General features: G+C 69.7%; 49 protein-coding genes, 1 tRNA gene, 1 pseudogene and 1 riboswitch (1 of these 52 running past the window's edge). Of the genes and pseudogenes, 21 read left to right on the top strand and 30 right to left on the bottom strand.

Annotated features, from left to right (window positions below; all coding sequences use genetic code 11):
- Together IEY55_RS25165 and IEY55_RS25160 are read right to left on the bottom strand one after the other, a co-directional pair.
- Nucleotides 1-245: the 5' portion of a nucleoside triphosphate pyrophosphohydrolase gene (locus IEY55_RS25165; protein ID WP_444543298.1), read on the bottom strand. Its footprint begins 784 nt before the window's first position; 245 of the gene's 1029 nt are visible here — the first part of the coding sequence; the start codon lies at nucleotides 243-245; its stop codon lies off the left edge, out of view.
- 10 nt (nucleotides 246-255) lie between these two features.
- Nucleotides 256-1197 carry a SurA N-terminal domain-containing protein gene (locus tag IEY55_RS25160; RefSeq protein WP_189061016.1) on the bottom strand — a complete coding sequence of 314 codons (942 nt, stop codon included), beginning with the start codon at nucleotides 1195-1197 and terminating at the stop codon, nucleotides 256-258.
- 160 nt (nucleotides 1198-1357) lie between these two features.
- Between IEY55_RS25160 and IEY55_RS25155 the strand changes: the two genes are divergently transcribed.
- Complete coding sequence (locus tag IEY55_RS25155) at nucleotides 1358-2002, top strand: HAD family hydrolase (RefSeq protein WP_189061015.1); 645 nt, start codon at nucleotides 1358-1360, stop codon at nucleotides 2000-2002.
- Between the two features lie 260 nt (nucleotides 2003-2262).
- Here IEY55_RS25155 and IEY55_RS32265 read toward each other — a convergent pair whose 3' ends face one another.
- The 3 genes from IEY55_RS32265 to IEY55_RS25140 are packed head-to-tail and all read right to left on the bottom strand — an operon-like array spanning nucleotide 2263 to nucleotide 4488.
- The gene (locus IEY55_RS32265; protein WP_229686740.1) at nucleotides 2263-2550 is read right to left on the bottom strand and encodes an NUDIX domain-containing protein; all 288 of its coding nucleotides are present in this window, start codon (nucleotides 2548-2550) and stop codon (nucleotides 2263-2265) included.
- A 26-nt stretch (nucleotides 2551-2576) separates the two neighbouring features.
- Complete coding sequence (locus IEY55_RS25145; RefSeq protein WP_189061014.1) at nucleotides 2577-3308, bottom strand: 5-formyltetrahydrofolate cyclo-ligase; 732 nt, start codon at nucleotides 3306-3308, stop codon at nucleotides 2577-2579.
- Between the two features lie 13 nt (nucleotides 3309-3321).
- The gene (locus tag IEY55_RS25140; protein ID WP_189061013.1) at nucleotides 3322-4488 is read right to left on the bottom strand and encodes a helix-turn-helix domain-containing protein; all 1167 of its coding nucleotides are present in this window, start codon (nucleotides 4486-4488) and stop codon (nucleotides 3322-3324) included.
- Between the two features lie 168 nt (nucleotides 4489-4656).
- Between IEY55_RS25140 and IEY55_RS25135 the strand changes: the two genes are divergently transcribed.
- Nucleotides 4657-4914, top strand: a complete 258-nt coding sequence (locus IEY55_RS25135) for a hypothetical protein (RefSeq protein ID WP_229686739.1) — start codon at nucleotides 4657-4659, stop codon at nucleotides 4912-4914.
- Between the two features lie 5 nt (nucleotides 4915-4919).
- Nucleotides 4920-5294, top strand: a complete 375-nt coding sequence (locus tag IEY55_RS25130; RefSeq protein WP_189061012.1) for a hypothetical protein — start codon at nucleotides 4920-4922, stop codon at nucleotides 5292-5294.
- 206 nt (nucleotides 5295-5500) lie between these two features.
- Here the strand turns inward: IEY55_RS25130 and mfd are convergent, their stop codons facing one another.
- From mfd to IEY55_RS25115, 3 genes are all read right to left on the bottom strand, one after another.
- Nucleotides 5501-9115 carry a transcription-repair coupling factor gene (mfd, locus tag IEY55_RS25125; protein ID WP_189061011.1) on the bottom strand — a complete coding sequence of 1205 codons (3615 nt, stop codon included), beginning with the start codon at nucleotides 9113-9115 and terminating at the stop codon, nucleotides 5501-5503.
- A gap of 370 nt (nucleotides 9116-9485) precedes the next feature.
- Nucleotides 9486-10664: a Cmx/CmrA family chloramphenicol efflux MFS transporter gene (locus tag IEY55_RS25120; protein ID WP_189061010.1), complete on the bottom strand. Its 1179-nt coding sequence runs from the start codon at nucleotides 10662-10664 to the stop codon at nucleotides 9486-9488.
- Between the two features lie 332 nt (nucleotides 10665-10996).
- Nucleotides 10997-11836 carry a S1 family peptidase gene (locus tag IEY55_RS25115; RefSeq protein WP_189061009.1) on the bottom strand — a complete coding sequence of 280 codons (840 nt, stop codon included), beginning with the start codon at nucleotides 11834-11836 and terminating at the stop codon, nucleotides 10997-10999.
- 280 nt (nucleotides 11837-12116) lie between these two features.
- On the opposite strand from IEY55_RS25115, the gene IEY55_RS25110 reads away from it, so the two are divergent.
- Complete coding sequence (locus IEY55_RS25110) at nucleotides 12117-13328, top strand: PQQ-dependent sugar dehydrogenase (protein ID WP_189061008.1); 1212 nt, start codon at nucleotides 12117-12119, stop codon at nucleotides 13326-13328.
- 177 nt (nucleotides 13329-13505) lie between these two features.
- Here IEY55_RS25110 and IEY55_RS25105 read toward each other — a convergent pair whose 3' ends face one another.
- From IEY55_RS25105 to IEY55_RS25090, 4 genes are all read right to left on the bottom strand, one after another.
- Nucleotides 13506-14105, bottom strand: a complete 600-nt coding sequence (locus IEY55_RS25105) for a TetR/AcrR family transcriptional regulator (RefSeq protein ID WP_189061030.1) — start codon at nucleotides 14103-14105, stop codon at nucleotides 13506-13508.
- Nucleotides 14106-14235: 130 nt separating this feature from the next.
- Nucleotides 14236-16467, bottom strand: coding sequence for a hypothetical protein (locus IEY55_RS25100; protein WP_189061007.1), 2232 nt, complete (start codon nucleotides 16465-16467; stop codon nucleotides 14236-14238).
- Nucleotides 16468-16724: 257 nt separating this feature from the next.
- A complete protein-coding gene (locus tag IEY55_RS25095) occupies nucleotides 16725-18974 on the bottom strand; it encodes an ATP-binding protein (RefSeq protein WP_189061006.1) in 2250 nt (749 codons plus the stop codon).
- Between the two features lie 486 nt (nucleotides 18975-19460).
- The gene (locus IEY55_RS25090; RefSeq protein WP_189061005.1) at nucleotides 19461-20402 is read right to left on the bottom strand and encodes an acyl-CoA desaturase; all 942 of its coding nucleotides are present in this window, start codon (nucleotides 20400-20402) and stop codon (nucleotides 19461-19463) included.
- Between the two features lie 131 nt (nucleotides 20403-20533).
- Here IEY55_RS25090 and IEY55_RS25085 point away from each other — a divergent pair, with 131 nt between their 5' ends.
- From IEY55_RS25085 to IEY55_RS25065, 5 genes are all read left to right on the top strand, one after another.
- Nucleotides 20534-21739 carry an alpha/beta hydrolase family protein gene (locus IEY55_RS25085; RefSeq protein WP_229686738.1) on the top strand — a complete coding sequence of 402 codons (1206 nt, stop codon included), beginning with the start codon at nucleotides 20534-20536 and terminating at the stop codon, nucleotides 21737-21739.
- 312 nt (nucleotides 21740-22051) lie between these two features.
- A tRNA-Gln gene (locus tag IEY55_RS25080) sits at nucleotides 22052-22122 on the top strand.
- A gap of 134 nt (nucleotides 22123-22256) precedes the next feature.
- The gene (locus IEY55_RS25075; protein WP_189061028.1) at nucleotides 22257-23945 is read left to right on the top strand and encodes a GGDEF domain-containing protein; all 1689 of its coding nucleotides are present in this window, start codon (nucleotides 22257-22259) and stop codon (nucleotides 23943-23945) included.
- An 84-nt stretch (nucleotides 23946-24029) separates the two neighbouring features.
- On the top strand, nucleotides 24030-25586 hold the full coding sequence (glmU, locus tag IEY55_RS25070; protein ID WP_189061004.1) for a bifunctional UDP-N-acetylglucosamine diphosphorylase/glucosamine-1-phosphate N-acetyltransferase GlmU: 1557 nt from the start codon (nucleotides 24030-24032) through the stop codon (nucleotides 25584-25586).
- Between the two features lie 17 nt (nucleotides 25587-25603).
- Nucleotides 25604-26575, top strand: coding sequence for a ribose-phosphate diphosphokinase (locus IEY55_RS25065; RefSeq protein WP_189061027.1), 972 nt, complete (start codon nucleotides 25604-25606; stop codon nucleotides 26573-26575).
- Between the two features lie 177 nt (nucleotides 26576-26752).
- Here IEY55_RS25065 and IEY55_RS25060 read toward each other — a convergent pair whose 3' ends face one another.
- A complete protein-coding gene (locus tag IEY55_RS25060; RefSeq protein ID WP_189061003.1) occupies nucleotides 26753-27385 on the bottom strand; it encodes an NAD(P)-dependent oxidoreductase in 633 nt (210 codons plus the stop codon).
- Nucleotides 27386-27464: 79 nt separating this feature from the next.
- Here IEY55_RS25060 and IEY55_RS25055 point away from each other — a divergent pair, with 79 nt between their 5' ends.
- The 3 genes from IEY55_RS25055 (at nucleotide 27465) to pth (ending at nucleotide 29358) form a co-directional block, all read left to right on the top strand.
- Nucleotides 27465-27860 (top strand): winged helix-turn-helix transcriptional regulator, encoded by a 396-nt coding sequence (locus IEY55_RS25055; protein ID WP_189061002.1) that lies wholly within the window; start codon nucleotides 27465-27467, stop codon nucleotides 27858-27860.
- Nucleotides 27861-28056: 196 nt separating this feature from the next.
- The gene (locus IEY55_RS25050; protein ID WP_189061001.1) at nucleotides 28057-28695 is read left to right on the top strand and encodes a 50S ribosomal protein L25/general stress protein Ctc; all 639 of its coding nucleotides are present in this window, start codon (nucleotides 28057-28059) and stop codon (nucleotides 28693-28695) included.
- An 84-nt stretch (nucleotides 28696-28779) separates the two neighbouring features.
- A complete protein-coding gene (gene pth, locus IEY55_RS25045) occupies nucleotides 28780-29358 on the top strand; it encodes an aminoacyl-tRNA hydrolase (RefSeq protein ID WP_189061000.1) in 579 nt (192 codons plus the stop codon).
- A 3-nt stretch (nucleotides 29359-29361) separates the two neighbouring features.
- Here pth and IEY55_RS25040 read toward each other — a convergent pair whose 3' ends face one another.
- The 12 genes from IEY55_RS25040 to metG form a co-directional block, all read right to left on the bottom strand.
- A complete protein-coding gene (locus IEY55_RS25040; RefSeq protein ID WP_189060999.1) occupies nucleotides 29362-30096 on the bottom strand; it encodes a type 1 glutamine amidotransferase domain-containing protein in 735 nt (244 codons plus the stop codon).
- A gap of 81 nt (nucleotides 30097-30177) precedes the next feature.
- Nucleotides 30178-31842: a fatty acyl-AMP ligase gene (locus IEY55_RS25035; protein WP_189060998.1), complete on the bottom strand. Its 1665-nt coding sequence runs from the start codon at nucleotides 31840-31842 to the stop codon at nucleotides 30178-30180.
- Between the two features lie 156 nt (nucleotides 31843-31998).
- Complete coding sequence (locus IEY55_RS25030; protein ID WP_229686736.1) at nucleotides 31999-32655, bottom strand: cyclase; 657 nt, start codon at nucleotides 32653-32655, stop codon at nucleotides 31999-32001.
- A 325-nt stretch (nucleotides 32656-32980) separates the two neighbouring features.
- A complete protein-coding gene (locus IEY55_RS25025) occupies nucleotides 32981-34777 on the bottom strand; it encodes an ABC-F family ATP-binding cassette domain-containing protein (RefSeq protein WP_189060997.1) in 1797 nt (598 codons plus the stop codon).
- A gap of 117 nt (nucleotides 34778-34894) precedes the next feature.
- Complete coding sequence (locus IEY55_RS25020) at nucleotides 34895-35860, bottom strand: 4-(cytidine 5'-diphospho)-2-C-methyl-D-erythritol kinase (RefSeq protein ID WP_189060996.1); 966 nt, start codon at nucleotides 35858-35860, stop codon at nucleotides 34895-34897.
- A gap of 190 nt (nucleotides 35861-36050) precedes the next feature.
- Entirely contained in the window at nucleotides 36051-36872 is an 822-nt protein-coding gene (locus IEY55_RS25015; protein ID WP_189060995.1) for a MetQ/NlpA family ABC transporter substrate-binding protein, read from the bottom strand.
- 178 nt (nucleotides 36873-37050) lie between these two features.
- Nucleotides 37051-37734, bottom strand: a complete 684-nt coding sequence (locus IEY55_RS25010; protein ID WP_189060994.1) for a methionine ABC transporter permease — start codon at nucleotides 37732-37734, stop codon at nucleotides 37051-37053.
- Entirely contained in the window at nucleotides 37731-38756 is a 1026-nt protein-coding gene (locus tag IEY55_RS25005; protein WP_189060993.1) for a methionine ABC transporter ATP-binding protein, read from the bottom strand. The genes IEY55_RS25010 and IEY55_RS25005 overlap by 4 nt, the downstream gene beginning before the upstream one ends.
- A 219-nt stretch (nucleotides 38757-38975) precedes the next feature.
- Nucleotides 38976-39066: riboswitch (SAM riboswitch) on the bottom strand.
- A 435-nt stretch (nucleotides 39067-39501) separates the two neighbouring features.
- Entirely contained in the window at nucleotides 39502-40386 is an 885-nt protein-coding gene (gene rsmA / locus IEY55_RS25000) for a 16S rRNA (adenine(1518)-N(6)/adenine(1519)-N(6))-dimethyltransferase RsmA (RefSeq protein WP_189060992.1), read from the bottom strand.
- A gap of 11 nt (nucleotides 40387-40397) precedes the next feature.
- A complete protein-coding gene (locus IEY55_RS32255) occupies nucleotides 40398-41492 on the bottom strand; it encodes a resuscitation-promoting factor (RefSeq protein ID WP_189060991.1) in 1095 nt (364 codons plus the stop codon).
- A gap of 263 nt (nucleotides 41493-41755) precedes the next feature.
- Nucleotides 41756-42589: a TatD family hydrolase gene (locus tag IEY55_RS24990; protein ID WP_189060990.1), complete on the bottom strand. Its 834-nt coding sequence runs from the start codon at nucleotides 42587-42589 to the stop codon at nucleotides 41756-41758.
- Nucleotides 42590-42621: 32 nt separating this feature from the next.
- Entirely contained in the window at nucleotides 42622-44415 is a 1794-nt protein-coding gene (gene metG / locus IEY55_RS24985; protein ID WP_189060989.1) for a methionine--tRNA ligase, read from the bottom strand.
- A gap of 76 nt (nucleotides 44416-44491) precedes the next feature.
- On the opposite strand from metG, the pseudogene IEY55_RS24980 reads away from it, so the two are divergent.
- The 3 genes and pseudogenes from IEY55_RS24980 to IEY55_RS24970 all read left to right on the top strand — a co-directional run.
- Nucleotides 44492-44572 (top strand): annotated as a pseudogene (locus IEY55_RS24980) (PadR family transcriptional regulator); the annotation flags it as partial.
- Between the two features lie 59 nt (nucleotides 44573-44631).
- On the top strand, nucleotides 44632-44826 hold the full coding sequence (locus IEY55_RS24975) for an ABC transporter permease (protein WP_189060988.1): 195 nt from the start codon (nucleotides 44632-44634) through the stop codon (nucleotides 44824-44826).
- 106 nt (nucleotides 44827-44932) lie between these two features.
- The gene (locus IEY55_RS24970; protein WP_229686744.1) at nucleotides 44933-46252 is read left to right on the top strand and encodes an aminodeoxychorismate synthase component I; all 1320 of its coding nucleotides are present in this window, start codon (nucleotides 44933-44935) and stop codon (nucleotides 46250-46252) included.
- 116 nt (nucleotides 46253-46368) lie between these two features.
- On the opposite strand, the gene rsmI is transcribed toward IEY55_RS24970, so the two are convergent.
- The gene (gene rsmI / locus IEY55_RS24965; RefSeq protein ID WP_229686735.1) at nucleotides 46369-47217 is read right to left on the bottom strand and encodes a 16S rRNA (cytidine(1402)-2'-O)-methyltransferase; all 849 of its coding nucleotides are present in this window, start codon (nucleotides 47215-47217) and stop codon (nucleotides 46369-46371) included.
- Nucleotides 47218-47313: 96 nt separating this feature from the next.
- On the opposite strand from rsmI, the gene IEY55_RS24960 reads away from it, so the two are divergent.
- Together IEY55_RS24960 and IEY55_RS24955 are read left to right on the top strand one after the other, a co-directional pair.
- Entirely contained in the window at nucleotides 47314-48894 is a 1581-nt protein-coding gene (locus IEY55_RS24960; protein ID WP_373290056.1) for a dolichyl-phosphate-mannose--protein mannosyltransferase, read from the top strand.
- 152 nt (nucleotides 48895-49046) lie between these two features.
- Nucleotides 49047-50423 carry a M28 family metallopeptidase gene (locus IEY55_RS24955; RefSeq protein WP_189060985.1) on the top strand — a complete coding sequence of 459 codons (1377 nt, stop codon included), beginning with the start codon at nucleotides 49047-49049 and terminating at the stop codon, nucleotides 50421-50423.
- Between the two features lie 139 nt (nucleotides 50424-50562).
- Here the strand turns inward: IEY55_RS24955 and IEY55_RS24950 are convergent, their stop codons facing one another.
- Entirely contained in the window at nucleotides 50563-51750 is a 1188-nt protein-coding gene (locus IEY55_RS24950; RefSeq protein WP_189060984.1) for a cysteine desulfurase family protein, read from the bottom strand.
- On the bottom strand, nucleotides 51750-52409 hold the full coding sequence (locus IEY55_RS24945; RefSeq protein WP_189060983.1) for an ArsR/SmtB family transcription factor: 660 nt from the start codon (nucleotides 52407-52409) through the stop codon (nucleotides 51750-51752). The genes IEY55_RS24950 and IEY55_RS24945 overlap by 1 nt, the downstream gene beginning before the upstream one ends.
- 84 nt (nucleotides 52410-52493) lie before the next feature.
- On the opposite strand from IEY55_RS24945, the gene IEY55_RS24940 reads away from it, so the two are divergent.
- The 4 genes from IEY55_RS24940 (at nucleotide 52494) to IEY55_RS24925 (ending at nucleotide 55894) form a co-directional block, all read left to right on the top strand.
- Nucleotides 52494-52850, top strand: a complete 357-nt coding sequence (locus tag IEY55_RS24940; protein WP_189060982.1) for a DsrE/DsrF/TusD sulfur relay family protein — start codon at nucleotides 52494-52496, stop codon at nucleotides 52848-52850.
- 14 nt (nucleotides 52851-52864) lie between these two features.
- Nucleotides 52865-54049 (top strand): NAD(P)/FAD-dependent oxidoreductase, encoded by a 1185-nt coding sequence (locus IEY55_RS24935; RefSeq protein WP_189060981.1) that lies wholly within the window; start codon nucleotides 52865-52867, stop codon nucleotides 54047-54049.
- A 696-nt stretch (nucleotides 54050-54745) separates the two neighbouring features.
- A complete protein-coding gene (locus tag IEY55_RS24930) occupies nucleotides 54746-55105 on the top strand; it encodes a helix-turn-helix domain containing protein (RefSeq protein ID WP_229686734.1) in 360 nt (119 codons plus the stop codon).
- A gap of 219 nt (nucleotides 55106-55324) precedes the next feature.
- Complete coding sequence (locus IEY55_RS24925) at nucleotides 55325-55894, top strand: hypothetical protein (RefSeq protein ID WP_308424786.1); 570 nt, start codon at nucleotides 55325-55327, stop codon at nucleotides 55892-55894.
- Between the two features lie 81 nt (nucleotides 55895-55975).
- Here IEY55_RS24925 and IEY55_RS24920 read toward each other — a convergent pair whose 3' ends face one another.
- Together IEY55_RS24920 and IEY55_RS24915 are read right to left on the bottom strand one after the other, a co-directional pair.
- Nucleotides 55976-56266 (bottom strand): hypothetical protein, encoded by a 291-nt coding sequence (locus IEY55_RS24920; protein WP_189060979.1) that lies wholly within the window; start codon nucleotides 56264-56266, stop codon nucleotides 55976-55978.
- 87 nt (nucleotides 56267-56353) lie between these two features.
- A complete protein-coding gene (locus IEY55_RS24915) occupies nucleotides 56354-57142 on the bottom strand; it encodes a hypothetical protein (RefSeq protein WP_189060978.1) in 789 nt (262 codons plus the stop codon).
- Nucleotides 57143-57671: the final 529 nt, after the last annotated feature.

Genomic DNA, 57671 nt, shown 5'->3' with positions numbered 1-57671 from the left:
ACGGGGTGGCGGGCCGCCTCGTCCAGCAACTCGTCCGGCTCGGGTGCCGGCCGCGCCCCCAGGGCCGCCCGCATCGCGGACGGCACGTCGGCGGCGGCGTAGACCTCGGCGGCCGCCCGCACCAGCGGGGCCGCCGGGGCCGGCAGCACGGCACCGAGGCGCTGGCTCAGCAGCACGACCGCACACCCCGGCACGGGCGCCGGGCTGTCGGCGAGGTCGGTGAAGGACTGGTCGGGCGTGCTCACCCCTCCAGTGTTACTGCTTGCGCTCGGAGCCCTGCACCCGGATGCCGCCGGCCTCCTTCGCACCGGGCACGACCGCCAGCGACATCGGGTCCCACATGCCGTAGCGCGGGCTGACGCGCACGCCCAGCAGGTCGGACAGCGGGGCGAGCATCCGCACGCCCAGGGCCTCCAGCTGCAGCGGGTCGACGCGCTCGGGGTTCACGGTGCCGTCGGCGTCCGTCCGCCGGTCGCGGATCACGGCGACCAGCCACTGGCCCTCCTGCTGGCTGACTGGGAAGGCCACCACCGTGTTCTTCTCCGCCCCGAACAGCGGGGTGGAGGCCAGCTGGAGGTTGTCCGCGGCACGCAGGGTGTGGCCGGTGCCGGCGGGGATCCCGGACTTCCTGTCGGCCGCGATGACCTTGCGGGCCTGGTCCGGGTCGGCGAGCTGGCGGGCCTTGCGCTCGGCGGCCTCGCGCGAGGGCGCCTGGGTGAAGTCGATGGTCACGGCCAGCTTGTCCAGGTACTTGCGACCCAGCTCGACCAGCAGCAGCTGGTCGCGGGCCCGCTCCCGGAAGGTGCTGGCGTCGTAGACCGTGCCCTTGGACGCGGCCTCGGCACCGCCCTGCTTGTCGATCAGCTCGGTGACCTGCTCCTCGTTGACGTGTAGGCCCTCGCGCTCGGCGGCTCGGCTGACCAGCTCGTGGCGCACCGACAGGGTGGCGATGTTGCGGGCGACGGTGTCGAGGTTGCCCTGCCGGCGCAGGTCCTCCTTGATGCCCGGTTCCTTGCGGTACAGCGAGTCGAGCCGCTGCTGGATGTGCTCCAGCGGGATCTTGTTGTCGCCGACGATGGCGGCGGCGCCGACCTGGCTGGGCCCGGAACCGCAGCCGGCGACGAGGCCGACGGCGACGGCCGCGGCGGCGAGCAGGCCGGCCGGGCGGCGGACACGACGACGAATGACGGCTGTCACAGTCGCCTACCCTCTCACGCCGGTGACAACGAGTCAGCAGGTATGTCAGGAATCGTGACGGAAGTTTTCGGCTCGCCCCGCTCCGGCGTGCAGCGTCCCGCCCCTGGACAGCCCCCTCCCGCCCATCCCGGGTCGGTTCACAGTGACGTAGAACTGGGGCGTGGTGAGCGCGGTGGTGTTCGACGTCGGCGAAACGTTGCTGGATGATTCACGGGAGTGGGGCGCATGGGCCGACTGGATAGGAGTCCCGCGGCACACGTTCTCCGCCGTGCTCGGGGCCGTCACGGCCGCGGGTAGGGACAACGTCGAGACATTCCAATACTTCCGTCCCGGCTTCGACCTCGCTCGTGAACGTCAGCTGCGTGAAGAAGCCGGGCTCGGCGAGCAGATAGACGAGGGGGATCTGTACCCGGACGTGCGTGCCGCCTTGACAGCGCTCCGCGCGGACGGCCTGTGGGTTGGGATCGCTGGCAACCAGACGGCGCGTGCCGGGGAGCTGCTGCGTGCGCTGGACCTACCCGCGGACTACATCGGCACCTCGGGCGAGTGGGGAGTCGCCAAGCCACAGGCCGGATTCTTCCATCGCATTATCGAAATCGCTCCTGGCCATCCGGACCAGATCGTGTACGTCGGCGATCATCGTGACCATGACCTGCTGCCCGCGAAGGCGGCCGGCCTACGTGCCGCGTTGATCAGGCGGGGTCCGTGGGGATATCTGTGGGCCGAAGACCCCATCGTAGGAGCCAACGCGGACTGGGTGATCAACTCCCTCCACGAGCTACCCGAGCTGCTGCTTGCGCAGTAAGGCTGGCCTCATCGCCGCTGGGCGTGGAGTGGGCTCCGCTGCGGCTGCTATGCAGGTAGCTCTGAGTAGTCCGTTGATCCGGCGGACAGTGCCTGCAATGCGCGAGCCAACCGTCGTCCCATGTCCGGACGGAGCCGCCGGCTGGCTTCGTCACGATCGACCAGGCTGCATTCGCTGATCTCAGGGTCGATCGGGCACAGGCCGGCAACTTGGCCGGGTGTGAGGATGCCGCCATCGAAGATGAAGACGAGTTGGTCGTCTCATAGTCCTCGCGGCGCGACCCAGTCGAGCAGGAGAAGGCGGGCGGGGGTGATAGTGAGTCCGAGTTCTTCGATGAGTTCTCTCTTCGCGGCTGCCCGGGGTGGTTCGTTGGCCTCCGCCATCCCACCGGGGAGATCCCAGTGTTCCTTATAGGTGGGATTGACCAGAAGAACTCGATCCCCCTCGTCACGTATCAGCACGTCCGCAGTGACCCGCTTCCTGGCTTGCCTGGCGTTGCCCTCAGCAAGGAATGCGAAGCGCTCTTCATCGTTAGTCAGACCGGCCACGGCGTGTTCTGACATCCTTCCCGCCCTCATGACCGCCGCTGGGCATTGAGAGCGGACAGGACTGGAATGGTCGCAATCTTCTCGGCGGACAGACTGTTCCATACCAAACCAGCCCGCTTCCTACCCGAGAGGCAACGGATAATCTCATGGGGTGTTACGACGATGTCCACACGAAAGTCGTGTTCGGCTTCAGGAAGTGGTTCTTCGAGTACCTGGAGGTCGTGGACGGTGGTAGCTATGACAGTCCGGTCGGTGACCAGTCCGGCCTCGTGGAGCAGTGCGATTTCGATATCGGAGTAACCAGCGCCCTTGCCAATCCGCACCCCCTCGAGGTTGACGGCAACACTCCCGCATACGACGAGGTCGACCGGCTGCATGTCCGACACGTCCACCGGCTCCCCCATCTGCCGTGCTACTCGTCGATCAGCCGCCTGTTTCGGAGGGACTTCCAACGTGGCAGGGTCGAGTCGGTAGAAGGGTTTGTCCTCGGCCAACATTGGCACCGCCATGTAGACGAGCTTGCCCTGCTCGAGGGCCAATGCACGAACAGGTCGCTGTGCTTTGTCCGGAACGGACTTGACGGTTCGCGCAGTACTCCATTCCGGCAACCGGGCCAGTTGCCGCGCGGCAAGTTCAGCACCGACGAAGTGCGGAATGCGTCCCGACGCACCAGGTGGGTGAGCCACCCCACGAAGGTCGAGAACAGACCATATCCGCTCACGAGTCGACCATTTGGCTTGATCGATGTCTTGCCACATGACGACCTCCCCGTCACATCGTAGCCAGGAGCATAAGCATTCGGTCATGAAGATACTGAACCTGTTGTTCGTCCCGCCATTTCCGAAGTTCCCGGCCGGCACTGAAAATGATGGTGAGCCCACCACCCCCCTGCGTTGCCTCAACAACGTCAATGGCCTTGTGTAGCGTGTTGGTCGCCGCGTCGATCTCACCCTGGCGGAGATAGGCCAGGCCGAGGTTACCGAGTGATATGGCTCGTGACTTTTTCCAGGTAGGAGCGGACCGCACTGACCGCTCCAGGTACGTCTGCGCGCGCCGATAGTCACGAAGGAAGAGAAAGCATGAACCGGCAACGCGGTCGAACTGGGCTTGTGAGGGCAGATCCGCTGCCGCATCGGTTAGCTGGATATCGACGAAACGGCCTTCGGCTTCACCCAGAGCCCGCTCAGACGCCCGGCGTTCACCGAGGATTGCGTGGGCTTCGGCAGTATGTAGCCAAGCGAGTCCACCAAGAGCCTGACTGGCCCCCTCAGCGGCTGCGGCCGCGCGCTGGGTGAACGCCAGCCCCGTCTGGGGATTCCGCTCGGCATAGAGTGCGAGATAGCTGGTGCGCAGCAGCGCATGTGCTTCGATCGCCGGATCGGGAAGCTCCTGTGCCGCGCGGAGCGCTTGGCGGAAGTAGCTTCGAGCTGTCTCCTGGTCTCGGCGCTGTGATGCATCCCAGACAAGCTGGCCCATGAGGATGGCTGCCTCAGCGAGCGCGGCCGTGAGTTGCCGCGCCACCTCCCCAATGCCGGCGTAGCGCCGGAAGAACTCGATCTGTCCCAGACATTGCCCAGCCTCGGCGAGCAGTGACGTGGAAGGACAGTGGTCGTAGCCGTCAGTCAGCATCCGAACTTGCTGGCGCAGTTGAGACGCCGTTGTCAGGTCAACACTCGTCGGATGAGACCTAACGAATGCCATGCGGTCGTCTAACTGGTTCCTTCGAGGCTCGTCATGCTCAAGCAGTTCCCCAAGCCGACCGGGCTCAATCTGAAGTATCTTCGCAAGTCCGCGGCGCAGCCAGGGTTGCGGGGAGGTCTCGCCGGCCTCCCAGCGCGCAACTGTAGAACGCTCGACGCCCAGCCGCGCGGCGAGTTCTTCCTGCGTGAGCCCTGCTGCCTTGCGTGCATTGGCCAGCTGCTTCCGCTTGCGCGCCATGCTGTACCTCCGCATCCGTATGGCCAGCCACTGTAGCGGTGCAGCTCACCGGGACTGATGCGGTGTTCGTGCGTCATTTCTGCGTCACCACGGCGCTGGGTTGAAGCCACCGTTCGCGCTTCGCTTGAACCGGTCAGAAGCCGTAACGGATGCATCGGGAGGATTGCCGTGACAGGCACGTTCATGCTGGTTCGGTTCTTGCCCGGGATGGTGGGGGAGACATCGCGGGTGGTGCATCTGGTGCCTGCCCCGTCTGCGCCCGAGCTACCTACCGAGCTCGTCGCCTATTGCGGCACCACGATCCCGCCGGATGCTGCCGAGCGGCTCGACGCCGTCGAGGGCATGCCGTGCACCACGTGTCTGCTAACGGCTCCGCTGCCCACCGCGAGCTGCACGCCAAAGCTTCCCTCCGAGGCGACGGGGTGATGGCGGTGGAACTGCCAGCGCTACTGCGGTCGCTGCCCGGTGGGGTCCTGCCCCCGGAGGTGCGGGCCGAGACCCGGACCTTTCGCTGCGGCACCACCCGCACCATCTACCGTTGCCCGTTCTCCACCGAAGGTCCCGTCCGCGGCATCTGGGATGGACATGAGGCGTGGCTGTTCATGTACGCCCACTTCGTCTTCGTCTGGCCGGTGGGCGCCGCCCAACTCCAGGTGCGACACGGCACCCTGCGCCACTCGATCCCACTGTTCGACGACATTCCCATCAGCGGAGCAGGTGAGGCCACCACACTGCGGGAATTCGGTATCGCCTGGGTCCACGAACACCTGGCCCGTTTCATACCGCAACGAGGGAAGGAGGAGTGATGCCCCATCCACCATGCCGAGGACCATCGACCATCACCGGTGTCTGCGGTGACTGTGACGGCAAGGGCTGCGCCAACTGCGACTACACCGGATTCATCACCATCGTCGACGACTGACCCAGACCGGAGCGCGAAAGGCGGGTGTGGTTCCCCTGTTGACCTCAATGGGAACCACACCCCCAACGGAGGGCACCGAAGCCGGTTCGATCAACTCGACGTCGCCGCCACCGGGACCTCGAGCGACTCCAGGAAGTCGGCGCACCACTTGAGCAACGGCACGTCCCGCAACGGGGGCGCACCGATCCGCCCACCTGCGGCGCCCTCCGTCGGCCGCGGCAGTGACACCGTCTTGGCCGCCGCCTTGTAAAGTGCCTTCGGGTAAAGACGCTTCATCCGCACCTGCTGCGAGTCACGCAGCTCCAGCGGAGCGAACCGGATGTTGTTGCCCTGCAAGGCAACCTCGGTAACCCCGTACTGTCGGCACAGTTGCCGGAACGAAGCGACCGCGAGCAAATGCTCGACCTGCGCGGGCAATGGCCCGTACCGGTCGGTGAGCTCATCCCGCACCCCGTTCAACGCCTCCGCGTCCGGTGCGGCGGCAATCTTGCGGTACGCCTCCAACCGCAACCGCTCCCCCGGCACGTAGTCGTGCGGAATGTGCGCGTCGACGGGAAGATCCACCCGGACCTCCGCCAGCTCCTCCTCAGCCTCGACCGCTTCGGCCCCGGCGTGCTTCCGGAATGCGTCCACGGCCTCGCCGACCAGACGGACGTACAGGTCGAAGCCGACACCTGCGATGTGCCCCGACTGCTCGGCGCCCAGGATGTTGCCGGCACCGCGAATCTCCAGGTCCTTCATGGCCACTGCCATGCCCGCACCCAGTTCGGAGTTCTGCGCGATCGTGGCCAGCCGGTCGTGCGCGGTCTCGGTCAGTGGGGACTCGGAGGGGTAGAGGAAGTAGGCGTAGCCACGCTCGCGGGCGCGGCCGACCCGGCCGCGCAACTGGTGCAGCTGCGCCAGGCCGAGCAGGTCCGCCCGTTCCACGATCAACGTGTTGGCGTTGGAGATGTCCAGGCCGGTCTCGACGATCGTGGTGCACACCAGGACGTCGTACTCGCGCTCCCAGAAGCCCTGGATGATCTTCTCCAGGCGGTCCTCGTTCATCTGGCCGTGCGCGGTGACCACCCGGGCCTCCGGCACCAGCTCCCGGACGTGCCGGGCCGCCTTCTCGATCGTCTTGACCCGGTTGTGCACGAAGAACACCTGGCCGTCACGCAGCAGCTCGCGGCGGATCGCGGCGGCCACCTGCTTGTCGTCGTAGCCGCCGACGTAGGTCAGCACCGGGTGCCGCTCCTCGGGCGGGGTGAGGATCGTCGACATCTCCCGGATACCGGCCATGCTCATCTCCAGCGTGCGCGGGATCGGCGTGGCGGACATGGTGAGCACGTCGACGTGGGTGCGCAGCGACTTGATGTGTTCCTTATGCTCGACGCCGAAACGCTGCTCCTCGTCGATGACGACCAGGCCGAGGTTCTTGTAGCGGACTCCGGTCTGCAGCAGGCGGTGCGTACCGATCACGACGTCGACCTCACCCTCGGCCAGGCCCTTGACCACCTGCTCGGCCTCGAACGAGTCGGTGAACCGGGAAAGACCCTTGACCGTGACCGGGAACGCGCGCAAGCGCTCGGTGAAGGTGTTGAGGTGCTGCTGGGCGAGCAGCGTGGTGGGGACCAGGATCGCGACCTGCCTGCCGTCCTGCACCGCCTTGAAGGCGGCCCGCACCGCGATCTCGGTCTTGCCGTAACCGACGTCGCCGCAGATCACGCGGTCCATCGGGACCGCCTTCTCCATATCTGCCTTGACCTCGTCGATGGCCGAGAGTTGGTCGGGCGTCTCGGTGTAGGGGAAGGCGTCCTCCAGCTCGCGCTGCCACGGGGTGTCCCCACCGAAGGCGTGGCCGGGGGCGGCCTGCCGGGCGGCGTAGAGCTGGACCAGCTCGGCGGCGATCTCCTTGACCGCCTTGCGGGCCTTGGCCTTGGTGTTCTTCCAGTCCGAGCCGCCCAGTCTGTTCAGCGTGGGTAGCTCGCCACCGACGTAGCGGGAGACCTCGTCGAGTTGGTCGGTCGGCACGAACAGCCGGTCGCCGGGCTGTCCGCGCTTGCTCGGCGCGTACTCCAGCACCAGGTATTCGCGGGTGGCGCCGGCCACGGTGCGCTGCAGCATCTGCACGTACCTGCCGATGCCGTGCTTCTCGTGCACGACGAAGTCGCCGGGCTTGAGCGCGAGCGGGTCGACGGCGTTGCGCCGGCGGGAGGGCATGCGTCGCATGTCGCGGGTGGAGGTGCCGCCCCGGCCGCCGGTGAGGTCGGTTTCGGTGAGGACGACCAGGCCCGCGCCGGGCGCGAGGAAACCATCCTCGAGCGCGCCCCGGACGACCGTGACGAGCCCGCCCTGCGGGGCGGCCGGGAGGCCGTCGCCGAGGCGCGCGGGAACGTCGGCGTCGCCGAGCTGCTCGACCGCACGCTGGGCGGTGCCGGCGCCGGGGAAGACCAGGACGGCCGCGCCGCCGGTGGCGAGGTGGCCCCGCAGGTCGGTGAAGGCGCGGTCGATCTCGCCGCGGTAGCCCTCGACCGCCCTGATGTCGAGCCGCAGCGGCTGAGCGTCACCGTCCTCCGGGGTGGTCTCACCGTTGGTCGTGGCCTCGGCGGTGGTGAACTGGCTGAGCGTCCACCACGGCAGGCCGGCCGAGCGGGCGTGCTCGACCACGTCGGCGAGCTCGCGGTAGGCGGAGGCGCCGAGGTCGATGGGGGCGGTGCCGCCGCCGGCCGCCGCCATCCAGGAGGCCTCCAGGAACTCCTGGCCGGTGCGCCTGAGGTCGTGGGCGCGGGTGCGCACCTTCTCCGGGTCGGCCACGAGAACGTGCGTTCCCGCGGGGACGAGCGCGGTGAGGAGCTGGAGCTTGCCGGGGCAGAGGGCGGGGATCAACGCCTCCATGCCCTCGCACGGGATGCCGCCGGCGATCTTCTCCAGCATCTCGGCGAGGTGCGGGTCCCCCTGGTGTTCGGGCGCGAGCTCGGCGGCGCGGGCCCGGACGTCGTCGGTGAGGAGCAGCTCGCGGCACGGCGGGGCGAACAGCTCCTCGACCGGGTCGGGGAGGGAGCGCTGGTCGGCGACGGCGAAGGAGCGGATCTCGCTGACCTCGTCGCCCCAGAACTCCAGGCGCAGGGGGTGTTCGGCGGTGGGCGGGAAGATGTCGATGATGCCGCCGCGCACCGCGTACTCGCCACGCTTCTCGACCAGGTCGACGCGGGTGTAGGCGAGCAGGGAGAGGCGTTCGGCGAGGTGTTCGAAGTCGTGTTCGCCGCCGACGCGCAGGCGGATGGGTTCCAGCTCGCCCAGGCCCGGGGCCAGCGGCTGGATGAGGCTGCGGACCGTGGTGACGACCACGCGGAGCGGCCCGTTCTCCTCGGGGTGGGCGAGGCGGCGCAGGACGGCGAGGCGGTGGCCGACGGTGTCGGCGCGGGGGGAGAGGCGCTCGTGCGGCAGCGTCTCCCAGGACGGGAAGGTGGCGACGACGTCGGGGCCGAGGAGGTCGCCGAGGACGGCGGCCAGCTCGTCGGCCTCGCGGCCGGTGGCGGTGACGGCGAGGACCGGGCGGTCGGCGCCGGCCGGGCTGGCCAGGGCGGCGGTGACCAGCGGGCGGGCCGCGGCCGGGCCCTCGACCTCCAGGGCGGCGGTGCCGGCGGCGGTCACCACGCCGGCCAGGTTTTCGTCGGTCAGGGCGGCGCTGAGCAGGCCGGACAGCGGAGCGGGCTGCGACACGGGACTCCCCCTGTGGGCGTTCGAAGGACGTGTCTGGTGGCACACCGACACACCCCTGCCCAGGACGAGCCACCGGACCAGGGGTCTCACCACCTCACTTTACGACCTCCAGGCGACACGTTTCGCGAGCGCTCTACCCACCGGTTGCGCGACCGTGTGTTCATCGACCGCTGAGCATCCCTGCGCACTTCCTGCATGCGCGGCCCGGCGACCAACGCGCACACACCCCACCTCATCGCCGTGAGTCAACACCACCTCGGCCATGGTCATTCCGTGGTTCGAACGACGCACAGGTCGGCCGCGAACCGGTGGCCGGGCTTCATGTCCCGTGCCCCGAGCACGTTCGCGTTCGGCACAGCGTTCGCATACGTCACCGGAGTACCTCGGTGCGTCGGCCAGCCGCGATCACAGTGCGGAGGGGGAACGCGATGAGCAGCGCGACAGCGACGAGTAGTCCGCTTGCCCACAGCGGCCCGAGGTTCCCGACTGGGGTGCTGAGGGTGGTCGCGGCGACGAGGGGGCCGACGGCGGCGCCGACGTTGAATGCCGCGGTCGCGTAGGAGCCGGCCATGGTGGGGGCTCCCGCGGCCTCGTAGAGGACCCGCGTGATCAAGGTGCTGCCCAGCGCGAACGACAGCCCACCCTGCACGAACACGAGGGTGAGCAGCGCGACCGGCTCGTCGGCCAGCGCAGCCAGGACCGGCCAGCCGACGAGCAGCAACGGGCCGCCGGCCGCGATGACCAGCCCGGGGCGCTGGTCGGACAAGCGCCCAGCGACGGTGACACCGGCGAAGGAACCGACACCAAAAAGCATCAGAACGACGGAGATCCACAGCTCACCCAGCCCGGCGGTGTCGGTCACGACGGGTTTGAGGAAGGTGAAGCTCGCGAATGTTGCCGCGTTCACCAGCGCGCCGAGCAGCATGACCAGAAGCAGTCGCGGACTTCTGAGCTGTGCGAGTTCCGATCGCAGGGCTGGCCCGTCAGCCGCGTCCTGCTGTCCACGGCGCGCCGGGATTCCCTTGAGGATGCCGATTGCTGCGGGCAGGCAGAAGACGGCAACAGCCCAGAAAGTGGCCCGCCAGCCGAACAGTGTGCCGAGTACTGATCCCCCTGGGACACCGGCGATCGTGGCCACCGTGGTGCCTGACAGCAGCACAGCGAGCGCGCGTCCCTTCTTGTCGGCAGAGACCAGCGTGGCGGCAGTCGTCAGGGCCACGGCGAGGAACCCCGCGTTCGCGAGCGCTGCGACGACCCGCGTCGCGAACAGGACCGGGAAGCTCGAAGTGGCAGCGCCCACGACGTGGGCTGCCAAGAACATGAGGACGAACCCCAGCAGGCCGGACCGTCCAGGCCAGTTGCGGGCAAGCCCGGCCATGAGCGGGGCACCGACGACCATTCCGATCGCGAAGGCCGAGGTGAGCGTGCCCGCCGTCCCGACTGTGACGTCGAGGTCAGCGGCGATGTCCGGCACCAGGCCGGCGAGCATGAACTCCGAGGTGCCCATGGCGAAGACCGCCATGGCAAGCAGGTACAGCGGGAGAGACATCGAGTGGCTCCGAGGTGAGGAGAAGCACGAGAAGGTCATCTCGTCACCGCGGTCAGCACCCAGGGGCGCACTCGTCCGGCCGCAGAACGCGGAGGGACGGCAGGACTACGAGCTCAGTGGTTCAGGGGCTGACGGCGTGACCGAAAGCCCCCACTTTGACTGCCTCAGGACTCGACATGGCCGGCACGTTACCCGACCGACGTCCGTCGAGACACCTCGGTTTCACCGGCGTCGGCCGGTGTCAGCAACGTCATGTCCCGCAACACACAGGAGCGGCCCCGGAACTCGTTCCGGGGCCGCTCTTCCTTTGTGGTTCCAATTTTCTGTCTGTGTTACAACCTTCCGGTGTGTTGTTCGATCCAGCTCCGGTGCACCGGCACGTTCACGTAGGCGGACGGGTAGATGCCACAGGTGGAGGTCCTGCTGGTGGCGAGGTGGCTTGCGACACCGATCAGCTGCCACTGTCCGGCGACCTTCTTCACCTGTGGGCCGCCCGAGTCGCCATAACAGACGCCGGAGTTGCGGCCCGGGCTGTCCGTGCAGATCTCACTGCCCTCGTTGATGAACTCGCACCTGCTGTCCGGCAGGATGGAGGTGTCGAGTTCCTGCAGGGTGTCCGGGAAACACCGCGGCCCCTGCCGTCGCGGGTCGGGGCAGGTCGTTCCCCACCCCAGGATCCGGGTGGCGGTGCCGGCGGGGCCGGCCTCGGCGGCGATCGTCGCGGGAATCGTTGTCGCCGACCGGGAGAGCCGGATCAGTGCGATGTCGTGCCACAGTCGCTGGGTCCGGGTGTACTCGGGGTGCAGGATGAACTGCGCTGCCGGAAGCACTTCCCCACCCCGGCTGGAATCGTGGGTGTTGACCCGGATCTGCCAGCCGGCCGGGTTCAGCACCTTGCTCTTGTCACTTCCCTCGTGCAGGCAGTGCGCCGCGGTGACCGCCCAGTTCCTGGCGATCAGCGTGGCACCGCACATGTGGCCGCTGTACCGACGATCCTGAAGCGATGCCATGGAACCGTAGTTCACGGTGGCATCGCGGCCACCGATCACAAACGGGGTCATCGCGTCATCGTTCGGTGCCGCTGTCGCCGCCGGCACACTCGTGCCACCGAACGCGGTGGCCACCGCGGCGAGGAGGCCCACGAGCAGGGGACGTGCCCTCCATGCCCTCATTGGTCTTCTCCGTTCTCCCAGGTTCGGCCCTTGCCTGGAAAGGACGGTAAGGAGACCCCGCTCATGACGGGTACCTACCGAGGAGTCAAGCAGCCATAACTCCTTTCGATAAGTCCGGCACCAACCAAACCCTCGCCTCCATACGGCTCGGGAAGTCGCTGCACGATCCGCGACCACAGCACGGGTCCCCCGCGACCGGTTTCCGCCTTGCGGGAACCCGCCGCTGGCCGGGCAACGGGTCGCCCGGTCGTGGCGGGCGCACCGGGAGCACAATGTGAGCGTGCTCACCCGAAGTCTTCGACGACTGAGTGCTGCCCTGCTCACCGCCGTGTTCGTCGTGGCATGTGGCGGCTCGAACGAGAACGCTCCGAGCCCCGCCTCCAATCCGGAGCCGAGGGCGGAAGGGGATCCCCGGCTGCGTGTGGAGGTGGTCGCGAGCGGCCTCGAGCACGGCTGGGAGGTCGGGTTCCTGCCCGACGGCAAGATCCTGGTACCGCAACGGCCGGGGCGCCTCGATCTGCTGTCGAGCGGCCAACCGGGGGCAACGGTGACGCGGGTCGACGCCGACTTCGACGATGTGTGGGTCGAGCACGAGACCGGCCTGATGGGCATGCTCGTACACCCGGACTTCGCCGAGAGCCGCCGGTTCACCACGTGCCAGTCGAAGCTGGAGGGTGGTAGGCCGGTCGATGTCCGGCTGGTCACCTGGGAGCTGTCACAGGACTACAGGAGCGCGCGGCGGGTGGTCGACCCGCTGCTGGCCGGGCTACCGGTGGACGATGTCACCGGCCGGCACGCCGGCTGCCGGTTGCGGCTGGACTCCGACGGCGCGCTGCTGGTCGGTACCGGTGATAGTGCCCGGAACAACCTCGCCCAGGACCGGCGCAGTCTCGGCGGAAAGGTGCTCCGGCTTGACCTGAACACCGGTAAGCCGTGGCCAGGTAACCCTTGGTTCGACTCGGAGAACGAGAACGAGCGGTACGTTCTCACCTACGGGCACCGCAACGTCCAGGGCATTGCCATCCAGCCCGACAGTAATGAGGTTTTCCTGGCCGAGCACGGGCCGACGGTGGACGACGAGGTCAATCTGCTCGTCCGTGGTGGCAACTACGGCTGGGCACCGCGTGGCGATGACTCGGCCGCGGCCTACGACGAGAGCGTCCCTATGACGGACACCGTAAGGTTCCCGGACGCGGTACGCGCGCTCTGGAGTTCCGGGAGCCCGACGGAGGCAATCTGTGCGGTGGAGTTCCTGTCCGGTAAGCAGTGGCGTGGGCTTGACGGCGCATTGGTCGTCACCGCGTTGAAGGGGCGCAAGATCCTGGTCATGAGGCCCACCCGGGATGGGGAGATCGGGAAGGTCAGCGTGCCGCGGGAGCTGGACGGGACGCATGGCCGGCTGCGTGCCGCCCAGCTGGGCCCGGACGGTGCGCTCTACCTGACCACGAGCAACGGCAGGGACGACAAGGTCCTCCGCATCACGCCAGCATGATCGGATGTTTCTTTTGTCCTGCAAGAGACCCTGTTCGCGGCTCACGCTGCGAACAGAATGGCCACGCTTCTTCCACGGCGAGGCCGGATCGGCGGCCGATACCCGAGGGCGAAGTGATCTCGGGGAAGCTGACCTGTGGGTCACACGTCGGCGCGGTCGGTCGGCAGGAAACCGCGATCAGTCCCGGCGGGTGCGCAGGGTGGGTGCGTGCTCCAGGTGGGACAGGCCCTTCCATGCGAGGTTGACCAGGTGTGCGGCCACCTCGTCCTTCTTGGGCTTGCGTACCTCCAGCCACCACTGGCCGGTCAGGGCGACCATCCCGACCAGAGCCTGGCTGTAGAGGGCGGCGAGCTTCCGGTCATAGCCGCGGGCGTCGAACTGCACCCCGAGGATGTGCTCCACCTGGCTGGCGATGTCGTTGAGCAGGCTGGAGAATGTCCCGCTGGCGCTGGCGACCGGTGAGTCGCGGACGAGGATCCGGAAGCCGTCGGTGCAGTCCTCGATGTAGTCGAGCAACGCGGTCGCCGCCTGTTCGAGCAGCTGCCGCGGGTGACCGCCGGTGAGCGCCGAGACGATCCGATCGAGCAGGCTGCGCATCTCGCGATCGACGACGACGGCGTAGAGCCCTTCCTTACCGCCGAAGTGCTCGTACACGACCGGCTTGCTCACCCCGGCCCGGTGCGCGATCTCCTCGATCGACGCGGCTTCGAAGCCCTTCTCGGCGAACAGTGCCCGCCCGACGTCGAGGAGCTGTTCCCGGCGTTCCTTACCGGTCATGCGCACGCGGACGGTCCTGGCGTCGCCACCGCCGGCTGCGTCCCCCCGCACTCGTCCTCGCCGTCGCACCGCCACCCGAACAGCCTAAATGACACCTCGACCCAGCCGGACGGCGCGTCACCTGCGGACGTCAGCCCGGGGTGGAGGTGGCCGTTCGTCCCTCGGTCGTCTCCTCGACCTCCGTCGTCGTGGTCGTGGTCGTTTCCGTTGTCGTCACCGTGGTCGTGGTGGCGGTTGTCGTGGGGTCGGTGGTCCCCGTCACGGTGGAGGTCGGTCGAGCGGTCCGGGTGGGTGGCACGCCCTTGGGCCGTGCCCGCTTCCCCGCGGCGGTGATCTGGACGACGTGCTGGCCACCAGGATCACCCGTACCGGCCTCCGGGATCACGATCTGCGCCGCGAAACGGCCCTCGTACAGGGCGCGGAACCGGATCACCAGCGAGCAGGGACCTTCTCCGGGGTGGACGGGCCAGGCCGAGCAGCGCGGGTCACCGGATGCGGCGGAGAATGCACCCTCCTGCGCGGCAACCACATACGCGTTGCCCGGAACCAGGCCGCTCCCGTGGCAGGGAGCCACCGTGTACACATAGGACCGTTCGAGGGACGATCCTACGGCCACCTCACCGAGATCGAGCTGATCTCCGGTCAGGCAAGTGGGAATCTCCCTGGCGCGCTCGGGCGGGACGGGCGGCGGAGGCGGCGCGGTCACGTTCTCAACGGTCTCCTCGACCGGGAACGATGTCGGAACGATGATCGCCGGGGGCTCGGGCAACGACCGGGGTGCCATGCCCCCGAAGCTGGCGAGCGCGAGGCCGCCGGCCACCGCGATCGCCGCCGTCGCGCCGAGCACGAGCGGTTTCGTGACCAGCATGCGGGCCAGCTCCAGGCTGCCCCGGTCCAGCTCGGGCGGGGCGGCCGGCATCGGGGGCACCGGGGCGCCGCACACCTGGGCCTGCGCCTGGGTCGCCGCTGCCGCGTGCTGGTCGCCCACCCGCCGCCACAGGGTGATCGCGGCGGTGAACAACGCGCCCGCCGCGGTGCCCTTGCCGAGCGTGGCCAGCCGGACGCCGGACTCGTGGGCGAAGTACGCCTCGTCGCGGGTGGCGCGGATGGCGCGGGCGGCGGCGCGACCGATGTCGAGCACCTCGCCCCAGGCGTCGAGCCGGAGCGCCCGGGCCAGCACCGGCGCGACGATGCGGGCCAGGCTGACGGCCTCCACGCAACCGCCGCTCGCCACGGAGGCACGCAGGACACGGATGACCACCGGAGCAACCGCTGCGACCGCGTGTGCCTGGCGCGCGGCGGCCACCCAGGAGATCAACGTGGTGGCCAGGTCGGTCGGCGCGGTGTCCGGCGCGACGAGGGTGGCGACCCGCTCGGCCAGGGAGCCGGCCAGGCGGTGGCCGGTGCCGTCGTCGATGGCGAGACCGAGGCGGGCCAGTAGGTCGACCCCCGTGGTGTGATCCAGGCGGGCGAGCGTCAGGAGAACGGGCGCCGGGACGGACACGCCGGGCAACGCGGCGAGCACCCCCAGGGCTCGGCGGGCGTCGGCGTCGAGGTGGGCGGCGAGGGCGAACGCCGCCTGCTCGGCGGTCCGGTACTCCGACAACGCACCGCCGTCCGTTCGCATCGCGGCGGCGAGCTGGATCAGGGTGAGCGGGTTGCCGGCGCTGGCCTGCCACAGCTCGGCGGCGTCGATGCATTCCGGCCCGCTCAGTGGGCGGCCGAGTTCACGGGCGATCAACGCGGTGGCCACATCGGCGGACACCCCCGTGATCTCCACCGACCGGCCGCCCGATCGGAGCGTGCGACGCGGGGAGGCGATTAGGACGTCGCAGGCGGGAACCGCGTCGAGCAGCACGGCCAGGTCCTCGGCGGTGCCGGCGAAGTCGTCGACGACGAGCAGGGCGCGCACGGTGCTGAGGAACCGGCGGAGTGGCAACCGTTCGGGGCGGTAGCCGATGTCCGCGTAGCGGGCCGTAAAGAGCTCCTGGAGGAGGTCATCGACGCCGCGCCCAGCCGCGGACAGGTGGATCGAGTCGTGCCCGCGGGCGGCGTGCCTAAGCAACGTGCTCTTACCGATCCCCGCGGGCCCGTACACCTGCACGGGCAGGCCGGCGGCCAGGGCCCGGGCGATCGTCTCGAACTCGGTCTGCCGCCCCAGGGGCTCCGGCCCGGGCCGGGGTGGTGGGGCGAGCGGGCGGTCCCGGGGGTGTGCCACCGGTGGCTCGTCGTTGCGGATGGTCACCGACGACCCGTCGCGCGCGTTGATCACCAGCTTGTGCGTGCGGTTGTTGCCGCCGACCACTACCGCCGCGCTGACCTCGCCAGCGATGAACGCGCGCAGACCCCCCTGGTCCGACATCTCCCGCGCTCCCACCTCGACGTGTGGTCCGCACAGGCGCGGTGCGGTCAGGCCAGACAAGCACAGCCGGATAGCGGCAACAACCCGAGCGATCAGACGACACCCGGTCTGCTGATCTCGACCACCGGATCCCGAATCCTCTTCGGAAATGACGGCTCGCCATGCCGAAACCGGCTCGGAAGCGGCTGCCCCGTCCGAAGCGCAGCCCCCTCCCGCCCCCTAACGGGGTGCGCGCCCCGACGCCAGTCTATCGATCTTCACGGATGGGGGAAAACCGCTCTCCACAGCGTTGGGCGGTTTTCCACAGGGCTGAGATTTCGCTTGACAGACTGGGGGTCGGGGTCGTGCCGGCGCTGTCCGGTCCCGGGCCCGGCTCGGCAGTCGCCCCGCTCGGTCGGGCAGGGCAGGGCGACGGGCGGCGGTGTGGTCGTCGGTTCGGCCGACCGGACGGTGGCACTGGTGGGCTCCCCCGGTACGGGCGCGGACCGCGCGGCTCCGGTCAGCCGCACGACACCCGGGCGATCCGGCGCATTCACCGCGGGCACAACCAGCTCGGCTTCGAACACGCCCGCCTCGCGCGGCCGGAAGGTGACGGTGACGGTGCACGGTTCGCCCTGCCCAGCCGGCCGCACGATGTCGGGGCAGCGGCCAACAGAAAGTTGGAACACATCGCCGCTACGACCCCGAACCGTCATCCCGCCGGACTCGAACCCTCGTGGATGGCAGGGATCGGCGAAGAACTGTTGGGACACGGCCTGCTGATAACCCACTTCGACCACACCGAAGTTCATCGCCGCGCCGGGCGCACACGTTGTTCCGCCTACGGGCATGGCCGCCTTGGTCGGCACAGTCCGTACCGTCGCAGTCTCCGAGCCCTGCGACGATGACCCCTTGGGAGACGTGGGACCCGTTGCGGACGGCGAGTCCATCCTGGCACCCGGCACCGTCGTCGACACACTGGGACCGGCGGGGAGCGGAATTCCCCCGCTTGCGTCCTGCTCCACCGGACCACTCAGCAGAACGACAGTTGCGACCACGGCCATCACCGCCGCGACAACCGCCGGAATCGCTGCAAACCGCTGTTGCACCCAGCGAAAAACACACGGTGACCGATGAGTGGGAAAAACCATCGGCACTTCGGCAGCATCGGCCTGTGCCTGACTCACGACCGCCGCGCGCGCGTCCCCCGAGCATCGCGACAGCTCGATAGCGGCCACGAACGACGGACCTGCTGCGAGGGTCCGTCCCAACGCCACCAGCCGAACCCCGGCCTCGTGCGAGAAGTACGCCTCGGCGCGGAAATCCCCACTCGCTCGGGCAGCACGTCGGCCAAGCTCCAGCACCTCCCCCCACGCGCCCAAACGAAGCGCGCGTGCAAGCGCAGGCGCTGCGGCACGGGCGAGCACGGTTGCTTCGACGTAACTTCCGGTGGCGACGGCGTTCCGCAGCACCCGCACGATCACGGGCGCAGCCTCCGTCACCACGGTGCGATCGGGGACTGTGGCGATCCAGGTGGTCAGGGCAGCGGCCAGCGCCGCCGGAGCGGTTTCGGTGGCCACCAGACGCGCGACACGTTCGGCGAACCCGCTGGCCATCCGGTAGCCGTCGGCCTGAACGACCAGGCCAAGACGCTCCAACGCACCCAGTTCGGCAGAACTGTCCAAACGCGACAGTGCCATCAGGGTGGATATCGGGATGAACTCGCCAGAGCAGGCGGACAACACGCCAAGAACCCGGCTCCCCGCCGCACTGACCTTCTCCGCCAGGAGCGCGGCAGGGTCCTCACGACATGGACCGATCCAGCTTCCGGTTCGCCGCGATGCGACTGCGATCTGGGTCAAGGTCATGGGATTTCCGGCGTGTTCACGCACCAGGTCCGCGGCCGCGTTCTCCTCGTCCACACCGAGCCGGTGCCCCAACAGCCGGCCGAGAAGCCGCGTCCCACTTTTCTCGTCCAGGCCCGAGAGCCGCACCGCCGCACCGCCCGACCACAACGTCTGGCGGCTGGATGCAACCAGCACTCGGCACGACGGCACGGTTGTGATCAGTTCGGTCAGTTCGTCCCGCGAGCCCGCGAAATCGTCAACAACGAGTAGCGCCTCGACATCATCCAGGAACTCCTGCAGCTGAGCAGCATTCGGTCGGTAGCCATCGGTCTCGTAGCAGACGTCGAAGATGATCTGCAGCAGGTCATCCAGGGTCTGGCCGGCGGCACACAGGTAGATCACCTGGCCGCCGTCTTCCTGGGCGATATGCCGCAACATCGTGCTCTTGCCGATTCCGCTCGGCCCGTGCAGCTGCACCGGAATGTGCTCGCGCAGAAGCGAGCCGATCAGGGACAACTCCCTGTCCCGACCGACTGGTGCGGTGAAGGTAGATGGGGCGAATGCCGCCGGGCACTCCCGTTTTCGCACGTCCGGCATGCCGTCCGCGCGCACCGTGATCGTCGAGCAGTCCCGGGCGTTCACGACCAGGTTGTGCACGTGGGCGCCGCTGCCGACGACCACCGTTCCGTTCAGGTCTCCACGGATGAAAGCCCGTATATCCCCCGGTACCGTCATCTGGTCCCCCAGTCACCACGCCTGGTGGTCGATATGAGGTTGCGCCAGACCAGGGAATCAGAGCGCGCAGTGACCAACAAGACGCGTGATGTGAGGACAAACGGGGGTCCGACCGCCGGTTCGGTCGGCCGGACCCCGCTACGTCGGTCAGCGTCGCCACCCCGGGCCAGGGATTAAGCCCAGACGGGAGACACACGCCGGTTCGACGCCGGGCGCGTACTCCCGACGCCCCGTTGGGCATACCGATTCCCGGAACCAGGGACGAGCCCGGGCCAGGAGCCATCGAGCCATGGCCGACCAGTGGCTCACCTCGGTCGACTTCGCCGCTCCGGACCGCGGAAACGTCCGCCGGACCGGCGTCGGACGCTGGCTCCCGCTCCCCGCCCGACGTTGACGCATCAACCTCGCGCGCGGCTCAGCCGGCGGGCGCGGTCACTTCGCGGTGATCCGGGCCAGTCGCTGCGGGGTCGGCCACCGGACGTTCGACACCCAGCCCAGCTTCTCGAAGAACCAGATCAGGCGGGCCGAGATGTCGATCTGGCCGCGCAGCACGCCGTGCCGGGCACAGGTGGGGTCGGCGTGGTGCAGGTTGTGCCACGCCTCGCCGAAGGAGAAGATCGCCAGCGGCCAGAAGTTGGCCGCCTTGTCCCGGCTGTGGAACGGTCGCTCGCCGATCATGTGGCAGATCGAGTTCACCGACCACGTGATGTGGTGCAGGACCGCCACCCGAACCAGGCCGCCCCAGAAGAACCCGGTCAGCACGCCCCACCACGACCACGTCAGCAGCCCGCCGAGCACGCCCGGCAACACCAGGCTCAACACGGTCCACAGCACGAACAGCCGGTCAACGGCGCGGATCGCGCGGTCGGCCTGCAGGTCCGGGGCGAACCGGTCGCGGTTGGTCTCCTCGCGCTCGAACAGCCAGCCCATGTGCGCGTGCCAGAAACCCTTGGCCAGCGCCCACGGGGACGATCCGAACAACCACGGCGAGTGCGGGTCGCCCTCCTTGTCGGAGAAGGCGTGATGCCGCCGGTGATCGGCCACCCAGTGCACCACCGAGCCCTGCACGGCCATGCTGCCGGCGACGGCCAACCCGACCCGCAGGGGGCGCTTGGCCTTGAACGACCCGTGCGTGAAGTGCCGGTGGTAGCCGACCGTCACGCCGAGACCGCTGATCGCGTAGAAGACGGCGAACAACGCCACGTCGACCCAACCCAGCCCCCAGCCCCAGGCCAGCGGAACGGTGGCGAACAACGCCAGCGTCGGGATGAGGACGAAGAGATAGACGGAGACGTGCGCGGCGGTGCCGCGGGGCTCCTCGAAGATCGGCTTGGGGGCGGGAGGGGAGACGGGAGCCTCGGGGGCGAGGGTCATGAGCACTACCTCGGAATCGGGGGCGTAGGTGCCACGGTACCTACGGCTACGGAACCGTAACCTACGCCAGCGTAAGTAGCCGGTGACGCGGACGCTACTTCTCCGCGCCGCCTCCACCTGTATTACCCGGCGTGTCGCGCGCGCCACACCGGTTCGGCGAACTCGTGCAACGGGTGCTCGGCGAGGCGCATGATGCGACCGTGGGAGTCGTCTGGGGTGGTCGTCGCCGCGTCGCACTGGTCTCCGCGTTGCTCGCGGTGCCGTTGCTGCTGACCGGCGGGACCCTTGGCGGCGGCTGGTACTACAGCACCGAGCTGCTGCAGCCCGCGCAGGCCCGGGTCGAGACCTTCCCGGACACCGTCACGGAGGTCCGGCGCGGCGCGGAGGACGTCGTGGTGCTCAGTGAGTCCCCCGAGACGAGGCGCAAGGGCACCTGGGGACTGCGCTGGGAGGGCGGATCCGCCCGCGTCGGCGACATCGTGCGGCAGGGCGACGGCCGCGTCGAACGGAAGTTGCTCGGCGGCGACCCTCCCCGGGGCGAACGGGTCCGGCTCGATCCGGACGTCTGGCCCGGCGATCCGCGCAGCGCGCTCGGCCTGGACTTCCAGGAGGTCCAGGTCCGCACGGAGCTGGGCGACATGCCCGCCTGGCTCGTCCCCGGGCAGGGCGACACCTGGGCGATCACCGTGCACGGCCGGGCCGGCACGCGGCGCGAGGCGTTGCGGATCATGCCGGCTCTGCATCGGCTGGGCCTGCCGGTCCTGGCCATCACCTACCGCAACGACCGGAACGCGCCGCCCTCGCCGGACGGGCTCTACCACCTGGGCGCCGCGGAATGGCGGGACCTCGAGGCGGCCGTGCGCACCGCACAGGAGCGCGGGGCCAGGCACGTGGTGCTGGTCGGCTGGTCGATGGGCGGCGCGATCGTGGGCCAGTTCCTGGGCCACTCCGAGCTGGCCGGGCTGGTCGACCGGGTCGTGCTGGACGCCCCCGTGGTGAGCTGGCGCGACACCCTCGACCTGCAGGCCGGCAACCGCGGGCTGCCCAGCGCGTTCACCCCGGTCGCGGAGCTGGTCTCCGGCTGGCGCGCCGGCCTGGACTTCGACCGGTTCGAGCTGGCCGGGCACCCGCCGGCACACCGGCCGCCGATGCTGCTGGTGCACGGCTCGGCCGACAGCATGGTGCCGGTCAGTTCCTCACGGGCCTTTGCCGAGGCCGCGAAACGCATGGGGTGGCCCGTCCGTTTCGTCGAGTTCCCCGACGCGGAACACACCGCGGAGTGGAACACCGACCCGCAGCGGTACGAGGAGGCGGTGACCGCCTTCCTCCGCGGTTGATCCAGCCGGGTGAGCTGGTCGGCACGTTGCGCGCCGCCGGATGGGCGGTCCGTGTTGACCGAAAGACACGGGAAAATCTGCGACGGATTCGCTGTTCTTCGGCAGTATTTTTCGAAAGGTTCACACGGGTTCGGAGTAATGTCGAGGTCGGCCGGACAACGGTTCCGGCCAGGGCATCACCAAACGCAACTCACTAGGCCGAACGGGTGGCTCCGAACGTGCCACGCACACGTCACACCGACGCCTCCGTCCGGCGCCCCCGGATCGTGTGCCACCATGTCCGCTCGGGTGGTGACACACACGCCCGCCCGATCCGCCGTGGTGTAAAGGCAGCACCTCGGATTTTGGTTCCGATGGTCCAGGTTCGAATCCTGGCGGCGGAGCTGCCGGGGCCACCGTCCCCCACCCGACCGGGGTGGCCGCAACCGGCTTGCCAAGCAGGGGGTGTTCGTCGCTGCACCGAGACCCCGCCGGCGACCTCGCCGACACCGCCCCTCCACCGGAGGCGCCCGGCACCGTGGTACCCCCGCTCGCCGAGGTGTCCGACGCGTGGCTGGTCGGCCGTGCCCGCGAACTGATCGCCGTCGCGCAGCGCAGCGACGCCGCCGCCCAGGAGGCGGCGGCCGCCGAGATCGACGAGCTGCTCGCCGAGGCGCAGCGCCGCGGCGAGCCGCGCATGGTCGCCCAGACCCTCCGTGCCGTGGCCGTGGTCCGGCTGGTCAGCGCGGCCCGCGCACACACCGTCGACCCGATCCTGGACGAGCTGCTCAACCACACCCGCCGGCACGGCCTGGTGGTGCTGGAGGCCGACGCCTACGCGTTGCGCGGCCGGCGGGCGCTGCTGGCCGGCTGCGAGGACGTCGCCCTCTCCTCGATCGCCACCGCGCTGGCGATGCTGGACGAGGACCTGGCACCCGACGTGCTGCTCGGCCAACGGACGTGGGAACGGCTGATGGCCAACGCGCTGGTGGACATCGGCCTGGTGCTCACCCAGCTCGGGGTGCACGAGATCGCCGACGGGGTGCTCGCCCGGGCACACCAGTACATCCGGGACAGCGGCGGGCCGCACGAGATCGCCGTGCACCTGATCAATCGGGTGCGGTTGCTGCTGGGCTGGGGGCTGCGGCTGGAGCGGGTCGGCAAGGAGGACGACGCGCGCGACCGGTTCGGCACCGCCTCGGCGATCGCGGTGGCCGTGGAGGGTCCGTGGCGGGAGTCGCTGTTCCCGCGCAGCGCACACCAGCCGGCGGTCGCGCAGGTGCCCGTGCTCGGTGCGGCCCATGCCCTGGCCAGCCCCGAGCCCAAGCACATCGACGTGCTCCAGGAGCTGCTCGACTCCTCGTTCTTCCCACGCGAGATGATCGTGGTGGCCATCGCACTCGCCCGTTGCCTGGAGCTGGAGAACCGGCCCCAGCAGGCGCTACAGGTGCTGGCCCTGACCCGCAAACAACTCGCCGACGACGCCTCCGAGCCGGCGCTGCGGCTGTCCCTGGTGCGCGAGTTCGCCCGGTTGTCCGGCCCCGAGGGCGGCGAGGTCACCATGAGCGCCCTGGAGCAGTACGCCCACGAGCTGGAGTACGAGCTGTGGGCGCTGCGACAGGCCCGCATCGCGACCCTGATGACCCGACTGGATCACGAGCGGCTCAGCCGCCGGGCCGGCGCCATCGCCGCCCAAGCGCTGCAGGACCCGCTCACCGGGCTGCCCAACCGCCGCGCCCTGGACGAGCGGTTGGAGACGTTGATCGACGATGCCCACGAGGTGCCGCTGTCGGTCGCCCTGATCGACCTCGACGGGTTCAAGGGCGTCAACGACCGCTGCTCGCACGCCGAGGGCGACGACGTGCTCCGCGTGGTCGCCAGCACGCTGCGGGACGCGCTGCGGCTGGACGACCTGGTGGCCCGCTACGGCGGCGACGAGTTCGTGGTGTTGTTGCCCGGCGCCCCGCTGTCGGCGGCCGAGGCCGCGCTGCAACGCGCGGTCGACGCCGTGGCCCGGCTGCCGGTGGACTTCTCCCATGGCGTGACGTTGTCGGTCGGGGTGGTCGCGGTCGGCGCCGCCGACACCTCCGCCCAGGTGCTCGCCCGCGCCGACACCGCCATGTACCAGGCCAAACGGCGCGGCGGGAGCCAGGTCGTGGCCGGTGGCGAGCCGTTGCTGGACGAGGCGGGTCACGCCCCTACCTGGGTACCGCCGGAAGGCCCGTAGGATCGTAGGTCCGGAGCGGTGATGCCGCCTCCCGGGTAACCGCCTGGCGGCGCCCACCAGCGAAGACGGATCGAGGGAGAGCTGATGCTCCAGGGCGGGACCAGCCCAGCCCGCGCGGCGCACGAGCCGAACCAGACCGACCCCCAGCCCGCCGGCCCGCTCACCGCTGTGGTCCTCGCCGCCGGCGAGGGCACGCGGATGCGGTCGGCCGTCCCGAAGGTGCTCCATCCGATCGCCGGTCGCCCGCTCGTCGAGCACGCCGTCCGCGCGGCCGACGGCATCGAGCCCGACCATCTCGTGGTGGTGCTGGGGCACGGCCGGGATGCGGTGGCCGAACACCTGGAGCAGGTGGCCCAAGCGCTGCACCGCGAGGTGCGCCCGGCGGTACAGGAGGAGCAGAAGGGCACCGGTCACGCCGTGGGCTGCGCCCTGGACGTGCTCCCCGGGGACCTCGCCGGCACCGTGGTCGTGACCTACGGCGACGTGCCGCTGCTGGACGCGGACACGCTGCGCGCGTTGCTCGCCGAGCACGACAACGCCGGCAACGCCGTGACCGTGCTGACCACGGTCCTCGCGGATCCCAACGGCTACGGCCGGATCGTGCGGGAGGAGGGCGGCGCGGTTGCCGCCATCGTCGAGCACAAGGACGCCACCGACGAACAGCGGGAGATCCGCGAGATCAACTCCGGGGTCTACGTGTTCGACGCGGCGGTGCTGCGGGATGCCCTGGGACGGATCTCGACCGACAACGTGCAGGGCGAGCTCTATCTGACCGACGTGCTGGGCATCGCCCGCGGCGACGGCCGCCGGGTGGGCGCGCTGGTGTGCGGCGACCCGTGGCTCGTCGAGGGAATCAACGACCGTGTGCAGCTCGCGCGCGTGGGCGGTGAGCTGAACCGGCGGCTGCTGGATCGCTGGATGCGGGCGGGGGTCACGGTGATCGACCCGGCGTCGGTGTGGGTGGACGCCGACGTCGAGCTGGCCCGGGACGTGGTGCTTGAGCCGGGCGTGCAGCTGCGCGCCGGCACCCGGGTCGACCAGGGGGCCGTGATCGGCCCGGACACGACGTTGTACGGCTGCGTGGTGCACGCCGGGGCATCCGTGGTGCGCACGCACGGCACCGACGCCGAGATCGGCGAGAACGCGAACGTGGGGCCGTTCGCCTACCTGCGCCCGGGCACCAGGCTCGGGGTCAGGGGCAAGATCGGCGCGTTCGTCGAGGTGAAGAACTCCGAGATCGGTGAGGGCAGCAAGGTCCCGCACCTCAGCTACGTCGGGGATGCCACAATCGGCGAGCACAGCAACATCGGTGCCGCGACGGTGTTCGTCAACTACGACGGCGTACAGAAGCACCGCACCGTCATCGGTTCGCATTGCCGTACCGGCTCGGACAACATGTTCGTGGCGCCGGTAACCGTCGGGGACGGTGCCTACACCGCTGCCGGCTCCGTGATCACCCAGGATGTTCCGCCCGGTGCGATGGCGGTCGCCCGCGCGCGGCAGCGCAACGTGGAGGGCTGGGTGGCCCGGCGTCGGGCGGGGACCGCGGCCGACGAGGCCGCGCGGCGCGCGCTGGCCGACTTCGACGCCACCGGTGCGGCCGCACGCGATTCCGGGGAAACCCACGGGGAGGGAGAATGAGCATGGGCGTCACCGCCATGTCCTCGACACCGAAGAAGAGCCTCATGCTCTTTTCCGGTCGCGCGCATCCGGAGCTGGCCGAGCAGGTCGCCAAGCACCTCGACGTGACGATCACGCCGCAGGCGGCCTACGACTTCGCCAACGGCGAGATCTTCGTGCGGTTCGAGGAGTCGGTCCGGGGCTGTGACGCGTTCGTCATCCAGAGCCACTGCTCACCCATCAACCAGTGGCTGATGGAGCAGCTGATCATGGTGGACGCGCTGAAGCGGGCCAGTGCCAAGCGGATCACCGTGATCATGCCGTTCTACCCCTACGCGCGGCAGGACAAGAAGCACCGCGGACGGGAGCCGATCTCGGCGCGGCTGGTGGCCGACCTGTTCAAGACCGCGGGTGCGGACCGGATCATGACCGTGGACCTGCACACCGCGCAGATCCAGGGTTTCTTCGACGGCCCGGTGGACCACCTGTGGGCCATGCCGCTGCTGGCCGGCTACGTCAAGGAGAAGTACGGCGATTCCGAGATCACGGTGGTGTCGCCGGACGCGGGCCGGACGAAGCTGGCCGAGAAGTGGGCCGACACCCTCGGCGGCTATCCGATCGCGTTCATCCACAAGACGCGGGACCCGTTGCGGCCGAACGAGGTCGTGGCCAACCGGGTGGTCGGTGAGGTCAAGGGCCGCACGTGTGTCGTGATCGACGACATGGTGGACACCGGGGGCACCATCGCCAAGGCGGCCCAGCAGCTGCTGGACGAGGGCGCCAAGGACGTCATCATCGCGGCGACCCACGGTGTGCTGTCCCGGGACGCGAGCACGAAGCTGGCGGAGTGCGGGGCACGTGAGGTGATCTTCACCGACACGTTGCCGATCCCACAGGAGAAGCGGTTCGAGCAGCTGACGGTGCTGCCGATAGCGCAGCTGCTGGCGACGGCCATTCAGCAGGTCTTCGAGGACGGCTCCGTCACCAGCCTCTTCGACGGCAACGCCTGAGGAGAAGGTTTCGAGGCCCCTTGCCTGCGCCCACACAGGCAAGGGGCCTCACCCTGTCTGGAGACTCTCCGCGCCGACCGGTGTGCATGACGACCCCCCGCCCGATCCTGAAGACAATCCAGTGATCCCCGGGACCGGTAGCGGGGCGTGCCGCACGAATCCGGTCGACCGGACCGCTCAGTACGCCACCGTGAAGCGCTGACGGGTGTGGGCGGGGCGCTCGGCCTCGTCGAGCAGGGCGACCGCGTAGTCCTCCATCGAGATCCGGGACTCGCCCTTGTCATCCACCAGCAGCTCGTCCCCGCCCAGGTGGAACTTCCCCGTACGCGCGCCCGGCGCGATCTCGGCTGCCGGCGACAGGTAGCTCCAGTCGACTTCCCCACCCTCGCCGCGCAACACCTCCAGGGCGTCACGGTGGGCCAGGGCCTCCGGCTTGTACGCCCCCGGGAAGTCCGGGGCGTCGACGAGCTGCCGGCCGGCCGCAACCTCGAGGCTGCCGGCGCCCCCGACGAACAGCACCCGAACCCCGGCGGTGCGAGTCACATCGAGGAGCAGCCGAACAGCGTCGACCAGGGTGCCCTCGGGCGAGCGCCGCGTGGAGATGGCGCCGATCACCAGATCCGCACCGGAGACAACCTCCGCGACGAAGTCCTTGTCGTAGACACTGCCGCCCCGCACGGTCACCCCCGCACGCTCGACCAGCCCGCCGGTGTCGCGCGCCACAGCAGTGACCTCGTGGCCCCGCCGCACCGCCTCCGCCAGCACCCGGCTCCCGATCCGGCCGGTGGCCCCGAACAGCACGATCCGCATCGTTTCCTCCCCACGTTTCCGCAGATGAAGCCACGGTAACCACTGGTGATCAGGTACTTCAAAGTGCTATAGGTACCTGGTGGTTATCAACCAGCTCACGGCGGCCTACGAGCCCGACCTGTACAACCCGGACTGCCCCACCCGCGTGGTCCTGGACCGCATCGGCGACCGGTGGACGGCGCTCGTGGTCCTGCTGCTCGCCGAGCGCAGCCCGCGCCGGTTCACCGAGCTGCGCCAGGGCGTGGGCGGCATCGCCCCGAAGGTGCTCACGCAGACGCTGCGGGCGATGGAGCGCGACGGCCTGGTGAAGCGCACGGTCTACGCCGAGGTCCCGCCCCGGGTCGAGTACGAGCTGACCCCGCTCGGCGACTCGCTGCGACGCCCGATCGCCGCGATCGGACGGTGGGCCGAACGTCACGTCGCCGAGGTGCTGGAAGCACGGAAGCGGTTTGACGAGGCACAGTCGGGCGACTGAGAGGGCACCCCCGTTAGCGCGGCGGGAAACGACCGCCTACACTTTCCGGGTTGCCTCGGCGAGGTGGGCCTCGCGCCTGGCGTGATCGACGCGGCGGCGTTGGTGCCGCGCTGTCTTCACCGCCGCTCGCCCCCGCCGCCGGAGGCCGACAAGACCCGTCAGCACCCGCCCGACGTCATCTGAGGAGAGCCCCACCGTGTCCGAGGTCCGTCTCGCCGCCGAGCCGCGCACCGAGTTCGGCAAGGGTGCCGCCCGTCGTACCCGCCGCGCGGGCAAGATCCCCGCGGTGCTCTACGGTCACGGCTCCGATCCCAAGCACCTGGCGCTGCCCGCCCTGGAGTTCGCCCGCGTCATCCGTGAGCACGGCACCAACGCGGTGCTCAAGCTCGACCTGGGCAACGGCGGCAGCGAGCTGGCGCTCACCAAGACCGTCACCACGCACCCGATCAAGAACTACATCGAGCACGTCGACCTGCTGCTGGTGCAGCGCGGCGAGACCGTGAAGGTCGCCGTGCCGGTCGTCGTCACCGGCGAGGCCGCGCCGGGGACCCTGGTCACCCACGAGCTGGCCGAGGTCGAGCTGGAGGCCGAGGCCCTGCACATCCCGGAGCAGGTCGAGGTGTCCATCGACGGTGCCGAGGCCGGCACCCAGATCCACGTCTCCGAGCTGCCCCTGCCCGAGGGCATCAAGCTGTTCACCGACGCCGACGCCCTGGTCGTCAACGTCGTTCCGGCGCCGACCGCCTCCGACATGGAGGCCGCCGAGGCGCCTGCCGAGGCCGAGGCCCCGGAGGAGGAGGCTGCCGAGGAGCAGCCCGCCACCGCCGAGGCGTGAGCCCACGACGTCGGGCCGACACGACGGCGCGCCACCCGTATTCGGGGTCGGCGCGCCGTTCGTGCGTGAGCGGGAGCGGGAACCGTGGCTGAGGAACTGGCGTTGGTGGTCGGTCTGGGAAACCCGGGGCCGGCCTACGCGGGCAACCGGCACAACGTGGGTTTCATGGTGCTCGACGAGCTCGTGGGCCGGATCGGCGGGAAGTTCAAGGCGCACAAGGGTGGCGCCGAGGTGCTGGAGGGCCGCCTGGCGGGTCGGCGGGTCGTGCTGGCCAAGCCCCGCGCGTTCATGAACCTCTCGGGCGGCCCGGTGGCGGGCACCGCCCGTTTCTACAAGGTCCAGCCGGCGTCGCTGGTGGTGGTGCACGACGAGCTGGACATCGACTTCGGGGCGGTCCGGCTCAAGCTGGGCGGTGGCGAGGGCGGCCACAACGGCCTGCGTTCGATCTCGAAGTCGGTGGGCACCCGTGACTACTACCGGGTGCGGGTCGGTATCGGCCGGCCGCCGGGTCGCATGGACCCGGCGGACTACGTGCTGCGCGACTTCTCCTCGGTGGAGCGCAAGGAACTGCCGTTCGTGTTGGACCGCTGCGCGGACGCGGTGGAGTCCCTGCTGACCGACGGCCTGGAAGTGGCGCAGAACAAGTTCCACCCGCTGTCGTAGCGACTAGCGGAGCATCTGTTCGAACCGGAGAGCGAACAGGTACGCGTCACCGGGATACCGCGCTGACAGGTATTTCCCGTCCTGGACGACGAAGCCTCGACGCTCGTCGCTGGCCTGGCCCCGGCGGGGGAGCAACGGGCCGAGGGCGAGTTGGGCGGGATCGTTCAGCACCGAGGCGACCTCATCCTGCTCGCAGACACGGTAGGTCTGGAAGTGGGGGATGCGTCGCCAGGGTGTGAGGAGGAGGTAGCCGCCTCGCTCCATGTGCTTCGGCAGGCAGGTGGTTCGTTTGCCCGCGATGACGCTGCGTCCGGTGGCGGGATCGATGGTTCGGGCGAGCAGGAGCACGCCGTGGCAGATCGCCCCAACGGGGCGGTTCAGCGCCCAGTACTGCGCAACCTTCCTGCGCAACACCGTTCCCTCGACATACTGGCGAACGCCCGGCGTGAATCCGCCCGGGAGCAGCAGCCCGTCGTAGTGTTCCGGAACGATGTCGTCCCAGGCGATCGGCTTGGTGTACTCGGGCGCCCTGCTCAGTTCGCGGTGGATCTCGCGTACCTCGGGTGCGACGAGCAGGCGGGCGCTCAGGCCGGACACCAGCAACGGGTCAGGGCTGGCCGCCGTGCCGCGCTCGGTGGCGAAGACGACCTCGTGACCGGTTCTGGTGAGCACGTGCCACGGCACGGAAACCTCGGTGACATCGAAGTCCCTGTCAGGCAAGGGGATCAACACACGCACGAGGTCGCTCCCGGTGTTCCGACGGGTTGGATCCTCTCTGAGATGTCGAAGACGACCGGCTGGCGGTTCCCGAGATTTGGGTCACGAGTCGATGAAGTCGCCGAGGTGTTCCCGTGCGGCGGCGCGGCGCAGCTTCCCCGAGGGGGTCTTGGGCAGGCTTGCCGGAGGCAGCACGATTACGCTGTAGGGTCGGACGCCGACCGCGTCGAGCACCCGGGCCGCAACCTGCTTGCGGAGGTCGCGTTCGGCATCGGTGTCGCCGGCCAGCCGCGACTCGACGGCGACGGCGAACCGTTCCCGTCGTCCGGTGCCGTGCAGTCGCACCGCGACCGCGTTCCCGGCCCGCACGCCCGCCACCTCGCAGGCAGCTCGCTCGATGTCGGTCGGGTAGATGTTGCGGCCGCCCATGATGATCACGTCCTTGCGGCGCCCGCAGACCACGACCTGGCCGTCGACGAGATAGCCCTCGTCACCGGTGTCCAGCCAGCCCTCGGCGTCCTGGGCCGCGACCGGTCCGTCCACGGTGAGGTACCCGGGCGTGATCGACGACCCGCGCAACCGGATGATCCCGACCTCCCGTTCGCCGAGTACGTGCCCGGAGTCGTCGACGACCCGTGCCTCGAGGCCGGGCAACGGTGGGCCGAGCAACGGGAAGGCGCGGGTGTTGCGCGACTCCGCGCCCTCGCCGGCGGGCACCGCACGGCGCCGGGCTTCCAACGCGTCGGCGTCGACCACGTCGATCTCCATCCCGCGGTCCCGGGGCGCGAAGGCGACGCCGAGCGTGGACTCGGCCATGCCGTAAGCGCAGACCACGCACTCCGGCCGCAGCCCGAACCGGGAACCGGCCTCGACGAACGTCTGGACCGCCGCGGGGTCGATGGGCTCGGCGCCGTTGAGCGCGAAGCGCAGTGTGGACAGGTCGAGGTCGAGATCTGTCGCCTTCCGCAGCTGCCGGCCGGTCACCGCGTAGGAGAAGTTCGGGCCGGCGGTCACCGTCCCCCGGTAACGGCTGATCAGCTCCATCCACAGCAGCGGCCGGCCAAGGAAGTCGGCCGGGGTGACCTTGACCAGTTCCAGGCCGAGCGCCATTGGGATCGTCAGGCAGCCGACCATGCCCATGTCGTGGAACAGCGGTAGCCAGGAGACCAGGAGATCGTGTTCGACGTCGAGGCCGGCGACCTCGGTCATGGCGTTCGTGTTGGCCAGCAGGTTGCCATGGGTGATCCGGACCGCCTTGGGCGCCGCGGTGGAGCCGCTGGTGAGCTGGAGCAGCGCGGTGTCGTCCTCGGCGACGGCGGCCGGTTCCGCGAGGGGCCGGCCGGCCAGGCCGGACAGCTCCCGGAACCGCACGCCGCGCTCGGTGAGCACGTCCTTGAGGGGGGTGAACGGATCACCCAGCAACACCAGCCTGGTCTGGATCATGCCCAGGACGCGGAGCGTGTCGGTCGCCCAGACCGACAGGTCGGTGCGGGGCGTGGGCTGGTGCAGCATCGTGACGCTGCCGCCGACGAGCCACACGGCCTGTGCGGCCGGGGCGATCCGGGCGGCCTCCCCGGCCAGCACGGCCACGGCGTCCCCCCTGCGCACGCCCTCGGCGGCCAGCGCACCGGCCATCCGTCGGGCTTCGTCGTGCACCTGCGCCCACGTGCGCCGAACCGGGTCCGCGGGCTCCCCCGTCGTGATGCCGCCCGCGCGTCCCCGAGCACCGTTCGCGGTGGCGCACATCACGTCCATGAACCGGCTCATGGGGCGGAGAGTACGGCGGTGGATCGCACTCGGGTGCCGCTCGAGCCCACAAAAACCTGGCCAGGCGATTGTCGTGGCGGAACCCGGCCCGACGTGCAGCGGCGTGGCCGGGTCCCACCACCACCGAGGTTCACTCGTTCGCGCGATATGTGGCCGTTACCGGATGACCGTCCGGGTGCGGACCGGGTTGGGGTTGGGGTAGCAGGAGACGGGGGCGTTGATCGTGAACGGGCCGACCTGGACAGCCGCGTCGAGGGTCAGTCCGGGGTCGTCGAAGCTGCTGCCGCCGAGCTTGCCCTCGATCACGCCCTGTTGGCCGGAGGTCAGGGTCACGCGGGTGACGGGCAGGGTGAATTCGGCACCACCCTGCAGCGGGCCGGGAAGCGAGACAATGACGTCGTCACCCTCGCGCGAGACCGAAGGCGTGCTGTTGAGTCCGGCCCCGCCGGACAGATCGGCAGAGACGAAGGTGGAGTTGGCCGGCACCGGGACCCGAAGCTTGATGTTCCGGACTTCCTTGACGGTGTAGTTCTCGATCTTGTCCGGCACCCTGTTGGGTTTCGGTGTGATGACGATGTTGAACTGCTGCTCGGGGGCGACCGTGGCCGGCGCGTCGACGTCGGCGTCCTGGTCGAGCTTGAACTCCACGGTCTGCCCGACGGCACTGCCGCGGCACTGGTAGTTGACGGTGGTCTCCGCGGCCGGGGCCGGCGGCGCGGCCGCCGCGATCGGGGCCGTGGCCGCGGCCGGGAACAGAGTCAACGCCGCAATGCCACTCGCTGCGGCAGTCGCGAACTTCCTGGTTCTGATCATATCGCAATCCGCCAATACGCTGTGAGGTGCGCAATCTCGGGCTGGCGGCGGCGAGTGCAGAATAATCAGGGAGCCGACCCGAAAGAAAGCAACGTGGGTCATTTTTATGAATTGCCCTCATTCATCGCATTCGGTGGCGGACCGGCGGGAGCGTGGCCGGCGACGCGGAACGGACGCCGCGAACGTGGCCGATTGTTTCCACCACAATCGAACCTTGACATCCGAGCCCCATTCATCCCGATGCGGCTTCCGGCTGCCCTGGTGAACGCCGGCGAACCCCCGTTTGTTCGGCCACCGGAAAACAGCGGGTAACGGTGCCGCGGCGTTAGGAGACGAGTTCGGCCAGCTCCATCCAGCGCTGTTCGACGCGTTCCTTCTCGGCCAGAACCTCCCGCAGCTCGGCGTCGAGGGCGAGCAGCCGGTCCGGCTCGGTGGCGGCCGCGGCCAGCTCGTCGTGCAGCTTCTGTTCCCGGCCGCCGAGCTTGTCGAGCTGGCGTTCCAGCTTGGCGAGTTCCTTTTGCGCCGCGCGCAGATCCGCCCCGGACGGTCCGCTGGAAGGTGGCCGCTCCACCACATCCGCAGCCGCCTCGGTGGCGGGCTCGCTCGCGGCCCGGGCCTGCGGGAAGCCCTCGCGCCGCCGCAGGTACTCCTCGATACCACCGGGCAGGTGCGTGATGCGCCCGTCGCCGAGCAACGCGACGACGCGGTCGCAGATCCGCTCCACCAGGTACCGGTCGTGCGAGACGACCACGAGCGTGCCGGGCCAGGAGTCGAGCAGGTCCTCCAGCTGCTGCAGGGTGTCGATGTCGAGGTCGTTGGTGGGCTCGTCGAGCAGCAGCACGTTGGGCTCGGCCATCAGCAGCCGGGCGAGCTGCAGGCGGCGGCGCTCACCCCCGGACAGGTCGGCCACCGGCGTCCACTGCCGGCCCTGCGGGAAGCCGAACCGTTCGGCCAGCTGGGAGGCGGACAGCTCGTGCTTGCCGAGCTGGACCCGGCGGGCGACCTCCTCGATCGCCGCCAGCACGCGCAGCTCGCCGGGCAGGTCGTGCAGTTCCTGGGTGAGGTGGGCGAGGTGGACGGTCTGGCCCTGCACCCGCCGGCCGGCGTCGGGCTCGCGCACACCGGCGAGCAGATCGAGCAGGGTCGTCTTGCCCGAGCCGTTGACACCGACCAGGCCGATCCGGTCCCCCGGGCCGATGCGCCAGGTCACCCCGTCCAGCAGTGTGCGGCCCTCGATCCTGAGGGAGACGTCCTCCAGCTCCAGCACGGTGCGGCCGAGCCGACGCTTGGCGAAGGCCAGCAGCTCCACCGAGTCGCGGGGCGGGGGCACGTCGGAGATCAACGCCTCGGCGGCCTCGATGCGGAACCGGGGCTTGGAGGTGCGGGCGGGCGCGCCGCGCCGGAGCCACGCCAGCTCCTTGCGGGCGAGGTTGCGGCGCTTCTCCTCCGCCGTCTCGGCGAGCCGGGTCCGCTCGGCGCGGGCGAAGACCCAGTCGGCGTAGCCGCCCTCGTACTGTTCGACGCGGCCGCCGACAACCTCCCAGGTGCGGGTGCAGACGGTGTCCAGGAACCACCGGTCGTGGGTGACCACGACCAACGCGCACTTCCGCGCCACCAGGTGCTCGGCCAGCCAGCGGACGCCCTCGACGTCGAGGTGGTTGGTGGGTTCGTCGAGCACGACGAGGTCCAGTTCCCGGACCAGGGCGGCCGCCAGGGCGACCCGGCGGCGCTCCCCACCGGACAGCGGGCCCACCGGGGTGTCCAGCCCGAGCGCGGAGATACCCAGCCCGTCGAGCACCGAGCGGACCCGGGGGTCGGCGGCCCACTCGTGGTCGGCGCTGTGGCCCAGCGGCTCGATCACGCACTGCCGGACAGTGGCGCCGGCGGGCAGCTCGGAGCGCTGGGTGACCACGGCCGTCCGCAGGTCGCGGGTACGACTCACCCGGCCGGTGTCCGGCGGCTCGACGCCGGCGAGCACCTCCAGCAGGGTGGTCTTGCCGTGGCCGTTGAGGCCGACGACGCCGATGCGGTCACCGCTGCTCACGCCGAGGGAGACGGCGTCGAGCAGGGTGCGGATGCCGAAGCTCTTGCTGACGGACTCGAGGTTGACCAGGTTGGCCACGGAAACGGTTCCTCCTGCATTACGCCGTTCGCGACGCTCTCAGCCGGCGCGGCCGGTGTTCAATGCCGGCCCACGCGGTGTGGGTCGGGCCGGGCACGCCGGCGGGCGCCGCGCACGTCAGGCGTGTACCTCCGGCGGGGTGGGACGGGGAAGCTCCTCGCTGGCCACGACCTTGGCGCCGGGAACCGGTCCGGTGGCGACGCGCACCGTCCGGCACACCCCCGCGCCGGACAGCTCGGCCGCGACGCGGACTGCGGCGTCGGCGTCGCTGCACAGGAACACGCAGGTGGGGCCGGAGCCGGAGATCATGCCGGCCAGCGCGCCGGCGGTGACCCCGGCCCGCAGGGTGCGGCGCAGCGAGGGCCGCAACGACACGGCCGCGGCCTGCAGGTCGTTGCCGAGCAGCAGGGCCAGCTGCCGCGGGTCGCCGCTGGCCAGCGCCTCCAAAACGGGCTCGACCGCGCCCACCCGGGGCGGGTCGCCGTCGGAGCGCAGCCGGTCGAGCTCGGCGAAGACGTCCGGGGTGGACAGGCCGCGGCGGTCCAGCGCGATCACCCAGTGGAAGCTGTGCCGGGCGAGCACGGGCACCAGGCGCTCGCCGCGGCCGGTGCCCAGGGCGGTGCCGCCGTAGAGGGCGAACGGGACGTCGCTGCCGAGCCGGGCGCCGACCTCGGCCAGCTCGTCGCGGGTCATGTCGAGCTTCCACAGCGCCGACAGCCCGATCAGGGTGGCCGCGGCGTCGGCGCTGCCACCGGCCATGCCGCCGGCCACCGGGATGCCCTTGCGGATGACCACCCGCACCTTGGGGTCGTAGGGGTCGCGCCCGGTGCGCTCGGCGAGCGCCTGGACGGCCCTCCAGGCGAGGTTGGAGGCGTCGGTGGGGACGGCGGTCGCGCCTTCGCCCCGCACCTCCACCCCGGGATCGTCGGCCACGGCAACGGTCACCTCGTCGGTCAGCGAGAGCGCCTGGAAGACGGTGACCAGTTCGTGGTAGCCGTCCGGACGGACGTCACCGACCGCGAGATGGAGGTTCACCTTGGCCGGCACCCGAACGGTGACCGGCGGGGGGACGACGGCGAGCACGTTCGCCGAGACTACGCGGCTTCCCACGGATGTCGCACTTAGCCGGCTCAACAACCGCCCAGGCCAGGGTCGGTGGTCCCGGCCGTGACCAGCTCGGACGGTGATCGGGGACACGTCTGGCGCACCTGCGTCGGGCCTGCTGCCGCGGGTGGCAGGCGCAAACCGGCCACCCGCGGCGGGGGATGGGCTATCAGCCCTTGGCCGGGATGACCGAACCCTTGAAGGTCTGCTCGACGTACTCGCGCACCTGCGGCGAGGTCAGCAGTTCCTGCAGCTTCGTGATGCGCTCGTCACCGGCCAGCTCCGGCCGGGTCACCAGACCGTTGGCGTAGGGGTTGCCCTCGGCCGACTCGATCGCGATCGCGTCCTTGGTCGGGTTGAGGTCGGCCTGCAGGGCGTAGTTGCCGTTGATGACGGCCGCGTCGACATCGTCCAGGCTGCGCGGCACCTGGGCCGCCTCCAGCTCGACGATCTCGACGTTCTTCGGGTTGGCGGCCACGTCCTGCTTGGTGGCGGTCTTCTCGGTGCCCGGCTTGAGCTCCAGCACGCCGTTGCCGGCCAGCAGGGTGAGTGCGCGTGCCTCATTGGTGGGGTCGTTGGGCACCGCGACCTTCGCGCCGTTGGGGAGGTCCTTCAGCGACTTGACCTTCTTGGAGAACGCGGCCAGCGGCTCCAGGTGCACCGGGCCGACCCAGGACAGCTGCACGCCCTTCTCCGCCTCGAACTTCTCCAGGTAGGGCTTGTGCTGGAAGTAGTTGGCCTCCAGGCTCCTGTCCGCAAGTGCGGTGTTCGGCGTGACGTAGTCGTTGATCTCGACGACCTCGACCTTGATTCCCTTGTCCTGGGCCAGATTGTCGGCGACGTAACGCAGGATCTCGCCGTGCGGCACCGGGCTCACACCGACCCGGATGGGGGCGTTGGGGTCGCTGGCGGCATCAGAGCTGCCGCAGGAGGACAGGCTCAGGGCCGTGACGGCGGCGAGCACGGTGGCGGTCAGGGCACGCAATCTCATGGGGTGGCAGTCCTTTCAGGCGCGTGCCGCCGCGACAGGAGTGCATGCAGCAGCACGCGAGGTGACGGGTGAAGCGAGCATCGCCACGCAGCGATAAGGCGCGCAGCGAAACCCGGAGCCGACCAGTTCAACCCGGAACGGACATCCGCCCGGATGTTCTTGTTACTAGGTAGGGGATTCAGGCGTTGACGCGGCGACGGCGGTCGATCGCCCGCGCCACGACGTCGAAAGCAAGCTGGATGGCGATCACGAGCACGGCGAGGACCGCCACCGTGACCCACATGACGCGGTAGTCGTAGCGGTGGTAACCGAATCGCACCGCGACGTCGCCGAGTCCGCCCGCACCGACCACGCCCGCCATGGCGGAGTAGCCGACGAGTGCGATGGCGGTGACCCCGATCGCCGCGACCACGGCCGGGGCGGCCTCCCGGAGCAGCACGCTGCGCACGATGCGGAACTTGCTGGCACCGGTGGTGACCGCCGCCTCCACCACCGACGCGTCGACCTCACGCAGGGCGTTGTCGACCAGCCGCCCCACGAAAGGGATCGCGCCGATGGTGAGCGGTACGACGGCGGCCGCGGGCCCGAGCGTGGTGCCGGCGATCGTGCGCGTGAACGGCAGGATCGCGATGAGCAACACGATGAACGGCAGCGAGCGACCGAAGTCCACCACCACCGACAGCAGACGGTTGAGCAGTGGCTGCGGGCTCAGTCCCCCGGGCGCGGTCAGGTGCAGCAACACCCCCAGCGGAATGCCGAGCAGGGCCGCGAGCAGCGTCGAGACCCCGACCATGTAGAGAGTGTCGCTGGTTGCCTCCAGGAGAAGATCGGAGATCTTGGACCACGACGTCGCCGTCGTCACGCAGCTACCTCCTCGCGGGTGCGTCGTCGCACCACGCCACCGTGCTCAGAGATGAAGTCCAGCGCCGCGTCCGCGCGGTCACCGGTGAGGCCGACGCGGAACCGCGCGACCGGGGTGTCGCCGAGCCGGGTCAGGCCGCCGCCCAGCAGGGCGAGGTTGACGCCGAACCGGCTGGAGGCCTCCGGCAGCAACGCACCCACGGCCGCGAAGCCGACCAGCACGACCTCGGCGATCCCATCGTAGCGGCCGTAGCCGACGTTGCTGTCCACACTGGACAGTCCGGTGGTCTGGTCGGTCTGCGGCAGCAGGGCCGCCGCGGTCCGGCTGTCACCCGAGATGAGCTCAAGGACCTTGCCGTGCTCCACGACCCGGCCGCGTTCCAGGACCGCGACGTCGTCGCACACCCGGCGCACCACGTCCATGTCGTGCGTGACGATCAGCACCGTCACGCCGAGTTCGGCGCGGGCGCGGTCGAGCACGGTGAGCACCGAGGCGGTGGTCTCCGGGTCCAGCGCGGAGGTGGGCTCGTCGGCCAGCAGGACCGAGGGGGTGGCCGCCAGCGCGCGGGCGATCGCCACCCGCTGGCGCTGGCCGCCGGAAAGCTGGTCGGGGTAGGCGCCGGCCTTGTCCGCCAGGCCGACCAGGTCCAGCAGTTCCAGGACGCGGGCGCGACGCTGCAGGCGGGCGACGCCGGCGGACTCCAGCGGCAGGGCCACGTTGCCGGCGACGGTGCGCTGCCGTAGCAGCGAGTCGCCCTGCGGCACGACGCCGATCTGCCGCCGCGCGGCGCGCAGTGCGGCGCCGTTGAGCCGGACGAGATCGGTGCCGTCGACCCGGATGGCGCCGGAGTCGGGCTTCTCCAGCAGGGCGATGCAGCGGGCCAGGGTCGACTTGCCCGCACCGCTCTGCCCGACGACGCCGCACACGGTGCCCTGCGGCACCTCCAGCGACACGCCGTCCAATGCCACGACGTTCCCGCTCCGGCTGGGGAAAGTCTTCACCAGGTTCTCGACAGTGATCACGTCAACTCCACGGCAGCACACGAAAGGGCGCCCCGCTGCTCGGCCAGATGCTCCGGTGTCCGGCTCCGGCGGCGACGGGCGCGTCCTCGGGATAAGGACTGGAAGGGGAAAGGAACGCTGGTTCAGGCGCCGACGCGACACGCGGACACAGTGCGACGGCACTGGTCGACAACGCGCCGACGCGTGAGCATTCGCTGCGCTGGCTGACGAGGCATATCCGCTCCATCGCTCCTGGCGTTAGCACCTGCCCCTGCAGGGGTGGTTGCTGCGGCGTCGTCGAGCCAGGTCTCTCGGCCGCTCGGGATGGATTGCGCGAACAGTAGAACCGACCGCCCCCGCACATGGCAAGTCCAGGGACGTCCCAAGAGGTGGGTTAGTTTCGCAGATCACACCAACAGCGGCACGAAGGCACCACCGGACCACCCGGGAGTGATGGCGAACACACGCCACGTGATCATGTACTGCCCCGGCGAGCGCCGCGTACGAGGGCGCACCGCCGTTCGGGAGGAGTACCAACTACTTGGCTCGAAGTGATGAAGCTTTCGACTGAAAACCTGTCACTAATGTGTCAGTTCCCGCGCTGAAGGTCGATCAACGGGCCGCCACCGGTTGCAGCACAAGCGCGGACTGCAAATGCAGCGGATCCCTCCACCCGCTTCAGCCCGTATGCCCGGTTTGGCCGCTGTCAGCAATGGGCCCGGTCATCCCGTCGGCATTCACCCGCCAGCGAGGCCACCAACGCCCGTCAGCGCTCTTGCGCCGCCTCGGCGATCCGCGCGAAGTCGGCGATCTCGAGCTGCTCGCCCCGGGCAGAGGGGGCGACCCCGGCGGCGCGCAGGATCTCCTCGGCACGGGTGGCCGAGCCCGCCCAGCCGGCCAGGGCTGCCCGCAGCGTCTTCCGCCGTTGCGCGAAGGCGGCATCCACGACCGCGAACACCTTGTCCCGTTCCACGTTCGAGGGTGGTTCGCGCCGGGTCAGGGCCACCAGCCCGGAGTCGACGTTGGGCACCGGCCAGAACACCGTGCGTGGCACCGGTCCGGCGCGGCGCAGGTCCGCGTACCAGGCCGCCTTGACGCTCGGCACGCCGTAGGTCCGGCTGCCCGGCGCGGCGGCCAACCGGTCGGCCACCTCGGCCTGCACCATGACCAGGCCGTGCCGCAGTGCGGGCAGCTCGGCGAGCAGGTGCAGCACCACGGGGACCGCCACGTTGTACGGCAGGTTGGCCACCAGCGCGGTCGGCACGGGCTCCCCCAGGTCCGCGGCGGTCACCCGGAGCGCATCCGCCGGCACCACGCGAAGTCGGTCCGCCAGGTCCGGCGCGTGCTCGCGCACGGTGCGCGGCAGGCGTTCCGCCAGGACCGGGTCGATCTCGACCGCGACCACAGCCCGGCACACCGGCAGCAGGGCCAGGGTGAGCGAGCCGAGCCCGGGCCCGACCTCCACCACCACGTCCTCGCCGCGCAGCTCGGCCGCGGCCACGATGCGCCGCACCGTGTTCGGGTCGTGGACGAAGTTCTGCCCCAGCCTCTTGGTGGGGCGCACCCCCAGCTCGGTCGCGAGCCGCCGGACATCGGCCGGGCCGAGGAGCGCACCGCTCCCCGGCCCGGCCGGCTGACGTTCACCTGTCACAGCGAAGAAAACTACCTGGGCAGGCCGAGCTTGGACGAGCAGTGCGGCCACGCGCCGTACCCGCCCCGGCGGTCCCGCACCTTGCTGGCGACCGCGATCTGCTCCTCCCGGGTAGCCTGGTGTGGGTACTGGGCGTACTGCTCGCCGCCGTTGGCGTCCCAGGTCTGCTTGTCGAACTGCAGACCGCCGTAGTAGCCGTTGCCGGTGTTGATGTTCCAGTTCCCACCGGCCTCGCACTTGACCAGCCGGTCCCACACCTCGCTGTCGGGCATCGGCTTGGTGCCCACGCGGACCTTCTTCGGCTTGGGCTCCTTGACGACCTTGACCGAGAGTTCCTCGCGGCGCAGCTCCTTGCCGTTGCGCCGGGTGACCCGGTAGACGACGACCTTCTCGCCGGGCTCGCCCTTGTCCTCGACCTTGGTCGTTCCCTGATACATCTCGGGGTCTTCGATCTTCTCCTCGGGCGGGTCGATCTTCTTCTTCTCGGTGACCTCCTCGGTGCGCAGCCTGGTGATCTCGATGCGCGCACCGTTGGTCAGGCTGGTGGTCTTGGCCGGGTTGACCGTGTCGTCCTGCTCGAGCGGCACACCCAGCTCGCGGAGGAACTCCTCGATGGTGGCCGCGTTGGTAGCGACCTCGCGCGGCGGCTTCCCGCCGTCGACGACGGTGACCACCTTGGCGGTCTTGAGGTCCACCGACAGCCCTTCCAGGGGGATGCGCCGGGAACGGTCGGCGGAGACGATCGCGCCCTCGGTGCGCATCCCGAGCTGGCGCAACGCCTCCTCGACGGTCAGGGCCGTCGTCCACACCTCGCGTTCCCTGCCGTCCACCCGCAACCGCAGCATGCGGCCGCGCTTGAGGACGATGCGGCTGCCGTCGGAGATGGGTGCGTGGGCGGCGGGGGCGAGCGTGTCGTGCTCGCGGAGGTCGAGACCGGCGGCGTCCAGGGCGCCGGAGACGGTGGCGGCGAACGTGTTCAGGTCCTGCGGCTCACCGTCCACGGTGACGGTGACCGACTTGTCCATGGCGACGGCGGTAGCGCCACTGCCGGTGAGAACCAGGAGCGTGGCCGCGGTCGCGGCCCGTGCGAACGTGCGTTTACTCACCTGTTGTCCAGTCTGGAGTTCTTCCGGGCAGAGGAGAGTGCATGACCGGCCGTCCCTCGGGGTGGGACGACACGGCGTCCCCGCACCGTCGCGGCACCGGCTCGCACTTCGGCGTCGCGCACAGGGTCGCGGGGGCACCCGGGGGTTCTCCTCATCCCGGCTACCGGTCACGGCACGCTAATGGAAGATCGCGCCCAGAACAATCCGCTGCGGCCAGTTGCCTCGGGCAAACACTCAACGTGGAGCAAGGCGATCACGTTGCGTCACAAGGAGGGGATCTCCCGTAGCCGGAAAACGCGCTCGGCCGTCGCCGTTGTGGATGAGACCAAGGCAACAAGGTCGTCACCGCGAAGAGTGGCAATGTCGCGGAGCGTATAGGGAACACAGTACGGTTCGTTCGGTCGACCCCGGTACGGATGGGGTGTCAGGAACGGTGCGTCCGTCTCGACGAGCAGCTGGTCGGCCGGCACCACGCGAACCGCGTCCCGAAGTGCGCGTGCGTTCCGGAACGTCACCGTCCCGGCGAAGGACAGCACGTAGCCGGCGTCCACGCAGCGGCGGGCGAACTCCTCGTCGCCGGAGAAGCAGTGGAAGACCACGGTGGACGGCGGGCCTTCCTCGGAGAGGGTGCGGAAGATGTCCTCGTGCGCCTCGCGGTCGTGGATCATCAGCGGCTTGCCGACGCGCTTGGCGAGGTCGATGTGCCAGCGAAACGCTTCCTGCTGGGCGTGCGGTGGCGAGTAGTCCCAGTAGTAGTCCAATCCGGTCTCGCCGACCGCGACCACCCGCGGCTGCCGGGCCAGTTCCTCGATCGCGGTGCGGTCGGCGTCGTCGAAGCTCGCGGTGCGCGTGGGATGCAGGGCGACCGCGGCGAACACCCGCTCATCCCATGTTGCGGCGCGGGCTACCCAGCGCGCCGAGGCCAGGTCGTCGGCCACCGTGACCACGCGGGTCACGCCCACGGCGGCCGCGCGGTCCACGGCGGCCCGCACCTGTTCGGCGTCCGCGCAGCCGATGGCGTCCAGGTGGGTGTGCGCATCGACCGCCGGCACCGGGAGGGGTTCCGGAGCCGGCGGTCGTTCTCCGTTGCGTGCCAAGGGTTTTTCCGAATGTTCGGCGTCGGGGGCGATCAGTCGGCGATCGGTGCCCACTCCGGCCCGGTCTCGCCGAGCTTGGGGTCGAGCTTGGCGAACAGCGGGGTCGGCTTCTCCAGTGGCCGGCCGACCTCGATCGGCATGGACTCCCACCGAGCCTGTTCGGCCGCGTAGTCGCCGGTGATGATCGGGTAGCTGGTGGCGGCGATGTCCAGGTCGTCGACCTCGCGCAGCTCCGGCTGCGCCGACCACACTCCCTTGCCACCCAACAACTCGTGCACCTTCTGCGCGGCGTGCGGGATGAACGGCGTCAGGAGCCGGTTGGCGTCGCTGACGACCTGCAGCGCGGTGTGCAGGATCGTGTCCCGCCGCTCGGGATCGTCCTTGCGCTTCCACGGCTCCTGTTCGGACAGGTACTTGTTGGCCGCGCTGACGACGCGCATCGCCTCGCCGATGGCGGCCTTGAACCGGGAGCGCCCCAGGTGACCTCCGACGACGTCGAAGGCGTTGCGCGCCAACGCCTTCAGTTCCTCGTCCGCCTGCTGGGGCGCGGTCGGTGCGGGCACCGCGCCGACGTTCTTGTGCGCCATGGCGATCGAGCGGTTCACCAGGTTTCCCCACTCGTTGGCCAGCTCGAAGTTGACCCGGCGGACGAACTCCTCCCAGGTGAAGTCGACGTCCTGGGTCTCCGGGCCGGCCACGGAGATGAAGTAGCGCAGGGTGTCCGGGCCGAACTCGCGCAGGAAGTCGCCGACGTAGATGACGGTGCCGCGCGACGTGGAGAACTTCGAGCCGCTCATGGTGAGGAACTCGCTGGAGACGACCTCGGTGGGCAGGTTCAGCGCACCGAAGGTACCGACCTGGCCGCCCTTGTCGCCCTGGCCGTTCTGTCCCAGGAGCAACGACGGCCAGATCAGCGAGTGGAAGACGATGTTGTCCTTGCCCATGAAGTAGAAGGACTGTGCGTCCTCGGAGCACCACCACGCCTTCCAGGCGTCCGGGTCGCCGCTGCGGCGGGCCCACTCCACGGAGGCCGACAGGTAGCCGATCACCGCGTCGAACCACACGTAGAAGCGCTTCATGGGCTGGTCGCGCCAGCCGTCGAGCGGGATCGGCACACCCCAGTCGAGGTCGCGGGTGATCGCGCGGGGCTGCAGGTCGCCGAGCAGGTTCTGGCTGAACTTCAGCACGTTCGGCCGCCACTCGGTGCGGGTGGACAGCCATTCGCCCAGCGACTGGGCGAACGCGGGCAGGTCGAGGAACAGGTGTTCGGTTTCGATGAACTCGGGCTTCTCGCCGTTGATCCGGGAGCGCGGGTTGATCAGGTCGACCGGGTCCAGCTGGTTGCCGCAGTTGTCGCACTGGTCACCGCGGGCGCCGTCATAACCGCAGATGGGGCAGGTGCCCTCGATGTAGCGGTCGGGCAGGGTGCGCCCGGTGGAGGGGCTGACCGCGCCCTTGGTCGTGCGCGGGACCACGTAACCGTTGCGGTACAGCGCGAGGAAGAGCTCCTGGACGACCTTGTAGTGGTTCCCGGTGACGGTCCGGGTGAACAGGTCGTAGGAGAGCCCGAGCCCCTGCAGGTCCTCGGCGATCACCCGGTTGTAGCGGTCGGCGGTCTCGCGGGCGCCGAGTCCCTCCTTGTCGGCCTGGACCAGGATGGGCGTGCCGTGCTCGTCCGTGCCGGAGATCATGAGCACCCGATTGCCGGACATTCGCTGGTAACGCGAGAACACGTCGGAGGGGACCCCGAAGCCGGACACGTGCCCGATGTGCCGCGGGCCGTTGGCGTACGGCCAGGCCACCGCGGTGAGGACATGGGTGCTCATATCCGCCTAGCCTACGGATGGCCGCGACACGCATTTGAGCGGGTTGGGCAAGGTCGCGGCTGGTAGGAGGCGTGGGATCTCGGCGACCCCACCGTTGGTGCTCGGGGTCGTCCGGATGGCCGACCAGGGGCACGGCTACCAGGTCCGCCGTGAGCTGCCGGCCGACTACCGCGACTGATCAAACTTGACCAGCCCACTGTCCCGAGGCTGCTGCCGATGAGCTTCGCGCCGGGCTGGCTGCGGGCGGTGTCCCGGGTCAACCCGTTGGCGTACGCGGTTGAGGACGAGCGTGCGCTGTTCCGCGGTGACCATGTCTCTTGGACGGTCGCGGGCGGCTCGCTGGTGCTGGCCGTCACCCTGCTGGTCGCGGTGTTGTTGGGGGTCCGGGCCTACCGTCGTCGCGCCGCCTGATCGGATGATGGGGTGGTCGGGCCGGGCCCGCGTCCCAGGGCCGCTGGCCCGACCACCCGGAGACCCGTTACTCGTCCGTTCGAGTGATGATGTGGGTGTGGACGCGGTGTGGATCGTGACCCGGCCGCTGCCCGGCCATGCCGAGCCGGAGCAGGTGCTCCGCCGGCTGGCCGGGCGCGCCGAGCTCGCCGGGCTGGCGCGGCCGGCCGCCCTGTTGGGCCGCTGGTTCGGCGGCCAGGACGTGCTCGCGCCCACGGTCCGGATCGAGCCGGTGGCCCCGGCCGCCGCGTTCGCCGTGCCGGCCCGGCAGCCGGTGACGGCCACCCACGCGCTGCCCCCGGGTGTGGTCGGGGGTGGCTGGTTCGGCTACCTCGGCTACGGGCTCACCGACCCCGGGCACTGGCCCCTGCCCCGCCGGCTGCCGCTCGCCGCCTGGGGCTGGGCCGACCACGTGCTGCGCCGGGACGCTGACGGCCAGTGGTGGTTCGAGGCGTTGGTCGGCGTGGACGAGCCGCCCCCGGAGGCGCTGGCGGCCGAGCTGGCCGACCTGGTGGCCACCACCGAGGACCCGCCGCCGCAGCCGTGGTGGACCGGGTCGCAGCGCCGGCCGCCGGCCGAGCGGCACGAGGCCGCGGTCGCCGCCTGTGTCGAGGAGATCGCCCGCGGCGAGATCTTCCAGGCCAACGTGTGCACCCGCTTCGAATGGGACTTCAAGGGCGATCCGGTGGAGGTGTTCGCCGCCGGGTCGGCCCGGCTGCGCCCGGCGCGTGCCGCCTACGTGGCCGGTGACTGGGGCGCGGTCGCGTCGCTGTCGCCGGAGCTGTTCCTGTCCCGCCGGGGACGGGTGGTGCGGTCCAGCCCGATCAAGGGCACGCTGCCCCGCCGGGGGCCGGCCGACGACGGCAACGCCACGTTGTTGCGCGAGTCCACCAAGGACGTTGCCGAGAACGTGATGATCGTCGACCTGGTGCGCAACGACCTGGGCCGGGTGTGCGAGGTGGGCAGCGTGACCGTGCCCGAGCTACTGGATGTCCAGCCGCATCCGGGTGTCTGGCACCTGGTGTCCACTGTGGAGGGACGACTGCGGGAGGACGTCGACGACGCCGGACTGCTCGCCGCGGCCTTCCCGCCCGGCTCGGTGACCGGGGCGCCGAAGCTGCGCGCGCTGGAGGTCGTGGCGGACCTGGAGGGCGTGCCGAGGGAGGTCTACTGCGGGGCGGTGGGCCTGGTTTCGCCGGTGGCCGGGATGGAGCTGAACGTGGCCATCCGCACCCTGGAGCGGCACGGCGACCTGCTGTGGCTGGGTGTGGGGGGCGGGATCACCGCCGACTCCGACCCGCACGCTGAGTGGCAGGAGTGCCTGACCAAGGCGGCACCGCTGGAGGTCCTCCTGCACGAGCCGTCGCTGACCGTGGCCTCCCGTTAACCCGCTGGTCGCTCGGAGCCGGAACCGCGGCACCCGCCCCGGCCGACGTCACGGGCCGGCGCGGCGTTCTCCCCGTGGGCGACGGCCGGGCCGGCCGGTTCCGGGCACGGGGCGCCTCAGCGGCGGGCGGCCAGCACCGCGTCGTACAAAGTCTTCTTTCCGGTTCCGCCACTGCTGCCGGACACCTCGGCCACCGCGTCCTTGAGCCGCTCCCCGGCGGCGACGCGCCGCTCCACCTCGGCGACCAGCGCGGCAAGGTCGTCGGCCGCGGCACCGGCCGGCTCGGCCCCGGCCACCACGACCGTGATCTCCCCACGTACGCCCTCGGCCGCCCACCCGGCCAGCTCGGCCAGGCCGCCGCGGCGCACCTCCTCGTAGGTCTTGGTCAGCTCTCGGCACACCGCCGCCCGGCGGTCGGCCCCGAACGCCTCCGCGGCGGCGGCCAGGGTGTCGGCCAGGCGATGCGGTGACTCGAAGAACACGAGGGTGCGCTGTTCGTTGGCGAGTGCGGTGAACCACCGGCGCCGCTCCCCCGCCTTGCGGGGCGGGAAGCCCTCGAAGCAGAACCGGTCGCACGGGAGGCCGGAAAGGGCGAGCGCGGTGGTCACCGCCGACGGGCCCGGCAGGCAGGTCACCGGCAGCCCCTCCTCGGCGCAGGCCGCCACCAGCCGGTAGCCGGGGTCGGACACGCTGGGCATGCCGGCGTCGGTCACCAGCAGGACGGTGTCCCCGCCGCGGACCGCCGCCAGCAGCCCGGGCAGCCGGCTGGTCTCCACCGCGTCGTAGAAGCTGACCACCCGCCCGGCCGGGGTCACCCCGAGGGCGGTGGCCAGCGCCCGCAGCCGTCGGGTGTCCTCGGCGGCGACCACGTCGGCCGTGCCGAGGGCCTCGACCAGCTTCGGCGAGGCGTCCCGGGCGTCGCCGAGCGGCGTGGCGGCGAGCACGAGGCGACCCGAACGGTGCATTGGGTTCACACCCCTCACCCTACGATCGGGCGCGTGAGCGAACGGAGCGCAGGACAGGACGGCGTCGGTCGCCCGGACTCCGGACGCGGCGGGGGGGTGGACGTCCTGGACCCGCGCGCCGCGGAGGAGGTTGTCGACGTCGGCAAGGTCCCTCCGGTCGCTCGGACCACGCGCCTGGCCGGCCCGGCGGAACGGTTCGGCCCACCCCCACCGACCGACCGGCTGCGCGGCTGGGTGGTGACGCTCACGCTGACGGCCCTGGCCGCCCTGGTCCGGTTCTGGAACCTCGGTTTCCCGACCGACAAGGGCACGCCGGTCTTCGACGAGAAGCACTACGTGCCGCAGGCGTGGCAGGTACTGCGGAACGGCGGCTACGAGGACAACCCCGGTTTCCGCCTGGTGGTGCATCCGCCGCTGGGCAAGCAGTTCATCGCGATCGGTGAGTGGCTGTTCGGCTACAACGGGTGGGGTTGGCGGTTCTCCGCCGCGGTGGCGGGCACGGTGAGCGTGCTGTTGATCGTGCGGATCGCACGGCGGCTCACCCGGTCCACGCTGCTGGGCGGCCTGGCCGGGCTGTTGCTGATCGCCGACGGCGTCAGCCACGTGCAGTCCCGGGTGGGGATGCTCGACGTCTTCCTGGCGGTGCTGGTGCTGGCCGCGTTCGGCTGCCTGCTGGTGGACCGCGACCAGGTACGGGCGCGGTTGGCGGTGGCGATGCGGGAGGGGCGCGTCGACGAGACACCGTGGGGGCCGCGGCTCGGCTTCCGGTGGTGGCGGTTCTCCGCCGGGCTGCTGGTGGGCCTGTCGTGCGGCGTGAAGTGGTCAGGTGCCTACTACCTGGCCGCATTCGCGGTGCTGGCGGTGTTGTGGGACGTCATGGCCCGCCGGACGGCGGGCGTGGAGCGGCCGTGGGCGGGCACGATCCGCCGTGACCTGGTGCCGGCGTTCGGGTCGCTGGCCGCGGTGCCGATCCTGGCCTACCTGGCGACCTGGTGGGCCTGGTTCGGCAGCGAGACCGCGATCGACCGGCATGCCGTGGGCACCGAGATCGGCCGGGACTCGGCGTTCTGGTTCGTGCCGGATGCCCTGCGCTCGCTGTGGTTCTACAGCTCCAAGGTGTTGGAGTTCCACGAGAACCTGACCACGGCCAAGGGCCCGCACGCCTGGGAGTCCAAGCCGTGGACGTGGCCGATGGGGCTGCGGCCGATGCTCTACTACCTGGAGCAGGGTGGCGGGGCGCCCGGTTGCGACGGCCGGTCGGACTGCCTGGGCGCGGTGATGTTGATCGGCACGCCCGCCCTGTACTGGGTCTCACTGCCGATGCTGGGATGGGCGTTGTGGCGGGCGATCGCCAGAACGGACTGGCGCTACACCGCGGTGCTCGTCGGCTACTTCGCCGGTTTCCTGCCGTGGTTTGCCAACCTCGACCGGCAGATGTACTTCTTCTACGTCACCCCGATGGCGCCGTTTCTGGTATTGGGCCTGGTGCTGGTGTTGGGGCAGGTTCTGGGACGGGCCAGCGCCGGGCCGGAACGTCGCGGCACGGGACGCCTGGTCGTGGCGATCTACGTGGGTCTGGTAGTGGCGAACTTCGTGTGGCTGTGGCCGATCCTGAACGGCAACGCGATCCCCACCTGGTTGTGGAACGCCCAGATGTGGTTGCCCTCCTGGCGGTGACACCCGATCCTGTCAAGTCCTTGTTCGCCGCCGCAGGCAAACCGTAGGTTTCTGGGTTGACGAGGGCGCCCCCGGTTCGACCGACATCCGACGTAGCGGCCCCGCCGCCACCGTGGCGGGGCCATCCGTCGAGGTTCACCGAGGAGACGCCCGTGACCCGCTATCTCCGTCGTCGTAACCTGCTGGCCGGTGCGGCCGCACTGGCCGGTGTCGCCACCGCCGGGTTCCTCCCCGGAACCGCGGCCGGTGCCACGAGAACCCGTCCCGGTGCCGCGAGCCCGCCCGATCTCGGTGTCAGCGACTGGCCGGTCATCGCCCGGGTCAGCGCCGAGCGGGCCCTGCAACACCTGAAACACCTCTCCGACTGGCTCCGGCCGCGCGTCGGCGGCACGGGGGAGGAGCATGAAGCCGCCGAGTACATGGCTGACGTGCTCCGCCGGTTGCAGTACCGCGTCGAGCTTCAGCCGTTTCCGGCTCCCGACAAGTACCTTGCCGACCTCCGCATCCCCGACGGCCGGATGCTGCAGTCCGGTGCCTCCCCGGAGGGCACGTTCGAGATGGGTGTCACGGGTCACGTGGTGGATGCAGGGCGTGGGGACTCCGCCGACTTTCCCCCGGACGTCCGGGGGAAGCTCGTCTTGTTCGACCATGTTGGGGTGGACAGCCTGGCGAAGGTCCGCTCGGCGGTGGCAGGTGGTGCACGCGCCGTCCTGATGGTTGCCCGTTCCAGCAATCCGGAGCGCAAGGCCGGCGCGTTCACCCCGCGGTTCCGCGAGTCGTTCCCGATCCCGATCCTGGGACTGGCCCAGTACCACGGTGAAGTCGCGCGCGAGTATCTCGGTCAGGGCGGGCTCTGGTTGTGGCTCAGCACCTTTCACTTTCACAACCTCACCTCGTACAACGTCATCGCGGAACGCCCCGCGACACGGTCTCGCGGTGACGGTCGCGTCGTGATGGTCACGGCCCACTACGACGCCGTACCGGGTTCTCCCGGCGCCAACGATGACGGCAGCGGAACCGTGCTGTGTCTGGAACTTGCCCGCGTACTGCGACTTCTCCCGACCCGTAGGGCAGTTCGTTTCGCGCTGTGGGGCTCCGAGGAGCAGGGGCTGCTCGGATCCCGCCACTACGTCAACCAGCTCGATGATGCCGGGGCGCGCCGGATCGCGGGCTGTTTCCAGAACGACATGGTCGCTACCAGCCACCCGCCCGCCAACACATATTGGCTGCTGTCTCTGGACGGTGGCCGGAACGCCACGACGGACGCGGTGGCGGCGGCCGCGCGCCGACTCGGCTACACCCAGGCACACGGTCCAGCCCGACGGGGTGCCAGCGACCATGTTCCGTTCCACCAACGCGGAATTCCGGCCGGCAACTTCAGCTGGCGTGGCGAGGGAGGCCCCCACCAGCTTGAACCGCTGTACCACACGCCCGAGGACACAATCGCGGCCAACATCAGCCCGCAGCGCCTCCAGGTGTCCCTGGAACTCATTGGCTGTGCCGCATACAACCTCGCCCGCCAGCACTGATTCCGACCGTCGCCCGTTGCCGGCCCACGCGGAGCGGCCGCCCGTGCGGTGGCCGCTCCGCGCACCTCACCACTGCTCGCGCCCCCGGCGATGTCGAACGGGCCAGCAAGTTTGGCGGTGGGCCTGGATCGAGGCATGGTCACGCGCGGGTGTGGGCCGCGTCCAAGTGGGTGTGCACGGTGGTGGTGACCAGGTCGGCTGCTCGTTCGACGTCGGATTCGGTGGTCCACCGGCCCAGTGACAGCCGGAGCGCGGCCAGGCTGCGGCCGGTGTCCAGCCCCATGGCCCGCAACACTGGTGAGGGCTGGTGACTGCCGGAGTGGCAGGCCGAGCCGGTGGAGGCGGCTATGCCGGGAACGGCGGTCAGCAGGTCGTGGCCCAGAGTGCCGATGATGCTGATGTTGAGGGTGTTGGGCAGGCGCGGCTCGGGCGGGCCGTTGAGCAGCACCCGGCCCGGCAACGCACGCTCCAGCCGGGTATGCAGGCGATCCCGCAACCCTCGGAGGCGGTCCTGGCTTCCGGCAACAAGCTCGCCGGCCGCGAGTTCCGCCGCGGTCCCGAGGGCGACGGCGAGGGCAACGTTCTCGGTTCCGGAGCGCAGGCGATGTTCCTGCCCGCCACCGTAGATCAGCGGTTCCAGCGTCAGACCGGAGCGTAGGTAGAGAGCGCCGATGCCTTTCGGGGCGTACATCTTGTGGCCGGCCACGGTTGCCAGGTCCACTCCCAGCGCCGCCACGTCCACGGGGATCTTTCCGGCGGCCTGGGCGGCGTCACAGTGCACCAGCGCCCCGTGTGCGTGGGCAACACGGGCGAGTTCCTCGACGGGTTGCAGGGAGCCGGTCTCGTTGTTTGCGGCCATCACCGACACCAGCACCGTGCGCGGGGTCAGTGCGGCTGCCAGGGTGTTCGGAGCGACCAGGCCCTCACCATCGACAGGCAAGTAGGTCACGTCCACGCCGTGCAGACGTTGCAGAGCGCGGCATGTCTCCAGCACGGCGGGGTGTTCGGTGCGCGGGACGATCACATGCGGGCGATCCATCCCGCTGGCCAGGACGGCGCCGCGCAGGGCGAGGTTGTCAGCCTCGGAACCGGACCCGGTGAAGACGATGCGTCCGTCGCAGCCGCCGAGGAGCGCGGCGACCTGGTCGCGGGCGCGGGCCAGCGCGGCGCCGGGAGCCTGGCCGTAGTGGTGGCCGCTGGAGGGATTGCCGAACCAGGTGGTCAGGTAGGGCAACATCGCCTCGACCACCCGCGGGTCGACCGGGGTGGTGGCGTTGTAGTCCAGGTAGATCGGGCCGTCCGCCAGGGCGGGACGCGGGTCGCTCATCAGGCACCGGCCTCCACGGGCAGCTCAGCCAGACGCCACTCCAGCATGCCGTCGGCGAGCTGGCGCGCTGGGCGTCCCCGGTCGGTCAGCAGCCGCACGGCGTCGGGGGCGAGCACGCACTGGGCGTCCCGGCAGTAGGCCACGATCTCGGTGTCCACAGGCAGTTCCTCCAGCCGATGCGGGAGTTCGTCGAGGGGAACGCTCAGGGCACCGGGAATGTGCCCGGACGCGTACTCCTCGGGCGGGCGCACATCGATCACGGTGACCTCGCCCCGATCAGCCCGCCGCAGGAGCTGCTCACGCGTCACGTTCTCCACGCCCGGGCCGAGGAAGGCGGTGACTGCCGCGGCCACATCGGCCAGGTGGGTAACGGCCACATCGCGCACCGCGGCGTAGAGCCGCGCAACAGCGGGGCTGGCAAGCCGGTAGTAGACGCGGGTGCCTTCCTTGCGGGTTGCCACCAGGCCGCCCTGCTTCAGGGTCTGCAGGTGCGCCGAGACCGTGGTCACCCCCAGCCCGGCAGCGCGGGCCAGTGCCTCCACCGTGCGCTCGGCCTGGGCGAGGAGATCCAGCAGCTCCAGGCGCTTCCCGCTGGCCAGGGCCTTGCCGACCCGGGCGATCTGGTCAAACACCATCGGCTTGGTGACAGCGTCGTCCATCACATCCTCCAAAGTTCTATGGAATAGTGTAGCGTGTGGTTGAGGGGTGAGCCAGACCAGTCCGTACCCGCCGTGGAGGTAGACATGAAGTTCCTGTTCGTGCTGCACGACCCGCCCTATGGCACCGAACGCACCTACAACGGCCTGCGCTGGGCCACGCAGATGCTCACCGCCGACGCCGGCCACCAGGTCAAGATGTTCCTGTTCGGTGACGCGGTCGTCGCCGCCAGGGACGGACAGAGCGTGCCCAACGGCTTCTACAACATCGGCAGGATGACCCGCTCCCTGCTCGCCAAGGGCGCGACCGTGGGCAGTTGCGGCGCCTGCCTGGACGCCCGCGGCATGTCCGAGGAGAACCAGCTGCTGGCCGGGGTGCACCGCTCGTCCATGGCCGAGCTGGCCGAGTGGACCGCCTGGGCCGACCAGACCATCAACGTCTAGGAAGGACACCCGTCATGGCCCGCACCATCGTCGTCCTCGGCGCCGGCATCGGCGGCCTGAGCGTCGCGCGAGAACTCCAGAACCACGTGGACCCGGCCGACCACATCACCCTGGTGGACCGCAATGACACCCACACCCAAGGACTGTCCCTGCTCTGGCTGCTCCGCGGCTGGCGGCAGCCCGACGACATCACGGTGGCGCCCACCAGGGACGCCCTGGGCCGGGCGCGCCGAGTCACCGCCACGGTCGAGGAGCTCGACCTGTGCCAGCGTCTGGTCCGCACCGACCAGGGAGCGCTGGACTACGACGCCCTCGTCGTCGCCCTTGGCGCTCAACTGAACACCGCGGCGGTACCCGGTCTCGACGACGCGATGGCCGCCGGGAACGCCGTGCACTACTACACCCCCGATGCGGCGGCCGCCGCCCATGACGCCTTGCGCCGCACCCGATCGGGCCGAACTGTCTTTCTCGTGACCAGCGTTCCCTACAAGTGCCCGGCCGCCCCCTACGAAGGGGCGATGCTCGCCGCCGACCTGCTCACCGAGACCGGCGCCCGCGACAACGTCACGATCGACGTCTACACCCCCGAACCGCAACCGATGCCCGTGGCAGGGCCCACCGTCGGGCAGAGTGTCGTATCGATGCTGACCACAGCGGGCATCGGTTTCCACTCCGGCCACCAAGTCGAGCGTATCGACGCCACCGCACGCGAAATCGTCTTCGCGGACAGCACACGGGCACCCTTCGACCTGCTGGTGTTCGTCCCACCGCATCGGCCCTCCGCACCGGCGGCCGCTACCGGGCTGTCCCCGCAGGGTTGGATCCCGGTCGATCCGCACACGCTGACCGCGCCGGCCCAGGCAGTGTGGGCACTCGGCGACATCGCCTCGATCACTCTGCCCAACGGCAAACCACTGCCCAAAGCCGCGGTCTTCGCCAAAGGACAGGCACGCACCGTCGCTGCGGGAGTGGCCCGCCACCTCGGCTACGACGCACCCGAGCCGCATTTCGACGGCCAAGGCCACTGCTACCTCGAGGTCGGCAACCATCAGGCCGCCCTCGGCGCCGGCGACTTCTACCACTCCAACGGTCCCCAGATCGTCCTGTCCCCACCGTCACTCGACCTGCACCACGCCAAGGAACATGAAGAGACCGAGTGGCGCGCCGCCTGGAACTCCGCCCCGCCGCGTACCAACTGAACGAGATTCCTGAACGCGGGCCTCCGCAACACCGTTGGACCGGGTAGAGAACCAGCAGCCATACCGACTGTGTGCCCGAGTGGCCTTTGCGCCACACGCGGGACGGGCCCGTGCCCGACGCCTTTGGGTGCGCCGCACGAGCATCTGGCACCACGCCGCTCAGCCTGTTCCACCTCACCCCGACAGGTACGCACAGGACGTCTGCCCACGCTGACCCCTCTCTCACAGTGATCACAGTGGACAGTCGCCCAGACCCCGCCCGCCTGATCACTCAATGCGAGACACAGCCGAAGACGTGGCGGTCCCCCGTAGGAGCCATCAGCAACAGCGCCTGCTCAGCCACGCGATCTTCCACGCCCTCTCCATCGAGGACGGGAACATCGCCAACGGCACCTCTGGGAGCTTTTCGGACAACTTCACGCAGTCCAACGCATCCCGCACACAGGACGAGACGGCCATCACACCGCAACCACCAACAGACAGACCCACGACAGCACAAGGGCCACCCGATGTGCGGGTGGCCCTTGTGCGAACTCTGGTGTCGCGGCCCCACTCCAGGGCCTTCACACAGGCCACTGTTCGAGTAGCACCTCTAGGGTGGAGGTTAGGGGACCTTACTCGAACATAAAAGACCAGGTCAGAGAGCTGGAAGGTCTCCGTGAGAAGCTTCCCAGCCTCGATGCACCCGAGCCGAGCTTGATCAAGCGCGACCGACCTCGCCGGGCCCGGCAACTCCGTGCCGATCAAGTCGAGCAGCTGATCGCCGACTACCAGGCCGGTGCGACGGTGTACGAGCTCGGTGACCGGTTCGGCATCGAGCGGCGAACGGTCAGCAATATCCTCCACCGCCACGGCATCCCCCTGCGCCGACGCGGCCTCACGCCCGACCAGGTCGACGACGCCATCCACCTCTACAAACTCGGCTGGTCCCTGGCACGAGTCGGCGATCACTTGGGCGTCAACCACACCACCGTCCTGAACAAACTGCGCGAACGCGGCATCCCCACCCGAGACACACAAGGACGTCCGCGCGTCGAAGCAGATGGTGCTCGATGACATGGCGAGCAGCTATGTCGACTCGATCAGCTTCCGGCGGGGCCGCTGTTGTGCATGCCGTCACCGTGATCATGGGCGTCGTCGGCCTCACCTTCCTCTTCGGCTTCGGCAACGTCCTCAACCCCGCCCTCCGGCTCGGCGTGCCCGTCTGGGTCACTCCACTCGTCGCACCTGCTGTCGATCTCTCCGATCCTCGGGCTGTTGCTCGGCAGTCGACACATGGCATTGGCCGGGACGCCGTCGGCACAACTGCGGCCCGCCCGGCGGCTGCTGATCTTTGCGAGCGTGGTAACCCTCGCGCTGAACGTGGCTGACCCGCTCGTAGCAGGCCAGTATGGCAAGGCCGCCTTCGACGCCGTAGGCCCGTTGCTGCTGATCGGCAGGGCCGAGGTTGGCCCAGATCTGCTGAGGGCGCTGACCACAGCGAGTCGGCCGACCGAAGAAGCGCCCCACGACGTGAACGGGATGCAGGCGCCGTTCGCCGATGAACCGACCGTTATCAAAAGGACGGCACCGGAGTCGTCCAGCGACGAGGTGCAGTCTGCCGACACGTCGGCAGACAAACAGAGCAACCGGCCAGCTTCCAGGGTCGACGGTCATCTGCTTGAGCGAGCGAGGGAGGAGGACCTACATCATTGGGTTGCGCATCGCCGACCGAGCTCCGCAGACACGCTTCGGAAGAAGCTCCGCATCGGTGCCGCTCGTTCCCGGCTGCTCGTGGCGATCATCCGAGCCGACTTACAAGGACGGTCAGCTCAAGATCAAGTGACCGCCCAGGTTGGAGCTTGATGACGGATGAACGTTGCAGGTGGCGGTGATCACTTAGTTTTGGGCAACTGGTCGTGACGTCTCCATCACCGTGGCACCGTGTCAGTCGGCCTGGTTCGTCTGCGCCCGACGGCTGACTTCGTCGCAGCTTCCGTGGGTGACGGTGGCCGTTTCCTCGTCGGGATCAGCGCACATGTACACGTACTCGCCGACGCGCAGGCAGAACCGCCGGATGTAGCTGCCGAAGCCGTGCGTGAATCCCGTCTCGTCGTTGTACACGGCGGTGCCGCACGGCTCGCCTCGTCCGTCGGTCAGCTCGAATCTCGTGGACGGGGTACCAGGCGGGAGCCATCGACGCAGCAGCACTCCGGTCAGCCTGAAGTTGGACGTCACGGCCAACAGGACCCATGAGCGACCGTTCGGCGTTACGCCGGTGCGGAAGTCGCGGTTCTCCGTCAGCGAGCGTGCCCGCGCCTGGGCCTAGACGGTCGCGGCCACATCCGAGGCAACCTGCGTACCGCGGACGGTCCACGCGTTTCGGTCCAGCTGCACGAATGCGGGATGGAAGGTCAGGTACACGCTGACCGTGCTGAGGTTCAGGCCGAACGCCTCGGCGGTCTCCATCAGGCTCGTACGATCGAGGACGCCGTTCGGTGACATCCTGATCAGCTCGACGAGAAGCGCCGCCTCGACACCGAGCTCCTCGTTGAGGTCCAGCGGGACTGTCGCGCTTAGCTCGCCGTCGTCGACCGCGAGCTGGTCGTGCCACTCGCAGAACGCCCGCAGGCCGGTGAGGGTCGGGACCACCAGATCTGCCTGGTCTGCGGTTCGGCCGGCGTTGCGGTAGGCCCAGAAGTTTTCGACCGCCTGCCGTGCGCTGAGTAGGTCGACGGGCTGATGTACGGACAGGAGTGTGCGGAGTGTGTTGACCAGGCGGTTGCGCACTGAGGGCCGCCAGGTGACGTGGCCCTCATCGAGCCACACAACTGACTCCGACGCCTCCAACAGTGCTCTGACGTCGTCCTCGGTAACGACGACACCGGCGTCGAGTACCTCGTCACTGACCTGGAGCAGCGTGGCGAGGCCCTGCCGCTCGGCAAGCCTGCGAGTTGCCCGGTACACGGCGGTGAGGGCATCGGGATCGTCGGTGACGACCCCGTCCTTGACGTCCAGGTCGAACGGTCGTCCGGCGAACTCGGCGAACGCGCGCAGGCTGCCGAGGCTGTACCGAATGGTGGTGAGGCCTCTGTGGAGCAGTTCGTCGGCCAACGCCAACTCAGTGCAGGGAGCCTGCCTGCTCGCAAGCTCCAACGCGGCGTCGAGTTGCGGCCACCACAGATGCAGCCCGTGGAGAGCCTCGTGCTGCTTCTGGATCTGGCGGGCGCGCTGGTTACGCCCATGACGCGCCTGTTTCCTCCAATGTGGCGGGTGGCTGTCCGAGCAGTCCGTATCGTGCCGCCAAACCGTTGATGACGGCCGGTCGGCAGGGCCGTCGTTTGCCGTGAATCACCCTGTCCGCCTCGGACAGAATTCTGACGACCGTCGTCTCCAGCGGTTCGGTGTGGTCAAAGGTCGATTCGGCGAGCTTGCGTAGCAAACTCGCCAGGTCAGCTTGAGGCTTATTCACGATGGGGTGGAACAAGCATCTGTCCGGTGTGTTGACATAGACGACGGCCCGCTTGTTGTGAGAATCGGGTTACCACACTCAAGCCTCACAACAACGGACCGCCTGACATGTATCATACCACTGGATTTTCCCGGGAACACATCGTGGACCTCTGCGCGATGATCCACAGTG

It is taken from the genome of Longimycelium tulufanense, from assembly GCF_014645795.1.
Taxonomy (GTDB): domain Bacteria; phylum Actinomycetota; class Actinomycetes; order Mycobacteriales; family Pseudonocardiaceae; genus Longimycelium; species Longimycelium tulufanense.
The sequence above is the reverse complement of the archived record's forward strand: the minus strand, read 5'-3'. Positions and strand labels throughout refer to the sequence as shown.

Excerpts from the sequence above, each read along its gene's own strand:
- IEY55_RS25035 (WP_189060998.1), bottom strand. The coding sequence starts at position 31,842 with ATGAGCCGGTTCATGGACGTGATGTGCGCCACCGCGAACGGTGCTCGG.
- IEY55_RS25060 (WP_189061003.1), bottom strand. The coding sequence starts at position 27,385 with ATGCGGATCGTGCTGTTCGGGGCCACCGGCCGGATCGGGAGCCGGGTG.
- IEY55_RS24945 (WP_189060983.1), bottom strand. The coding sequence starts at position 52,409 with ATGGACGACGCTGTCACCAAGCCGATGGTGTTTGACCAGATCGCCCGG.
- IEY55_RS24940 (WP_189060982.1), top strand. The coding sequence starts at position 52,494 with ATGAAGTTCCTGTTCGTGCTGCACGACCCGCCCTATGGCACCGAACGC.
- IEY55_RS25115 (WP_189061009.1), bottom strand. The coding sequence starts at position 11,836 with ATGAGGGCATGGAGGGCACGTCCCCTGCTCGTGGGCCTCCTCGCCGCG.
- rsmI (WP_229686735.1), bottom strand. The coding sequence starts at position 47,217 with ATGCACCGTTCGGGTCGCCTCGTGCTCGCCGCCACGCCGCTCGGCGAC.
- IEY55_RS24925 (WP_308424786.1), top strand. The coding sequence starts at position 55,325 with ATGGCATTGGCCGGGACGCCGTCGGCACAACTGCGGCCCGCCCGGCGG.
- IEY55_RS24950 (WP_189060984.1), bottom strand. The coding sequence starts at position 51,750 with ATGAGCGACCCGCGTCCCGCCCTGGCGGACGGCCCGATCTACCTGGAC.
- metG (WP_189060989.1), bottom strand. The coding sequence starts at position 44,415 with ATGAGCACCCATGTCCTCACCGCGGTGGCCTGGCCGTACGCCAACGGC.
- IEY55_RS25100 (WP_189061007.1), bottom strand. The coding sequence starts at position 16,467 with ATGTCGGACCAGGGGGGTCTGCGCGCGTTCATCGCTGGCGAGGTCAGC.
- IEY55_RS25140 (WP_189061013.1), bottom strand. The coding sequence starts at position 4,488 with ATGGCGCGCAAGCGGAAGCAGCTGGCCAATGCACGCAAGGCAGCAGGG.
- IEY55_RS24975 (WP_189060988.1), top strand. The coding sequence starts at position 44,632 with ATGAGCTTCGCGCCGGGCTGGCTGCGGGCGGTGTCCCGGGTCAACCCG.
- IEY55_RS25120 (WP_189061010.1), bottom strand. The coding sequence starts at position 10,664 with ATGTCTCTCCCGCTGTACCTGCTTGCCATGGCGGTCTTCGCCATGGGC.
- IEY55_RS25105 (WP_189061030.1), bottom strand. The coding sequence starts at position 14,105 with ATGACCGGTAAGGAACGCCGGGAACAGCTCCTCGACGTCGGGCGGGCA.
- IEY55_RS25090 (WP_189061005.1), bottom strand. The coding sequence starts at position 20,402 with ATGACCCTCGCCCCCGAGGCTCCCGTCTCCCCTCCCGCCCCCAAGCCG.
- IEY55_RS25030 (WP_229686736.1), bottom strand. The coding sequence starts at position 32,655 with ATGATCAGAACCAGGAAGTTCGCGACTGCCGCAGCGAGTGGCATTGCG.
- IEY55_RS25065 (WP_189061027.1), top strand. The coding sequence starts at position 25,604 with ATGTCCTCGACACCGAAGAAGAGCCTCATGCTCTTTTCCGGTCGCGCG.
- IEY55_RS25145 (WP_189061014.1), bottom strand. The coding sequence starts at position 3,308 with ATGTGGCAAGACATCGATCAAGCCAAATGGTCGACTCGTGAGCGGATA.
- glmU (WP_189061004.1), top strand. The coding sequence starts at position 24,030 with ATGCTCCAGGGCGGGACCAGCCCAGCCCGCGCGGCGCACGAGCCGAAC.
- IEY55_RS25015 (WP_189060995.1), bottom strand. The coding sequence starts at position 36,872 with ATGAGATTGCGTGCCCTGACCGCCACCGTGCTCGCCGCCGTCACGGCC.
- IEY55_RS24935 (WP_189060981.1), top strand. The coding sequence starts at position 52,865 with ATGGCCCGCACCATCGTCGTCCTCGGCGCCGGCATCGGCGGCCTGAGC.